The 43,319-nt window shown below is 62.8% G+C and carries 37 protein-coding genes (1 of these 37 cut by a window edge); 24 read left to right on the top strand and 13 right to left on the bottom strand.

Features of this window, described 5'->3' with window-relative positions; translation table 11 throughout:
- Positions 1-611 carry the 3' portion of an alginate lyase family protein gene (locus ACF8GB_RS14595; RefSeq protein ID WP_256675164.1) on the top strand. Its footprint begins 409 nt before the window's first position, so the window shows 611 of its 1,020 coding nt (coding positions 410-1,020); its start codon lies off the left edge, out of view; its stop codon occupies positions 609-611.
- Between the two features lie 438 nt (positions 612-1,049).
- Here the strand turns inward: ACF8GB_RS14595 and ACF8GB_RS14600 are convergent, their stop codons facing one another.
- Both ACF8GB_RS14600 and ACF8GB_RS14605 read right to left on the bottom strand, forming a co-directional pair.
- The gene (locus ACF8GB_RS14600; RefSeq protein ID WP_058637264.1) at positions 1,050-1,457 is read right to left on the bottom strand and encodes a response regulator; all 408 of its coding nucleotides are present in this window, start codon (positions 1,455-1,457) and stop codon (positions 1,050-1,052) included.
- A gap of 161 nt (positions 1,458-1,618) precedes the next feature.
- On the bottom strand, positions 1,619-2,314 hold the full coding sequence (locus tag ACF8GB_RS14605; protein ID WP_058637263.1) for a type 1 glutamine amidotransferase domain-containing protein: 696 nt from the start codon (positions 2,312-2,314) through the stop codon (positions 1,619-1,621).
- Between the two features lie 229 nt (positions 2,315-2,543).
- Between ACF8GB_RS14605 and pstS the strand changes: the two genes are divergently transcribed.
- The 9 genes from pstS (at position 2,544) to nahK (ending at position 13,082) form a co-directional block, all read left to right on the top strand.
- On the top strand, positions 2,544-3,575 hold the full coding sequence (pstS, locus tag ACF8GB_RS14610; RefSeq protein ID WP_058637261.1) for a phosphate ABC transporter substrate-binding protein PstS: 1,032 nt from the start codon (positions 2,544-2,546) through the stop codon (positions 3,573-3,575).
- Between the two features lie 65 nt (positions 3,576-3,640).
- A complete protein-coding gene (gene pstC / locus ACF8GB_RS14615) occupies positions 3,641-4,606 on the top strand; it encodes a phosphate ABC transporter permease subunit PstC (RefSeq protein WP_197844651.1) in 966 nt (321 codons plus the stop codon).
- Complete coding sequence (pstA, locus tag ACF8GB_RS14620) at positions 4,606-5,499, top strand: phosphate ABC transporter permease PstA (RefSeq protein ID WP_058605232.1); 894 nt, start codon at positions 4,606-4,608, stop codon at positions 5,497-5,499. Before pstC ends, pstA begins: the two co-directional genes overlap by 1 nt.
- Before the next feature lie 72 nt (positions 5,500-5,571).
- Entirely contained in the window at positions 5,572-6,333 is a 762-nt protein-coding gene (gene pstB / locus ACF8GB_RS14625; protein WP_042139286.1) for a phosphate ABC transporter ATP-binding protein PstB, read from the top strand.
- A gap of 88 nt (positions 6,334-6,421) precedes the next feature.
- Entirely contained in the window at positions 6,422-7,114 is a 693-nt protein-coding gene (locus tag ACF8GB_RS14630; protein ID WP_058637260.1) for a hypothetical protein, read from the top strand.
- Positions 7,111-7,710, top strand: a complete 600-nt coding sequence (locus ACF8GB_RS14635; RefSeq protein WP_058637259.1) for a hypothetical protein — start codon at positions 7,111-7,113, stop codon at positions 7,708-7,710. The genes ACF8GB_RS14630 and ACF8GB_RS14635 overlap by 4 nt, the downstream gene beginning before the upstream one ends.
- Before the next feature lie 259 nt (positions 7,711-7,969).
- On the top strand, positions 7,970-9,160 hold the full coding sequence (locus tag ACF8GB_RS14640; RefSeq protein WP_392527234.1) for a porin: 1,191 nt from the start codon (positions 7,970-7,972) through the stop codon (positions 9,158-9,160).
- A 174-nt stretch (positions 9,161-9,334) separates the two neighbouring features.
- The gene (gene nosP / locus ACF8GB_RS14645; RefSeq protein ID WP_197844650.1) at positions 9,335-10,498 is read left to right on the top strand and encodes a nitric oxide-sensing protein NosP; all 1,164 of its coding nucleotides are present in this window, start codon (positions 9,335-9,337) and stop codon (positions 10,496-10,498) included.
- Entirely contained in the window at positions 10,428-13,082 is a 2,655-nt protein-coding gene (gene nahK / locus ACF8GB_RS14650) for a hybrid sensor histidine kinase/response regulator NahK/ErcS' (RefSeq protein ID WP_197844649.1), read from the top strand. Before nosP ends, nahK begins: the two co-directional genes overlap by 71 nt.
- Here nahK and ACF8GB_RS14655 read toward each other — a convergent pair.
- From ACF8GB_RS14655 to ACF8GB_RS14680, 6 genes are all read right to left on the bottom strand, one after another.
- Positions 13,071-13,733, bottom strand: coding sequence for a response regulator transcription factor (locus ACF8GB_RS14655; protein ID WP_078478721.1), 663 nt, complete (start codon positions 13,731-13,733; stop codon positions 13,071-13,073). The genes nahK and ACF8GB_RS14655 overlap by 12 nt on opposite strands.
- A gap of 56 nt (positions 13,734-13,789) precedes the next feature.
- Entirely contained in the window at positions 13,790-14,350 is a 561-nt protein-coding gene (locus tag ACF8GB_RS14660; RefSeq protein WP_058637254.1) for a PQQ-dependent catabolism-associated CXXCW motif protein, read from the bottom strand.
- 108 nt (positions 14,351-14,458) lie between these two features.
- Positions 14,459-15,250: an ABC transporter permease gene (locus ACF8GB_RS14665; protein ID WP_058637253.1), complete on the bottom strand. Its 792-nt coding sequence runs from the start codon at positions 15,248-15,250 to the stop codon at positions 14,459-14,461.
- Complete coding sequence (locus ACF8GB_RS14670) at positions 15,250-15,990, bottom strand: ABC transporter ATP-binding protein (RefSeq protein ID WP_197844648.1); 741 nt, start codon at positions 15,988-15,990, stop codon at positions 15,250-15,252. Before ACF8GB_RS14670 ends, ACF8GB_RS14665 begins: the two co-directional genes overlap by 1 nt.
- Entirely contained in the window at positions 15,987-16,976 is a 990-nt protein-coding gene (locus tag ACF8GB_RS14675; protein WP_058637251.1) for a YVTN family beta-propeller repeat protein, read from the bottom strand. The genes ACF8GB_RS14670 and ACF8GB_RS14675 overlap by 4 nt, the downstream gene beginning before the upstream one ends.
- Before the next feature lie 29 nt (positions 16,977-17,005).
- Positions 17,006-18,199, bottom strand: coding sequence for an ABC transporter substrate-binding protein (locus ACF8GB_RS14680; protein ID WP_145255225.1), 1,194 nt, complete (start codon positions 18,197-18,199; stop codon positions 17,006-17,008).
- 147 nt (positions 18,200-18,346) lie between these two features.
- Here ACF8GB_RS14680 and ACF8GB_RS14685 point away from each other — a divergent pair, with 147 nt between their 5' ends.
- Positions 18,347-19,630, top strand: coding sequence for a histidine kinase (locus ACF8GB_RS14685; RefSeq protein ID WP_058637249.1), 1,284 nt, complete (start codon positions 18,347-18,349; stop codon positions 19,628-19,630).
- Entirely contained in the window at positions 19,627-20,265 is a 639-nt protein-coding gene (locus ACF8GB_RS14690; protein ID WP_392527238.1) for a response regulator, read from the top strand. Before ACF8GB_RS14685 ends, ACF8GB_RS14690 begins: the two co-directional genes overlap by 4 nt.
- Before the next feature lie 14 nt (positions 20,266-20,279).
- Here ACF8GB_RS14690 and ACF8GB_RS14695 read toward each other — a convergent pair whose 3' ends face one another.
- Together ACF8GB_RS14695 and exaA are read right to left on the bottom strand one after the other, a co-directional pair.
- Positions 20,280-20,939: a pentapeptide repeat-containing protein gene (locus tag ACF8GB_RS14695; protein WP_392527240.1), complete on the bottom strand. Its 660-nt coding sequence runs from the start codon at positions 20,937-20,939 to the stop codon at positions 20,280-20,282.
- A gap of 62 nt (positions 20,940-21,001) precedes the next feature.
- Positions 21,002-22,897 carry a quinoprotein ethanol dehydrogenase gene (gene exaA, locus ACF8GB_RS14700; protein ID WP_058605248.1) on the bottom strand — a complete coding sequence of 632 codons (1,896 nt, stop codon included), beginning with the start codon at positions 22,895-22,897 and terminating at the stop codon, positions 21,002-21,004.
- 251 nt (positions 22,898-23,148) lie between these two features.
- Here exaA and pedF point away from each other — a divergent pair, with 251 nt between their 5' ends.
- From pedF to ACF8GB_RS14755, 11 genes are all read left to right on the top strand, one after another.
- On the top strand, positions 23,149-23,610 hold the full coding sequence (gene pedF / locus ACF8GB_RS14705; protein WP_058605249.1) for a cytochrome c-550 PedF: 462 nt from the start codon (positions 23,149-23,151) through the stop codon (positions 23,608-23,610).
- Positions 23,607-24,500: an ABC transporter substrate-binding protein gene (locus ACF8GB_RS14710; RefSeq protein ID WP_058637246.1), complete on the top strand. Its 894-nt coding sequence runs from the start codon at positions 23,607-23,609 to the stop codon at positions 24,498-24,500. Before pedF ends, ACF8GB_RS14710 begins: the two co-directional genes overlap by 4 nt.
- Positions 24,501-24,509: 9 nt before the next feature.
- A complete protein-coding gene (locus ACF8GB_RS14715; protein ID WP_058637245.1) occupies positions 24,510-25,274 on the top strand; it encodes a quinoprotein dehydrogenase-associated SoxYZ-like carrier in 765 nt (254 codons plus the stop codon).
- Positions 25,275-25,314: 40 nt separating this feature from the next.
- Entirely contained in the window at positions 25,315-26,247 is a 933-nt protein-coding gene (locus tag ACF8GB_RS14720; protein ID WP_196186173.1) for a quinoprotein relay system zinc metallohydrolase 1, read from the top strand.
- A gap of 141 nt (positions 26,248-26,388) precedes the next feature.
- Positions 26,389-28,179, top strand: coding sequence for a PQQ-dependent alcohol dehydrogenase PedH (pedH, locus tag ACF8GB_RS14725; protein ID WP_078478714.1), 1,791 nt, complete (start codon positions 26,389-26,391; stop codon positions 28,177-28,179).
- Positions 28,180-28,297: 118 nt separating this feature from the next.
- A complete protein-coding gene (locus ACF8GB_RS14730; RefSeq protein WP_058637424.1) occupies positions 28,298-29,818 on the top strand; it encodes an aldehyde dehydrogenase family protein in 1,521 nt (506 codons plus the stop codon).
- 119 nt (positions 29,819-29,937) lie between these two features.
- Positions 29,938-30,009, top strand: coding sequence for a pyrroloquinoline quinone precursor peptide PqqA (pqqA, locus tag ACF8GB_RS14735; protein WP_003253598.1), 72 nt, complete (start codon positions 29,938-29,940; stop codon positions 30,007-30,009).
- A gap of 63 nt (positions 30,010-30,072) precedes the next feature.
- Positions 30,073-30,345, top strand: a complete 273-nt coding sequence (pqqD, locus tag ACF8GB_RS14740) for a pyrroloquinoline quinone biosynthesis peptide chaperone PqqD (protein ID WP_100851339.1) — start codon at positions 30,073-30,075, stop codon at positions 30,343-30,345.
- An 88-nt stretch (positions 30,346-30,433) separates the two neighbouring features.
- A complete protein-coding gene (ercA, locus tag ACF8GB_RS14745) occupies positions 30,434-31,597 on the top strand; it encodes an alcohol dehydrogenase-like regulatory protein ErcA (RefSeq protein WP_325943759.1) in 1,164 nt (387 codons plus the stop codon).
- Positions 31,581-33,308: a NahK/ErcS family hybrid sensor histidine kinase/response regulator gene (locus tag ACF8GB_RS14750; protein WP_392527243.1), complete on the top strand. Its 1,728-nt coding sequence runs from the start codon at positions 31,581-31,583 to the stop codon at positions 33,306-33,308. Before ercA ends, ACF8GB_RS14750 begins: the two co-directional genes overlap by 17 nt.
- Positions 33,309-33,530: 222 nt before the next feature.
- On the top strand, positions 33,531-33,671 hold the full coding sequence (locus ACF8GB_RS14755) for a hypothetical protein (protein WP_167340226.1): 141 nt from the start codon (positions 33,531-33,533) through the stop codon (positions 33,669-33,671).
- A gap of 39 nt (positions 33,672-33,710) precedes the next feature.
- Here the strand turns inward: ACF8GB_RS14755 and ACF8GB_RS14760 are convergent, their stop codons facing one another.
- Both ACF8GB_RS14760 and nhaA read right to left on the bottom strand, forming a co-directional pair.
- Positions 33,711-34,568, bottom strand: coding sequence for an SDR family oxidoreductase (locus ACF8GB_RS14760; RefSeq protein WP_078478710.1), 858 nt, complete (start codon positions 34,566-34,568; stop codon positions 33,711-33,713).
- Between the two features lie 157 nt (positions 34,569-34,725).
- Positions 34,726-36,060, bottom strand: a complete 1,335-nt coding sequence (gene nhaA, locus ACF8GB_RS14765; protein ID WP_196186169.1) for a Na+/H+ antiporter NhaA — start codon at positions 36,058-36,060, stop codon at positions 34,726-34,728.
- A gap of 223 nt (positions 36,061-36,283) precedes the next feature.
- On the opposite strand from nhaA, the gene ACF8GB_RS14770 reads away from it, so the two are divergent.
- Positions 36,284-40,618: an NEL-type E3 ubiquitin ligase domain-containing protein gene (locus ACF8GB_RS14770; RefSeq protein WP_392527245.1), complete on the top strand. Its 4,335-nt coding sequence runs from the start codon at positions 36,284-36,286 to the stop codon at positions 40,616-40,618.
- Positions 40,619-40,669: 51 nt separating this feature from the next.
- Here ACF8GB_RS14770 and ACF8GB_RS14775 read toward each other — a convergent pair whose 3' ends face one another.
- Positions 40,670-42,988, bottom strand: coding sequence for a TonB-dependent siderophore receptor (locus tag ACF8GB_RS14775; RefSeq protein ID WP_392527247.1), 2,319 nt, complete (start codon positions 42,986-42,988; stop codon positions 40,670-40,672).
- Between the last annotated feature and the right edge of the window lie 331 nt (positions 42,989-43,319).

Genomic DNA, 43,319 nt, shown 5'->3' on the forward strand with positions numbered 1-43,319 from the left:
ATGACTTCAAAAACAACAGTAACTGGCAGGCCAGTGCTGTAGAAGCCTTGGTTAATATAGCAATCTTCACTAAGGATGAGCAGGGCTTCCATGAAGCACTCAGCAAGTGGAAATCATTGCTGGGCAGTTATATCTATCTGCCGTGGGACGGAGCGCGACCCTTGGACGCAGTGTGGTTTGGACGCTCTTATAACGAAGTCATGCAGAAATGGGGTAACCCCACCCGACTCATTAGCGGCATGCCGATGGAATTTTGTAGAGACTTGCCTCACTCAGGCTATGGTGTCGCAGCACTGATCAATGTTGCGGAGACGGCACGCATTCAAGGGGTTGATCTCTACCAAGAATACGCTACACGGTTGACACAAGGGATGGAAACATTATCCCGCTATAGCCTGGACCTTTACGAGCAGAACAGTGATTATCCACAGATATGCGGTAAACGCGTTGACGGATGGCCTCGGGGCACCCTCTTCATCGGGTACAATCAATACGCCATGCGCCTCGGAATGTCGCTACCCTATACGCTTGAATTTATCGAAAAGCATCCGACGTTTGCTGGCCATGTACATTATCAGTGGGAGCGGTTGACCCATTACGGCGTGCCCTAGTGGGGTGTTTCAAACGTGTCGCTGAAAAGCGTTCGCCTAGCGCCCGCGTTGATGTGCAGAGCAATGGACAGCAAAGTGATTCCATGCCGTTTGGAGTTTTGTGTTCTAGTTGCAGGGTTGTGTAGGACGGGGTGAGCCTGCTGTATGGTGTTCAGGGCTTGAAGCCGGCTCTTCTCATATACGCAACGCATCAACGCACTAGGCGCGTGGGGCGGGGGTAATTTCAGCCTAACGATGGGTGAGGCTTGTCGACAAACAGCGTATCAGTGAAGAGCTAGAAGACCTTTCCAGGTGGGCTTGATTCCAAACGCTTGCCAGTTAAACATGGCGCAGGCTGGAAGAATCGCGTGTCACGACTCATCCGCCGTGTACACCAGTGGCTGCAGTTGCCGGGTTTACTTTGCAGCATTTGACTGCTGCAAAAGCCTTGGAACTTAATCATGCCGCTGGCTGCGCCCGCAGCGACGTTGAACGCGCAAGCTGATCACTGATCACGCCAATGAAATGATCCAGGGTCCAGGGTTTGGGCAGGAACACGGCGCCAGAGGGTAGGGCGTGGCTTGAAGGGTCGTGATAACCACTCATGACCACGATGCGAGTGTCAGGCTGCGACTGGCCGACCTGATAGGCCAACTCCAGGCCGTTGACCGCGCCAGGGGTGCGGACATCGGTCAGGAGCATCGAAAATGCAGAGCGCGAGGTAATTTCCAGACCTTCTTGTGCTGTTTCCACGCTGGTTACCGCTACGCCCAGATCCTCAAGGGCGATGGCGATCAGCTCACGGATGATAGGTTCGTCCTCAACCAGCAGAACGGTTGGACAGCTGGGGAATTCGCACGTTTTCATGGCAATACTCTGGCTCTGCGCACGCTGAATAAAGGGAACATCCGATGTAGGCTTGCAGCCAGAGGTGCAAGCGATAGCTGTGCGCTACCGTTATGACCTCGGGCTGTAGCAAAAAATTCCGTCTCTGAGCAGTTGCCTTTTCACCAGCGCAGAAATAGGGGTCAGGCGCCGGGTTCCTGGGCTACCCGTTTCAGCAATGCCTTGGCAGTTGCCTCTGACGATGCCGGGTTCTGCCCTGTGATCAAATGCCCATCCTCGACCACATGGCTTGCCCAGTCCTCGGCCTTGGCGTAGTTCGCCCCATGGTCACGTAGCATATCTTCCACCAGAAACGGAACGACGTCGGTCAGGCCCACAGCTTGCTCTTCACTGTTAGTAAAGCCCGTGACCTTTTTGCCCTTTACGACAGGGTGACCGTCAGGCGCTTTGACGTTCTTCAGAACACCTGGGGCGTGGCATACCGCTGCGATGGGCTTGTTGGAGGCATAAAAGGCTTGCAACAGCACGATCGAGTCCTGGTTCTCGGCCAGATCCCACAGGGGGCCGTGGCCGCCTGGATAGAACACGGCGTCGAAATCATAGGGGTCGATTTCGCCAAGGGGTACGGTATCGGCCAGGGCAGCCTGGCCCTCGGTGTCTTTGGCGAAGCGTCGGGTGGCCTCGGTCTGGGCATCGTCTTCGTCACTTTTCGGGTCCAGCGGCGGCTGTCCGCCTTTTGGCGAGGCGAGCGTGACGTCGGCTCCGGCATCCACGAATGCGTAATAAGGTGCCGCGAACTCTTCCAGCCAGAAGCCGGTTTTCTTGCCGGTGTCACCCAATTGATCGTGGGACGTCAACACCATCAGGATCTTCTTCATGCAGGTCTGTCCTCCAGCTCGGGATGTGCGGGCTGCTGCCCTGATAAAGGGTGTGAGTGCGGCAAACGGTCAGCGTTCCATGGAGGTGAGCGTCAGGCTTGCCGATGCTACGGTTCAACAGGGCGTAGGTCAGGGCCTGGCGTGGGTAAGGGCTCGCTGCCATGCGGCGGTCACAAAGCTGTAACACAGCTGATGCAAAGTGTGCCGGCCATCACACGGAGCGCTTTCAATGATACGCCTGATGAAGTCTGCTGCACTCGCCGTCGCGGTCTCCCTTTGCGCCACATCGGCTTCGATCGCCGCAGAAAACATTCGCCTGACCGGTTCCGGGGCCAGCTTCCCCGCACCTATCTACCTGACCTGGTTCAAGGACTTCAGCAAGAAATCCGAGGGTGTGACCGTCGACTACCAGTCCAAGGGCAGCGGCGCCGGGGTGCAGGATTTCCTGAACAGGACCGTTGACTTTGCTGCCAGCGACTCGGCCATGAGTGAGGCCGACATGGCCAAGGTCAGTGAGGGCGTGCAACTGCTGCCCATGACCGCCGGCGAGATCGTGCTGGCCTACAACCTGCCAGGCAACCCCAAAGGGCTCAAGCTGCCGCGCGAGGTGTACTCCAACATCTTCCTTGGCAAGATCACGCGCTGGAACGACCCCCAGATCGCAGCCGCCAACCCCGAGCTCAAGCTGCCCGATACCCCCATCACCGTCGTGGTGCGTGCCGACTCCAGCGGCACGACAGCGGTGTTCACCAAGCACCTGTCGGCCATCAATGCCGACTTCAAGCAAGAACTGGGTGAGGGCAATACCGTCAACTGGCCGGCTACTGACAAGTTCATCAAGTCACCGAAAAACGATGGCGTGACCGCCACCGTACGCCAGACCCCAGGCGCCATCGGCTACATCGAGTACGGTTTTGCCAAGCTGGCCAAGGTGGACTTCGCCCAATTGCAGAACAAGGCTGGGCAGTACGTGGTGCCCAATGCCGAAAGCGGCGCCGAGGCCCTGGCCGCCGTGAACATGCCGGAAAACCTGGTAGCCTGGCTGCCTGATCCGGACGGCGCCAAGTCCTACCCCATCACCTCCTACACCTGGATGATCTTCCGCAAGGACAATGGCAACCCCGCCAAGGCCAAGGCCATGCGCGAGATGGTCGAGTACAGTCTCACCGAAGGGCAGAAAATCGCCGACTCGATGGGCTACATCCCGCTGCCCCCCTCGGTGGTCGAGCAAGTGCGCAAAGCCTCCGCCAACATCAAGTGATACCGGCGTCCCCGGCGTGCGCCTGACACGCCGGGGGTGTCAGCACCCTGTCCCGGAACCTGCCAATGAACACACCTTTCGACCTACCGGATAACCCCGACTCCGCCTGCCGGCCGCCGTCTGCCAAGGACGTGCTGGTGGACCGCACCTTCCGTGCGCTGGCCCGCATTGGGGTTGTGCTGGTACTGGCACTGGTCTTCGCACTGGTTTACGAAGTGGGGCGCAAGGCCTTGCCGGGCATCGAGGAGCATGGCTTCGATGTGTTGTTGGGCAGCGTCTGGGACGTCAACCAAGGCAAGTACGGCATTCTTCCGGCCATCTGGGGGACGCTGTACAGCGCATTCATCGCCTTGCTGATCGCCGGTTTCTTCGGCGTCAGCATGGCCATTTTTCTTACCCAGGATTTCCTGCCGGCCAGGCTCGCGGCCGTCTTTCGCACCATTGTCGAGCTGCTGGCCGCTATCCCGAGCGTGGTGTACGGGCTGTGGGGCATCTATGTGGTGATTCCAGCCATACGGCCACTGACCACATGGCTCAACAGCGAGCTGGGCTGGATCCCGTTCTTTGGCACGTCCCTGAGCGGGCCGGGGTTGCTGCCGGCAGCCTTGGTGCTGGCGATCATGATTCTGCCGACCATCGCCGCTGTCTCCCAGGACGCGCTGACCAGTGTGCCGATGAAAACCAAGCAAGCCGCCTACGGCATGGGCACGACGCACTGGGAGGCGATTCTCAAGGTCATGGTGCCCTCGGCCGCGACCGGCATTTTTGGCTCGCTGGTGCTGGGCCTGGGCCGCGCCCTAGGGGAGACCATGGCCCTGGCGATGCTGGTGGGCAACGCCAACACCATCTCCCTGTCACTGTTCGCGCCGGCCAATACCCTGGCAGCGCTGCTGGCATTGAACTTCCCCGAAGCCGGGCCGAATGAGGTGCAAGTGCTGATGTACGCCGCCCTGGTGCTGATGTTCATCACCCTGCTGGTGAACGTATTGGGCTCGATGATCATGCTCTACGCGCAACGAGGTAACCGCTGATGACCGATCTCTCCACCCCAGTGGCCGCGCTGCCAAGCCTGCAGCGCAAGCTCGAAGGACGGGCGCTGCGCAGCGTACTGCTGACCACATTGGCCTGGCTCGCCGCGCTGGTGGCCAGCGTGCCCCTGATTTCGGTGTTGTACATGCTCATCACCCGTGGTGGCGCACGGCTGAATCTGGAAGTGTTCACCGAGCTGCCGCCAACCGGCTTCGAAATGGGGGGCGGCTTCGGCAATGCCATGGCCGGTACCCTGGTCATGGTCGGCATTGCAGCGGCCATCGCTGTGCCGGTGGGCATCCTGGCGGCCGTGTTCCTGGCCGAGCTTGGGCCTGACAGCAAGCTGGCCAACGCCGCACGTTTCGCCGCCAGGATGCTGACCGGCTTGCCGTCCATCCTGGCCGGCGTGTTCGCCTATGCCCTGGTGGTGATGACCACCGGAACCTACTCGGCGCCGGCAGGCGGCGTGGCGTTGGCCGTCCTGATGCTGCCAATCGTGGTCCTGACCGCCGAGGAAGCCATGAAGATGGTGCCCAAGATCATGAAGGACGCCGCCTACGGCATGGGTTGTACCCGGGCCCAGGTGATCTGGAAGATCGTGTTGCCCACCGGCCTGCCAGCCATCCTGACCGGCGTCATGCTGGCCGTGGCCCGGGCGGCCGGCGAAACCGCGCCGCTGCTGTTCACCGCGTTGTTCAGCAACTACTGGATCTACCACGATGGCAGCCTGGCGGTGATGAACCCGACCGCTTCGCTGGCGGTGCTGATCTACAACTTCTCCGGCATGCCGTTCGACAACCAGTTGGAGCTCGCCTGGGCGGCATCGCTGGTTCTGGTAATGATCGTGCTGGTTATCAACATTCTGAGCCGAGTATTCGGCAAGCCCAAGTACTGATAGGGAGCATTCGACGTGAACGTATCCACCGCCCAAAGAGCCGCTCCCCTGGCCAGCGAAACCCCCATCGTCATGGATTGCAAGCTGGACAAGATCTTCTACGGCAACTTCATGGCCGTGCGCGACAGCCACGTGCCGATCCGCAAGAACGAGATCACTGGCTTCATCGGCCCGTCCGGTTGTGGCAAAAGCACCGTGCTGCGCAGCCTCAACCGCATGAACGACCTGGTCAAGGGCTTTCGCTTCGAAGGCCATGTGCACTTTCTGGGGCAGGACGTCTACGGCAAAGGGGTCGATCCAGTCGTGGTGCGTCGCTACATCGGCATGGTGTTCCAGCAGCCCAACCCGTTCTCGATGAGCATTTTCGACAACGTGGCCTTCGGTCTGCGCCTGAACCGCTACAAAGGCGACATCGGCGACCGGGTCAAGCATGCCCTGCAAGGCGCTGCGTTATGGGATGAAGTGAAGGACAAGCTCAAGGTCAGTGGCCTGTCCCTGTCCGGTGGCCAGCAGCAGCGCTTGTGCATTGCCCGGGCCATCGCCACCGAGCCCGAAGTGTTGTTGCTCGATGAACCCTGTTCGGCCCTGGACCCGATCGCGACCCGGCGGGTGGAGGAGCTGATGGTGGAGTTGAAAAAGGATTACACCATTGCGCTGGTGACCCACAACATGCAGCAGGCCATTCGCGTGGCCGACACCACGGCGTTCTTTTCGGTCGACATTTCCCAAGGCACCCGCACGGGCTATCTGGTAGAGATGGGTCCCACTACCCAGATCTTCCAAGACCCTCGTGAACAGCTGACCGCCGACTACATCAGTGGCAAGTTCAGCTGACCCTCGCTTGAGAACGCCCGCGCGCCAGTGCCAGGACGGCCCAGGCCCGCGGCTGCCTTTACTCGAATACCGTACTCAGGGACATCCGATGCCAGCGACACCCCGCCTGGATCTCAATGCCGTCGAGCACGCCCTGCGCCAAGTGCAGGCGCATTTTGCCGAGCTCAGCCGCCACTTCACCGAGCCTCGCGACCCGTTCACGGACGAGGTGCTGTGCAACGTGCTGGAGGGCTACGCGCTGGTCGATCACTATGTGGCGCGCGGCATCGACCTGTTTCACCTGCAGCAGGTGAACCTGATGCTGGAAATCAATGCCACCGTGCTCTGTGGCAGCGACGCCGCCCGTCGCGAGGAGTTCGCCGCGCACCTGGCCGCTACCGAAGCCCATTTTTTCAACAACGTCGAAGGCGGCATCAAGGACTTGTACAACTGGTACTGCGGTTATGGCAGCGATTCGGTATGGAAGCGGGCTGCCGGTGTATACGTGCGCATCCTCAGCAAGCCGCAGCTGTTCATCGAAGGTAATAACCGTACCGGCTCGCTGATCGTCAGCTATCTGCTGATGCGCGCAGGCTTGCCGCCATTCGTGTTGTCGCTCGAGAACGCCGAAGGCTACTTCAATCCTTCGTCAGTCATCCGCAACTCGGCCAAGCATGGCGTCAAGGCGCTGTACGAGCTGCCCAAGATCAAGAAAAAGTACGCCGCGTTCCTGGAAGCCCATGCACCGGCGCCCGACACGTTTTTCCTGCCAACCCCCCTGCGCGAGAGGAGCCTTCGATGAGTCGCGGATCAGCCTGGCAGCGCTGCCGAGCGGTGCTCGACAGCGCTACACGTCAAGCCCAAGTGCGCATCTCGTTCGATATCGACGATACCTTGGCCTGCCTGCCCGAACACGCCGAAGCCGAGCCGAATCGGCTGCCGAGCTTCATCCACCGCTGGCTGGGCGAGCCCCTGCGCAGCGGTACCCGCGAACTGATCAGCGACCTGCGCCGCCAGGGTTGCAGCGTGTGGATCTACACATCCTCCGGACGCACGCCGGCCTATATCCGCCGCTGGTTGCTGCTGTACGGTATCCGTGTCGATGGCGTGGTCAACAGCGACCGCCACCAGCATATGCTGGGCCAGCGGGGGCTGGTCAATTCCCCGTCCAAGCTGCCTTCGGCGTTCGACATCGACCTGCATGTGGACGACTCCGACGGTGTACGGCTCGAGGGGCTCGAACATGGTTTTCGCGTGGTAGTGGTGTGCCCCCAGGACGACCAATGGACGCAGAAGGTCAAGCAAGCGGCTACCGATGTTCAGGCCATGCTGGCTTGGCAGCAACCTCATCGCTTTAGCACAGCACGTGCGCAGCGCGGATCGATGCTCGCTTCCTGACCCGCCAGAGGCCAGGCAGGCCACAGCTGGTAGGCGTTCCCATTCATACGCTTGGCTACCTGCCTGCCGGTCTTCGGTGTCCATCATTGATGCGTAAGCCCTAGGTCGCACGACCCGGCACAGCCCGTAGTGGTCCCAAACCACCGGGCCTTGCACGCCCTTCGCAAGCAGGCTCAAGACTGCGCCAAAGCAGCGTTTCTGAGCGCTACCCACCTTTCGATAATCGCCTCCGACACTCTGTCCCCGTTTGGAGCGCGCCATGCACAACAACAAAAACAAGTATCTGCCGCCTCAGTACCTGGCAGTTGCCATCGCCAGCCTCGCGGCTGTCAGCCTGAGCCCCTTGGCGCAGGCCGAGATCATGCTGTACGACCAGAATCAGACCACCTTTTCCACCGACGGCTATATCAACGCGTTCTACGTCAACAGCAAGGTCGACCGTGAAGGTGAACGATTCGACCGCCGCCAGTCCCGGGTGAAAATGGGTTTCCTGCCCAATTACCTGGGTTTCAACATGGGCAAGCAGGTCAACGACCTGAAGCTCGGTGCCCGTGCCTCGTTCTGGGTCACCATCAACGACAGCGAAAGCAACGGTACCGACACGGCCATCGATGTCCGGCAGTTCTACGGCACCGTAGCCAACCCCGAATGGGGCGAGGTGCTCATCGGCAAGGACTTCGGGCTGTTCGCCCGTTCGAACATCCTGCTCGACGAGTTGCTCGCCGGTTACGGCCAGGTCAGTGACACGCTGGGTCTTGTCGATGGCGGTGGGGTGTCGTTCGGCAACATCGGCAGCGGCTACCCATACCCGTTCCCGACCTCGCAGATCACCTACCGTACCCCGGTCATGGAGGGCCTGCGGATCGCCGTGGGGATCATGGACCCGGTCGACACCAACGACAGCAGCCCCACGGGCAAGGCTTACCAGAAGAACCCCCGCACCGAGTCCGAGATCACCTACCAGTTCGACCTGGCAGGCGCGCAGATCTACAGCTGGCTAAACGGCAGCTACCAGACCTCCGACAACACCGACGACTCGGTGCGGTCAGTCACTTCCAAAGGCCTTGGCTACGGCGTACAAGCCAAGCTGGGCGGGCTGTCCCTGACTGGGTCCGGTTTCCAGGCCAAGGGCATCAACCCGTTCTTCACCAACAATGCGGGCGAGCCGGTGTTGCGCAACGTGGACAGCGAAGGCTACCTGCTGCAAGCCTCTTACAAGGTCGGCAAGAACCGGGTTGCGCTTTCCTACGGCAAGACCAAGGACGACGGCAACGGCGCGGTAGGCAGCGGTGCCGATTATCAAACCCGCGGGGTGGCGCTGTTTCATGACATCAACGACAACCTCAAGCTGGTGGCCGAGTACAACCAGTTTTCCATTGAGGGCCATGACACCCGCGCGCAGAACGAAGACACCGATACCTTCGCCGTGGGTGCGGTGCTGACCTGGTAGCGATCTGGCGCAGGCCCGGTGTTCAACGGGCTTGCGCGGTATTCGAAACCCTCAGGGTCAGGCTCCTGTGCCGACTACGCCCAACGAAGCGTGCACCCGCGACCCAAGTAGCATTCGAACCCCAGCCCACGCTTCGTACACTCAGCGCTCAGCCAGCCCTTGCCGGAGATCCCGATGCAGCAAGCACATAACGAGGGCGTGGTCAGCGCCATGTCCCAGGCCAGCGATGCACGCGTGGCGGCACAGGAGCTTGCGCGGCAACTGCTGCATCCGCATTTGGGCTTCGTGCTGTTCTTCTGCACCGCCGAGTACGACCTGCAGGCCCTGGGCCAGGCCCTTGAACAAAGCTTTGGCGGCATACCGTTGGTAGGGTGTACCAGTGCAGGGGAGATCACACCGCTGGGCTATGGGCGCAGTTGCGTGACGGCCGTGGGCTTTGATCACCGGCACTTTTCCATCGCCACCGAACTGATCGACGAGATGGACCGTTTCAGCCTGATCGACGCCCAGCAGATGGTCGAACGACTGGTCGGCAGCTGTCGTGGGAATGCCCTGGCCCAAATCAAGGGGCACAGCTTTGCATTGACCTTGCTCGATGGCTTGTCCAGCCGTGAAGAAACGGTGCTGGCGGCCCTGAGCGCAGCGTTGGGCGATATCCCGCATTTTGGTGGCTCGGCCGGGGACGACAACTACCTGACCCAGACCCACGTCTTCTACGGCGGGGCGTTTCACCACGGTGCTGCCGTGGTGGTGCTGGTCAATACCTGGCTGGACTTCGAAGTGTTCACCACCCACCACCTTGAGCCACGGCAGGAAAAACTGGTGGTCACCGGCGCCGACAGCGCCCAGCGGCGGGTCTATGAGCTCAATGCCGAGCCTGCCGCCGAAGAATATGCACGCCATATCGGGGTGCCGGTCAGCGCCCTGGACCACAGGCTGTTTGCCGCCCACCCGCTCGCGGTGCGCATGCACGATCGGTACTACGTGCGGGCCATCCAGCAGGTACATGCGGATCTGAGCCTGAGCTTTTACTGTGCGGTAGAGAACGGCATCGTGCTCACGCCCATGACGCCCGGCCCGTTGCTGCCGAACCTGCAGGATCTGTTCGAGGGCCTGCAGCAGCGCCTGGGTCCGCTGTTGCTCACCATCGGTTGCGACTGCTTTCTGCGCCGCCTGGAGCTTGAGACCCAGCAAAGTCTTGAAGCGGTGGGCGATTTTCTGCGTGAGCAGCGGGTGATGGGCTTCAACACCTATGGAGAACAGTTCAATGGCATGCATATCAACCAGACCTTCACCGGGGTTGCCATTGCCCGCAACCGAACCCGCCCCGGCCGATGAGGTGCAGGCCGAACTGGCGCAGCTTCGCTACGAAAACCGCAAGCTGCAGCGGATCAACGCCGCGCTGATCGAGCGCATCGAGTCGGGCGTGACGCGCGGCAGCGACCCCTATGCGGCGTTCCAGCATTCGGTGGTGTTGGCCGAGCAGGTGCGCGAACGTACAGACGCGTTGAATCAGGCCATGGCCGAGCTCAAGGCGGGCAACCAGCTGCTCAGCGAGGCGCGTCTGCGCGCCGAAACCGCGCACCAGCACCTGATCGATGCCATCGAAAGCATTTCCGATGCATTCATCCTGTTCGACCGAAACCTGCGCATGGTGCTGTGCAACAGCCGCTTCAAGGCCTTCTGGGAAAACCGCCGCGTGCGCATCATTCCCGGCATGCGCCTGGCCGAAGTGCGCAGGCTGATGACCAGCAGCGGATTGTTCAGCGAGGAGCCGCGCAGCCCGACCGACGAACACCTGTTGTACCGACAGCACAACGGCCGCTGGCTGCAGGTCAATGAGCGGCCCACCTGCGAGGGTGGCCGGGTGATCCTGTTCACCGACATCACCGAGGTCAAACTCAGCGAAACCCTGCGCCGGGAACAGGCTGTGGCGCAGAAATCGCACCTGTTGCAGCGGGCGGTGGACAATTTGTCCCAGGGCGTGGCCATGGTCAACGCGGACGGTGTGCTGGAGTTGTGGAACCGCCGGTTCCTGGAGCTGAGCGGGCTGGCTCCGGTTGCCGCCCACCGTCCCTTCGCCGACGTGATCGCCGACAGCGAGCTGCGTTTGCTCACCCCCGAAAGCCGCGACGACAGCGGGCGTGTCGTGCACGAGTGCGAGCAACGCCTGTTCGACGGGCGCATGCTGGAGATCCGCACGCACCCACTGCCCACTGGCGGATTCGTCAACACCTTTACCGACATCACCGAACGCTACCTGCATGCCAAGGCCCTGAGTGAAAGCGAGCGCTGGATTCGCTTGATCACGGACCATGTGCCGGCGCTGATCGCTTACCTCAACGCCGACCTGGTGTATGAGTTCACCAACAAGGTCTATGAGCAGTGGTACTGCTGGCCCAGTGGGCTGATGCTGGGCCAGAGCCTGCGCCAGGCCCATAGCGAACAGCACTACCAGCGCCTGGAAGCCTACGTGGCGCAGGCGCTGGCAGGGGAGAGCGTTACGTTCGAATTCCCGGAAACCAACATCAGCGGACAGGAGCGCCACATGCTGCGCTCCTATGTGCCAAACCGGCTGGCCTCTGGCGAGGTGGTGGGTATCTTCGTGTTGATCCGTGACATCACCGAACGGCGCAACACCGCCCAGGCGTTGCACCAGGCTTATCAGCACCTGGAGCTGCGGGTCAGGGAACGTACGGCCGAGTTGACCAGCCTCAACGAACAATTGCTGAGGGAAATTGAGGAGCGGCGACGTGCCGAGGCGCGCTTGCGCGAGGCCAAGCATGAGGCTGACCAGGCCAACCTGTCCAAGACCAAGTTCCTCGCCGCGGTCAGCCATGACCTGCTGCAGCCCCTGAACGCGGCGCGCTTGTTCACCAGCGCCTTGCTCGAGCGCCGTGATCCGCAGGCCAGTGCACAGCTGGTGCGTAACGTCAGCAACTCCCTGGAAGACGTAGAGAACCTGCTGGGAACGCTGGTGGACATCTCAAAGCTCGATGCCGGTGTCATCACGGCCGACGTGGCACCCTTCGCCCTGGCGGAGCTGATGGACAACCTGGCAGCAGAATATGCCCAGGTTGCCCGCAGCGAAGGGCTGGCCCTGCACTTCATAGGCTGCTCGGTCGTGGTGCGCAGCGATATCCACCTGCTGGCGCGCATTCTGCGCAACCTGCTCAGCAACGCCATTCGCTACACCCCAAGCGGACGCGTGGTGCTGGGCTGTCGCCGCCAGCCGGGTCGCGTGCGCATCGAGGTGTGGGACACCGGTATCGGCATCGCCGAGGAGCACCTGGAGGAAATGTTCCAGGAATTCAAGCGTGGCGCCGTGCAGCGGCCGGATCAGGACCGCGGCCTGGGCCTGGGGCTTGCCATCGTCGAGAAGATTGCGGGCATCCTCGGCCACCGTATTGCCGTGCGCTCCCGGCCCGGCAAGGGGTCGGTATTCAGTGTGGAAGTGCCATTGAGCACCACCGCCCCGATTGCCAGGGCCCAGCATGCCGTGTGCGAGTCGATGCTCGAGTGCCTGCGCGGGGCCCGGGTGTGGGTGCTGGACAATGACGCTGCCATCTGTGCCGGCATGCGCACGTTGCTAGAAGGCTGGGGCTGTTGCGTGATCACGGCACTGTCGGAGCAGGACCTGGCCCGCCAGGTGGACAACTACCACGCCGATGCCGACCTGCTGATTGCCGACTATCACCTCGACGACGATTGCAATGGGGTCGATGCCGTTGCACGCATCAATGCCCGCCGCGCCAGGGCGCTGCCGGCGCTTATGATCACCGCCAACTACAGCAACGAACTCAAGCAGCAGATCCGCGAGCGAGGCCATACGCTGATGCACAAGCCCATCCGACCCATGAAGCTCAAGACTGCCATGAGCCACTTGCTGGCCACCCGAGCCCCTAAGGGATCAGCGTCGTAGGTAGTCAGCGAAGTCGATGTCGCCGGCACTGAGGATGGCCTGCACCCGGTTGTGCACGTTCAGCTTGCGCAGGATGGCCGAGACGTGTGCCTTGACCGTGGTTTCGGCGATGTCCAAGGCATAGGCGATCTGTTTGTTCGATTCGCCCTTGGTCATGCGCTCGAGCACCAGCAACTGCTTGCGGGTCAGGGCCTGGAGCATTTCCGGCGGGAAACTTGGGGCATCGCTCAAGCGGCGGCTACTGCTTTTCTGTGCGCGGATGATATCCGGCGGCAGGTACACATTGCCGTTGAGGATCTGCTCGATCGCTTCGATCATCTGCGCGCGCGGCGAGGACTTGGTGATGAAGCCCACCGCACCATAGGTGATGGCTTGCAGCACGATCTGCTTTTCCTGCTCGGCAGAGACGATTACCACCGGGGTGGTGGGTGCCTCGTTGCGCAAGGTGATCAGCCCGTTCAGGCCATGCATGCCCGGCATGTTCAGGTCGAGCAGGATCAGGTCCAGGTCGTCATGGTCCTTGGTCAGGGTCAGCGCGCTGTCAAGGTCAGCGGTTTCCATGATTTCACTGCCCTGGAACCCGTCGCTGATGACGTTGTGGATCGCTTCGCGAAACAGCGGGTGATCGTCGGCGATCAAGATTTTGTACATGGCCTATTCACCTTGTTCTTGTTTGAATGATTGAGCGCGCAGGGGCAAGGGCCCGGTCAGGGAAACGGTGCTGGCTGGGCCGCCTGCACGGGCAGGTTGGCCTGTTGCCAGGCGTCGAGCCCGTCGCGGTACCAGTAGAGGTTGGTGTAGCCCAGGTGTGCTGCGCGTTTTACCGCGTTCCAGCTCAACCAGCAATCGGCCCGGCAGTAGAAAACGACGGGGTACTGAGGCTCGCCCCCTGTGGCCAGACGCAGGTGATGCTCGAAGTAACGTTGCCAGTCTGGGCTGAGCACGCCGTCCCCGGTGTTGGGCAGCCACAGGCTACCGGGCAGGTTGGCATGGGGTTCATCTTCGATGAAGCGTTCATGCAGCCACTGACGGCGGTAAACGTCAATCAGGACAGGCGCCGGATGGCCCCGCATCATCGCCTGCAGTGCGGCAGTGTCTATCACCCTGCCACCTTCGACCTGCGGTGGGGTCGGGCTGCGGTACAGCGTGGCGCGGTAGCCATCTGGCGTGAACGTCGGTGGGGTGTCGGCCTGGGCATGGCCCAGCAGAAGGCTCAGCGAGGCGGCGGCCAGCAAACGCAGGGGCAGCCTTTGGAGGGCACGTGGCATGGTCTGTTCCTTCTTGTTATAGGCGCATTACATGCCAGTGCCGTGGCTTTGTGAATGCGACCATAGACACCCTGGGCAGTACCAAAGTAGTAGAGGCGAGGGCCTGGCTCACCGTGGCTTGCGCAGGGCAGCGTGCTGCGGGTTGAAGGTGACGATGGCCAGCAGCGTGAACAGCACGCTCAGCGCCAGGCATACCGCCAGCGCCAGCAGGTTCAGCCGCTCGTAGAGCGCAAAGCGCACCAGCTCGACGGCATGGGTGAACGGGTTGACCGCGCACAGCCAGTACAGCCACTGGCTGGCCTCCTGCATTTTCCACAGCGGATAAAGCGCCGACGACAGAAAGAACAGAGGGAAGATCACGAAATTCATCACCCCGGCAAAATTCTCCAGCTGGCGGATGGCATTGGACAGCAGCAGTCCCAATGCACTGAGCATGAACCCCACCAGCAGCACTGCGGGCAGGGCCAGCCCCAGGCCGCCGACCGGGGGCTCAATGCCGTACAGCCAGGCGATGACGAGGAAGATGTACACCTGCAACACGGAGATCAGCGACGTCGCCATAAGCTTGCTGCACAACAGAAAAGCCCTGGGCAGCGGGCTGGTCAACAGCACCCGCATGCTGCCCATCTCCCGGTCGTAGACCATCGATAGCGAACCCTGCATGCCATTGAACAGCAGGATCATGCAGGCCAGCCCCGGCACGATGTAGACCTCGTAGGGAATGTAGCTGTCGTAAGGCTCGATGATGGCGATGCCCAGTGCCGCACGAAACCCGGCAGCGAATACCACCAGCCACAGCAAAGGGCGCACCAGTGCGCTGAACAGGCGTGTGCGCTGGCGTATGAAGCGCAGTGCTTCACGCATGAGGATGCCGCTGAAGCAGTACCAGTAGGCGTTCATCAGGCGGGTGCTCCGGCCATGTCCCGCGTGTGATGGGCGAATGTCCGGCCCAGGTCGCCGCCGTGGGGCTGCATCATGGCTTCGGCAGGCCCACTTGCCACCACCCGACCCTGGTGCAGGATGACCAAGTCATCGGCCTGCTGCACTTCATCGAGCAGGTGGGTGGTCCACAGCACACTCAAGCGCTGATCGCCACGACACAAATCGCGTACGTGCTGGTTGAGCGCCTGCCGGCTGGCCGGGTCCAGGCCCACGCTGGCTTCGTCGAGCAGCAACAGGCGGGGCCCGTGCAGCAATGCCCGGGCAATTTCGACGCGGCGCCTGTGCCCGGCATTGAGTTCACGCACAGGGTCACGACGCCGTTCCCCCAGCCCTTGGCGGGCCAGCTCGGCGTCCACGCGGCGCTGGGCTTCCCGTCGGGGCAGGCCATGCAGCGCCGCGTGATAGCGCAGGTTCTGCTCCACGCCAAGGTCCAGGTCCAGCGTGCTCTGCTGAAACACGACGCCCAACTGGCCCAAGGCCGCCCGCGGCTGGTGGCGCAGCGAACTGCCCAATACCTGGATATCGCCGTGCTGCAAGTCATACAGGCAGGTCATCAAGGCAATCAGGGTCGACTTGCCGGCGCCATTGGGCCCCAGCAAGGCGGTAAAGTGGCCCGGCGCCAGGTTGAAGGTCACGTCCCTGAGCGCTGCGCGCTGACCGTAGGCGAAACTGACCCCCGTTACGTGCAGTGCGTTCATGGCGTGACCACCACACCCCATGGGTAGCGGCCGACCTTGATCGACTTGAGCACCTTGAGGCTGGCCACGTCGATCACCGACACGTCGCCGCTCACGCCATTGGTGGCCAGCAGCTGCTGCTGATCAGGGGTGAAGGCCAGCTGCCAGACGCGGCGCCCCACCAGCAGGTAGTCCAGCACCTCGAATGTCCTGGCATCGACCACCGCCACATGATTGGCCGGGCCCAGCGCCACGAACGCGTACTTGCCATCGGCGCTGAGCTTGACGCCCACCGGCTGGACTTTGTCAGGGTGCACACCCTTGATGGCGAAGTTCAGGGTCTTGAGCACCTGGCGCGAAGCCACGTCCAGGATGGTGACGGTCCCGCCAATTTCTGCCGACGCCCACAGGTGTTTGCCGTCCTGGCTGAATTCCACGAAACGCGGGCGCTGGTCCACCGGCGTGCTGTCGGCCAGGGTCTGGGTCTGGGTGTCGATCCAGTGCAGCATATTGGTGGTTTCGCTGGTATTGACCGCCCATTTGCCATCCGGGCTCACGGCCATGCCCTCAGGCTCGATGCCCACCTCCACCTGGGCCAGTACCGTGTCGGTCACGGTATCAATGACCGTGACCAGGGCATCGTCTTCGTTGGACACGTACAGCCAACGGTCATTGGGATGCAGGGCGAACTGCTCGGGGTCTTTGCCTGAGGGCAGTTCCTTGACGAGGGTACGGCTGGCCACGTCCATCACCTGCACCCGATCCGAATCGCTGGCGCAGATGTACAGCAGCTTGTTGTCGTGTGACAGCAGCAGGCCGCGCGGGCGTTGGCCGACGGGCAGGGTGTCGGTTACCGTCAAGGTCTGCAGGTCGATCAGGCTCAGGGTGTTGTCCTTCTCGTTGGACACCCAGGCGGTGGCGGCCAGGGTAGGCTCGCAGGCCACGGCTAACACGGCCGGCAGCAAACTGGCGCACAGCAGGCTGCGTGATGAGGGGAGGCGGCGCATGGCAGATTCCTTGTTATTGTTTGGGCGTGTCAGGGGTACGTACAGGTCACGTCGGCCTTGTCGAACCCCAGGCTGTCCATCTCATTGGAAGGGTGCAGGAAGCCTTCCTGCGGTGAGGTGCTGACCAGGGCCCTGGGCTGCACCAGGGGGATGGGTTGGCGCAGCTCGCCATTCCAGGGCCTGTAGCTGAGCTTGCGCCCCTTGAAGCCATCGAGTGGCAATTGTTCGCTGACAAGCAGCTGCTGCAAGGCCTCGGGCCTGGCTTCACCCAGCTTGCTGACCGCCGTAGCGATGCTGCGCACGGCCATCCAGGCTGCGAAGTCACGGTCGTTCATCCAGCGGCCGGCCTGCGCTTGGAAACGTTTTTGCAATTGCGCGGCGCCGAACGTTTCCACGGTCATGTGCCAGCCAGTGGGCGTCAAGCCCTGAGTGCCGGCGACCGGGCGGGGTAACCAGGTCTGGTAGGGCACGTATTCGCCGAAGTCGCCACGTTCATCAGCCACCAGCACCACGTCGTATTCGCGCGCCTGGGTGAACAGCGGCATGTCGGCCTGGGCGCTGCGGCGCTGGTCGTTGTCGAACGTCCAGCGTTTCTCGGCCACCAGGTGCAGGCCAAAGCGCTTCGCCGCGCGGCGCAGTGCGGCGGCGTAGGCTTCATCGTCCGGGGTCTGCCCGACGATCAGCAAGCCGCGCTGCCATTTGCGCAGCACCAGAAACTGCACCAGCGCATCGGCCAGCATCGCCCGCCCAGGCAGGGCGTGCAGCACATTGCCCAGGCACTGCGTGCTGCGTACGGCGTCATCCGGGCTGCCGGCATTAAACAGCAGGCTGTCGGGCAGGGCCACAGACAAGGCCCGCAGGCTGGCGACCGGCGCATTGACGACGAACAACCGCACGCCTTCCCCATGCTGGGCCTGGGCAGCATGCAGCAGTTGCTCGGCGGAGTCGGCACGGGCGCTGACCAGCTCGAACTGCTGCTTGAGAAACCGCCCGGTGCTGTTGCTGTCGGCAATGGCCAGTTGCGCCCCTTGCAGGCCGGCATCGTCCGGTTCAGGCAGGATGTTGGACAACAGCGGCCCGCTGTCAGGACGATAGCCCAGGTAGCCGATGCGGATGTACAACGCGCTCGCAGCCCGGGTGTCAGCCTGCTGGTCTTGCGCCCAAACCGTCGGCGCGAGCAAGGTCAGCAGGCAGGTCAGGACAAGGTGGGCAGGCTGGCGCATATCGCACTCCACGGCAGATGGCGCCAGCATAGAAAGCCTGCCGGGGCCGGGGAATATGCAGAAAGTAGCGCCCAGCCGCTACCAAGGTAGTAGCCGATGCGCCCGCGCCGGGCCCTAGGATGACAGCAGTTACCCTGGAGTCCGGTCATGCTCGCTGCCAATCTGTCTGCCCTATGGCGTATCAACCTGTGGGTCACCGGCTGTTTCGCGGTGTTGACCCTAGCCTGTGCGGGGGTCGTGCTGCATCAGGCATCAGCCGATGTGAAACGGGAGTTGCAGTCGGCCGAAGCGGTGATGGCGTACATGGCCCAAGCCGCCAGCCACAATCCGGCGAGCCTGGAACCTACGCTGACCGAGCACCTGCGCCACGTGCGCGTGCAGTGGCTGGTCCCTGGCGAGGTTGAAAAAGCGTCGGTGCCGTCCGCGGCCGGGCTCGATGGCTGGTTGGGCGCGGTGCTGGCAGGCAAGTACTACGACAGCACGCGCCTGCTGGCCCTCGATGACGGCCGGCGCGTCGCGCTGAGCGTGGACGCCCGCGATGAGGTGGACGAAGTCTGGGATTCGCTGCAACAGTTGCTGGCGGTCTGTGTTGTCGCGTTGACCCTGAGCCTGCTGTCCATCAGTTGGGCCGTGCGGCGCGGGCTGCGGCTGCTGGCCGCGCTGCTGTGTGCATTGCGTCAGGTGTCGGGAGGTCAGCTGGACGTGCGCCTGCAAGAGACCGGTGGCCCGGAAGCGCGCCAGTTGGCCGGGCACTTCAACCAGATGGCTGCGGCGATCGAGCAGGCCCAGGCCGACAACCGGCAACTGACTGGCGCTTTGCTGGCGGTTCAGGAGCAGGAGCGGACCAGACTGGCTCAGGCGTTGCACGACGACCTGGGCCAGTACGTGGCCGGCATCCGCGCCCAGGTGTGCCTGTTGCAATTGTGTGCCCACCAGCCTGAGCAGGTGCGGCAAACCACCCAGACGCTGGAAAGCAATTGCGCAGGCTTGCAGTTCGGTTTCCGCGCCTTGGTACGGGACTTGTATCCGGTTGCGCTGCAGCACCTGCCCATGGCGGAGGCGCTCAACCAGTTGGTGAGCCAATGGCGTGCCAGCCAGGCCATCGAGTGCCAGTTGCTGGTCGGCGCCCAGTTGCCGGCGCTGTCACCCACTCGACGCACGCATCTGTACCGGTTGTTGCAGGAAGCGCTGACCAACGTCGCCCGTCATGCCCGCGCCCGTCAGGTGCGGATACGCCTGCAACGCGGCGCCAACGGGCTGCGCCTGCTGGTTCGCGACGATGGCTGTGGTGCCAGCCAGCCTGGGCGCCCAGGGGTAGGCCTGCATTCGATGGCCGAGCGCGCCCGCAGCCTGGGCGGTGAATTGCGCATACTCAGCCATCCCGGTGCCGGGTGGGCACTGGCCCTGACGATCCCTTTGGAGGTGTCATGAATATCGTGCTGGTCGACGATCACGCCGTGGTCCGCCAGGGCTACGCCAGCCTGTTGCGCGCCGTGTTGCCAGCGATGCAGGTGCGCGAGGCTGCCAGCGGTGAAGAAGCCCTGGCCCGGGTGCAGGAGCAGGTACCGAACCTGGTGATCATGGACTTCGGCCTGCCCGGCATCAGTGGGTTGGAAACCACCCGACGCCTGCGCCAGCGCCTGCCGCAGTTGCGGGTGCTGTTCTTCAGCATGCATGACGAGCTGCCACTGGTACGCCAGGCGCTGGACGCCGGCGCCGCCGGCTACCTGACCAAGAACTCGGCCCCGCAAGTGTTGGTCGAGGCCGTACAGCGCGTGCTTGCCGGGCACGCCTACATCGAGCAGGGGCTGGCCACGCAGCTGGCCTGCAGCACGACGCACGATGCCTGTGACCCCAGGCTGCAACGCCTGACCCAGCGTGAACTGGAAATTTTCGTGATGCTGGTTCGTGGCACACCGGCCCGGTCGATCGCCGAGCAGCTGTGCATCAGCGCAAAGACCGTCTCCAATCACCTGACCATGCTCAAGAGCAAACTTGAGGTCGGCTCCCATGCTGAACTCGTGCACGTGGGTATCGACCTGGGTCTGGTACGTATAGCGGGTTAGGCGGGTGCCAGAAATCAATGTTCCCAGGTCGCTGGGCAGCCGGTGCAGCCTTGCATGTTGGCGTCCTGGAAGTTGCCGTAGTGAAGGCGCGCGCCCTCCAGATGGGCTTGTTCGAGGTTGCTCTGGCCGAGCTTGGCTTCCTGAAGGTTGGCATCGTTCAGATGAGCGCCGCGCAAGTCGGTCTTGCTCAGCCAGGCCATTTCCAGATCGGCCGCCTGCAAGTTGGCCTGCTGCATCCTGGCACCGGAGAGCCGGGCGAATTGCAAGTAGGCGGCGCTAAGGTCGGCGCTGGCGAACTGGGCGCCTTGGGCGAACAGCCCCCAGCCCTGGATGGCCATCAGCCGTGCGCTGCTTAGGTTGGCCAGGCGCAGGTTGCTTTGCTGCAGGCTGGCGCGGGTCAGGTTGGCGCCCTGCAATCGGGCCTTTTCGAGGTTGGCCAGGTCCAGCCGGGCGTGGCGCAGGTCGGCATCGCGCAGGTCGGCGCCGGCCAGGTTCATCTTGCGCAGGTCCTGGTTGGCCAGTTTGGCGCCCCGCAGGTCGGCGCCGGGGCATTGGCTGGCTTCGGCAATCACGCAGCCGTTGATGTTCAACGGCGTGTCGCTGTCGTCGATGTCAGTGGCCAGCGCCATCGCGGGTGTGACGGCCAGCAACAAGGCCAGGGGTAGAAAAGTCATGATCGAGCTCTCTGGGCAGACGGAAAAGGGCAGGGCGCAGCCAGACCGCACCCCGCTGTCGGTCAACGTTGAGCGGTCGGGTTGTCCCAGCTCGGTATCTTGAACACCCAGAACGAACCGCCTTGGGCAACTGGCTTGGTCAGTTCGGCCATGTCGCCACCCCACAGCGGTACCGCGCCGCCATAGCCGACGGTGACGCCGATGTACTGCTCTCCGTCCTGCTCCCAGGTAATGGGCGGGGAAACGATGCCGCTGCCGGTCTGGAATTTCCACAGCTCCTTGCCGGTCTTGGCGTCGAACGCCTTGAAGAAACCGTCACCGGTGCCGGTGAACACCAGGTTGCCCTTGGTCGCCAGCACCCCGGCCCACAGCGGCAGGTGCTCCTTGTGTTCCCACACCAGCTTGCCGGTGGTCGGGTCCATGGCACGCAGGGTGCCTACGTGGTCGTCGTACATGCGCTTGATGCGAAAGCCCATGCCCAGGTAAGCGGAGCCTTTCTTGTAGTTCACCTCCTCGGTCCAGTACTCCTCTTTCCACTGGTTGCCCGGGATGTAGAAAAGCCCGGTGTCCTGGCTATAGGCCATGGGGTTCCAGTTCTTGCCGCCCAGGAAGGGTGGCGACACTTCCACCGGCTTGCCCTTGGTTTCGCCCGGCAGCGGCTTGGCGGGCCGTTGCCCTGGATTTTCCACGGGGCGGCCGGTCTTGAGGTCGATGTGGCTGGCCCAGGTGATGTTGTCGACGAAGGGGAAGGCGTTCTGCAGCTTGCCGTCGTTACGATCGACCACGTAGAAGAAGCCGTTGCGGTCGGCATGCCCCGTGGCCTTGATCACCTTGCCGTGTTTGTCCTTGTAGTCGAACAGCACCAGCTCGTTGTTGCCAGAGAAGTCCCAGGCGTCGTTGGGGGTGTGCTGGTAAAACCATTTGACCTCGCCGGTGCTGGGGTCCACGCCCACCTGGCCGGAGGTATAGAGGCTGTCGTAATCGTGCGGGTTGCCGTCCTTGGCGGTGCGTGCCCAGGTGTTCCAGGGGCCGGGGTTGCCGGCACCGACGATGATGGTGTTGGTCTCGGCATCGAAGCTTGCGCTCTGCCAGGGTGCGCCGCCGCCATGGCTCCAGGCCTCCACCTTGCCGGTTTCGGTGGTCGGGTCATCCGGCCAGGACGGTGCCTTGACGTTGCCGGTGGGGGTGCTGTCCTTGCCATTGAGGCGGCCCATGTGGCCCTCCACGAAGGGGCGCATCCACACTTCCTCGCCGGTTTCCGGGTCACGGGCGAACAGCTGGCCCACCACACCGAATTCATCGCCCGAGCTGCCGTGGATCAGCAGCACCTTGCCGCTGGTCTTGTCTTTGACCAGCACGGGCGCCCCGGTCATGGTGTAGCCGGCGCTGTGGTCGCCGAACTTCTTGTTCCACACCACCTTGCCTGTGTTCTTGTTCAGCGCGATGACCCGAGCGTCCAGGGTGCCGAAATAGACCTTGTCGCCGTAGATGGCAGCGCCACGGTTGACCACGTCGCAGCACGGACGAATGTTGTCCGGCAGGCGGTGGTTGTAGGTCCACAGGCGTTTGCCGGTCTTGGCATCGAGGGCGAATACCCGCGAGTAGGAACCGGTAACGTACACCACGCCGTCGCTGACGATGGCCTGGGACTCCTGGCCACGCTGCTTTTCGTCACCAAAGGAGTAGGACCAGGCCGGGGTCAGCTTGAACACGTTCTTGTCGTTGACCTGGGCCAGCGGGCTCCAGCGCTGGGCGTTGGTGCCCATGCCGTATTGCAGCACATCGCCGGGCGTGAGGTGGTCGTTGGCGATGTCTTCCCAGGTCACGTTCTTGCTGGCAGGTGCCGGGCTTGTGGTGGCCGCCGTGGCCACTGTCCCGGTGGCCAGGCTTGCGGCCAGCAGCAGGGCCCTCACGCTCAGGGCCAGGGGAGACGGGGCGGGTAGCGATCTTGTTGTCATGGTTGCGATTCCCTGTGGAGTTTGGCCCGCACAGCGTGGTCCGCCTGGGCGCTGCGCAACAGGGAGAAAATCCCGCCGTGGCCGGGAAAACTTCCCAGCGCCAACCTCTTTTCGCACTTCGTCGCAAGCCCTACTACCAAGGAACGAACACCCGACCACCAAAGCAGCATACGGCCCCGGCGCTGCGCTTTCTAAGATGGCGGCACGGCCTCTGTGGTTGAGGCCTTGGGTGCAACCGTGAGGGCATAACAATGACAATCAAACGCAACGTCGTGCTTGCTGCAGGCCTGTTGGCCGGTGCCGTGTTGACCGGGTCGGCCTGGGCCCACGGCAACGTGGTGCCTCAGGCGGTAGAAACCCAGGGGCTGACCCCGATCAAGGATGCCGGCGTGAGCCTGGATGCCGATGGCTGGGCGGCGGTCAACCCTTACCGGGAGTCTCCCGAGCACGACAAGGCGGTTGAAATCGGCGCGTCGGCGTACAACCAGAACTGCGCAGCGTGCCATGGTCTGGAAGCCAAGTCCGGCGGCATTGCACCTGACCTGCGCATGCTCGACGTCGGCGAAGCGGGCGATGAGTGGTTTGTCGAACGTGTGCGTCACGGTGCCGTGCGCGATGGCCGCGTGTACATGCCCAAGATGGCGGACTACCTGAGCCAGGAAGCGCTATGGGCGGTGCGCACCTACCTGGACAGCGTACACGTGGACGAATGAACGTCGTGCGCCACTGGGCAGCCAGGCTTTGCGCCATCGCCGGCCTGCTGCTGTGGGGGGCGGCGGTGCAGGGGCAGGTGCGCAATTACGATTCGATCATCGCCGCAGGCGAGCTCAAGGTCGCGGTCTACAAGGACTTTGCCCCCTACAGTTTCCAGGACCATGGCCAGGCGCGTGGGGTGGACGTGGAGCTGGCGCAGGCGCTTGCCGACGCGATGGGCGTGCGGCTGCAGCTGATCTGGGCGCCGCCTGGCGAGAAGCTCGACGACGACCTGCGCGATTACATCTGGCGAGCAAGTCCGCTGCGTCACCAGCAGTTGGCCGATGTGATGATGCGCGTGCCTTACGACCAGGCGTATACCCAGAAGCGCAACGAACTGGGCGAGCTGGAAAATGGCCAGGTGGTGATGTTCGGCCCTTACCAGCAGGAGCGCTGGCAGGTGGCGTTCGATCGCAGGCGCCTGCCGTCGGTTGGCAGTATCGCGGCACTCAAGGGCCACCCGGTCGGAGTCGAGGTAGACAGCGTACCTTCGTTCTACCTGACATCGGTGTTCGACGGGCTACTGCGTGCCAGCGCACGCCACTACCCCAGCGTGCAGCGGGCGTTTGCGGCCCTGGGCCAAGGCGAGGTGGATGCGGTGATGGCCATGCGCGGTGAAGTGGACTGGCAACTGCACCAGGCCCGCAACCCGCATCTGCAGGTGGCCGAAAACGCCTACCCCAGCCTGGGCAAGCAGGTGTGGGAAATCGGAATGGCGGTGCATGAAAGCAACCGGCAGCTGGCCTACGCCCTGGAAGAAACCCTCGAAGCGATGATCCGCGAGGGTCGCATGCAGGCGCTCTACGCGCACTACGGGCTGCGCTATGAGGTCCCGGAGATGTACCAATAGGAGCGAGCGATGAACTGGCGAGCGGGGTTGGGGCTGCTGTGCATCCTGAGCTGGTCGACTCATGGGCTGGGCGACGCGCCCGCCAGCAATGCCGACCCTGTCCCTTCGGTGATGTGGGCGTTCTACCACAAGCAGATCCTGAACCAGGCGCCGTTCGTCTTCGATGATCGGGTCAAACTGCTGGCGCCGCCTTTTGCCGAGGATGCCCGCCAGGTCCCGCTGGAGATCGATGCCAGGGCTTTGCCTGATGTGGTGCGGATTCTGGCCTGGGCCGAGCTCAATCCATTGCCGCGCATCGTCGACTTCGAACCAGGGGAACAGGTCATGCCTTGGCTGTCGGTGCGCATCCGGGTCGAGCAGGCCACGCCGTTACGGGCAGCTGCGCTGACCCGCGACGGCATCTGGCATGTGGGATCGGCCCTGGTCGACGCAGCCGGTGGGGGTTGCACCGCACCCAGCGTGGTGCGCACCCAGCCAGGGTGGGAGGAGCATCTGGGTGAAGTGCTCGGCGGGCGCTATCGGCGCCAGGAAGGCAGCCGCTTGCGCCTGCAGATCGCTCACCCCATGGACAATGGCCTGGTCAGCGGGATTCCGGAATTCTTCATAAACCAAGCTGAGCTGCTGGATGAACATGGGCAGCGGTTGGCGGCTTTGGTGCTTTATCCGGCGGTGAGTGAAAACCCAAGCCTTGGGTTCGATGTGCGCGCACCAGGGCCTACCCGCCTGGTGCTGCAGGATAACAGCGGCAATCGGTTCGAAGCCGCCGTGCCCTGAACGTGACTGGCTTGTTTTCATGCTCAACAGGAGGCACCTGATGCGATGGATGATGCTCTTGCTGCTGGGCGTGTGCCTGCCGGCGCTGGCCGACTTCGACTACCGGCTGGCGCCGCGCCAGATCGCCCAGGGCACCTGGGTGCTTGAAGGTAGCACCGAGAATTTCGCCAAGGCCAACGGCGGCAATGTCGTGAACACGGCGTTCATCGTGACCGATGCCGGCGTGGTAGTGATCGACAGCGGGCCGTCCAAGCGCTATGGGGAGGCCTTGCGCCAGGCCATCGCCGGGGTTACGGACAAGCCTGTCATCGAAGTCCTGTTGACCCACCACCACCCTGATCATGTGTTGGGTAACCAGGCATTCGCCGATGTGCCGATCGCTGCGCTGGCCGGTACGACCGAGCTGTTGCGCCAGCAGGGCGATGCGATGGCCGAGAACATGTACCGTTTGGTCGGCGACTGGATGCGTGGCACCGAAGTGCTCTTGCCGACCGAGGTGGTCCAACCCGGCGTGCGTGAAGTGGGCGGGCATCGATTGCGCCTGTTGGGGTTGGCAGGGCATACCGGCGCTGACCTGGCCATTTACGATGAGACGACCGGCGTGCTGTTCGCTGGCGACCTGGTGTTCTACGAGCGCGCCCTGACCACGCCCAACAGCCCGGGGCTGGACGTGTGGCAGCGTGACCTGGACACGTTGCAGGCCTTGCCCTGGAAGCAACTGGTACCGGGCCATGGCCCTGTCGCAAGCGATACCAGGCCCTTTGTCCAGATGCACGATTACCTGGGCTGGCTGGACGGCCTGATGCGCGAGGGCGCCGAGCGGGGCGCCGACATGGTCGAGCTGATCCGCAGCCCTGTGCCTGAGCGGTTTGCCGCGATCAGCCTGACGCGCTATGAGCTGATTCGAAGTGTCAGCCACCTGTACCCGCGCTATGAAAAGCAGGTAATGCAACGGGTGGATCTCAGGCCCTGATAACGGCCAGGCCTAGTGCTCTTGTACCAAGGAACTAGGGTTTTGCGTATTGCGGTCAATTGCTGGCAGCCAGGGCGGGAACAAGAATTCCCGCCACACCGGGAAAATTTCCCGGCATAACAAAAAGCCAAAGGTACTGCCATGACCCGTACTCCATGCCGTCCCGTGTTTGCCTTGAGCCTTGTGTTCAGCGCCTTGCTGCTCGCCGGCGCAGCCCATGCCGGCGTCACCGATGCCGAAATCCTGCAAGACCCCAAGAACCCCCAGCAGATCGTGACCAACGGGCTGGGCGTGCAGGGCCAGCGCTACAGCCCGTTGGACATGCTTAACACCGGCAACGTCAAGGAGTTGCGGCCGGTTTGGGCATTCTCCTTCGGCGGGGAGAAGCAACGCGGCCAGCAGGCGCAGCCGTTGATCAAGGATGGGGTCATGTACCTCACAGGCTCCTACTCACGGGTATTTGCCGTGGACGCACGCACCGGCAAGAAACTGTGGCAATACGACGCCCGCCTGCCCGACGATATCCGCCCTTGCTGCGATGTCATCAACCGGGGTGTTGCGCTGTACGGCAACCTGGTCTTCTTCGGCACCCTGGATGCCAAGCTGGTGGCCCTGAACAAGGACACTGGCAAGGTGGTGTGGAGCAAGAAGGTGGCTGACCACAAGGAAGGCTACTCCATCAGCGCTGCACCCATGATCGTCAACGGCAAGCTCATTACCGGCGTTGCCGGGGGCGAGTTCGGGGTGGTGGGCAAGATCCAGGCCTACAACCCGCAGAACGGCGAGTTGCTCTGGATGCGGCCCACCGTCGAGGGCCACATGGGCTATGTCTACAAGGACGGCAAGGCCATCGAGAACGGCATCTCGGGCGGTGAAGCCGGCAAGACCTGGCCGGGCGACCTGTGGAAGACCGGCGGTGCTGCTCCCTGGCTGGGCGGCTACTACGACCCGGAAACCAACCTGATTCTGTTCGGCACCGGTAACCCCGCCCCCTGGAACTCGCACCTGCGTCCCGGCGACAACCTGTATTCGTCCTCGCGCCTGGCACTGAACCCGGACGATGGCACGATCAAGTGGCACTTCCAGAGCACGCCCCACGACGGCTGGGACTTCGACGGCGTCAACGAGCTGATATCGTTCAACTACAAGGATGGGGGCAAGGAGGTGAAGGCCGCCGCCACGGCTGACCGCAACGGCTTTTTCTACGTGCTCGACCGCACCAACGGCAAGTTCATCCGCGGCTTCCCCTTCGTCGACAAGATCACTTGGGCCACGGGCCTGGACAAGGACGGCCGCCCGCTCTACAACGACGCCAGTCGCCCGGGTGCGCCGGGCAGCGAAGCCAAGGGCAGCTCGGTCTTCGTCGCGCCAGCATTCCTGGGCGCCAAGAATTGGATGCCCATGGCCTACAACCGTGACACCGGGCTGTTCTACGTGCCTTCGAACGAATGGGGCATGGACATCTGGAACGAGGGCATCGCCTACAAGAAAGGCGCAGCGTTCCTGGGCGCAGGCTTCACCATCAAGCCGCTCAACGAGGACTACATCGGCGTGCTGCGTGCCATCGATCCGGTCAGCGGCAAGGAAGTCTGGCGCCACAAGAACTACGCCCCGTTGTGGGGTGGGGTGTTGACCACCAAGGGCAACCTGGTCTTCACCGGCACCCCTGAGGGGTTCCTCCAGGCTTTCGATGCCAAGACCGGCGAAAAGGTGTGGGAGTTCCAGACCGGCTCCGGTGTGCTCGGCTCACCCGTGACCTGGGAAATGGACGGCGAGCAGTACGTCTCGGTGGTCTCCGGCTGGGGGGGCGCAGTGCCGCTGTGGGGCGGGGAGGTGGCCAAGCGGGTCAAGGACTTCAACCAGGGCGGCATGCTCTGGACCTTCAAGCTGCCCAAGCACCTGCAAGGCACCAGCGCGACTGCGCAGCGCTGAACCCTACTACCAAATGACGAGCGCCCCGCTGCCAACGATGCATTCGCCTGGCAGGCGGGGCTTTTTACCATCGTCGTATCGCCTGTCGCAGGCAGGCATCGACCCGCAGAGGCTCAGCATGATCTACGCACAACCCGGAACCCCAGGCGCCGTCGTGTCTTTCAAACCACGCTATGGCAACTTCATCAACGGCCAGTTCGTACCGCCAGTGGCGGGGCAGTATTTCACCAACAGCTCGCCGGTCAACGGCCAGCCGATCGCCGAATTTCCTCGGTCCACGGCCCAAGACGTGGACAAGGCCCTGGACGCCGCCCACGCCGCCGCCGATGCCTGGGGCAGGACGTCGGTGCAGGACCGCGCGCTGATGCTGCTGCGCATCGCCGATCGCATCGAGCAGAACCTGGAGGTACTGGCGGTCACCGAAACCTGGGACAACGGCAAGGCCGTGCGTGAAACGCTCAATGCCGACGTGCCGCTGGCGGCGGATCATTTCCGCTATTTCGCCGGCTGCATCCGAGCTCAGGAGGGCGGCGCCGCCGAGATCAACGAGGGTACCGTCGCCTACCACTTCCATGAACCGCTGGGTGTGGTGGGGCAGATCATCCCCTGGAACTTCCCCTTGCTGATGGCCGCCTGGAAGCTGGCCCCGGCACTGGCCGCCGGCAACTGCGTGGTGCTCAAGCCCGCCGAGCAGACGCCGCTGTCGATTACCGTCTTCGCCGAGCTCATCGCCGACCTGCTGCCAGCTGGCGTGCTCAACATCGTCCAGGGGTTTGGCCGTGAAGCCGGGGAGGCCCTGGCCACCAGCAAGCGCATCGCCAAAATCGCTTTCACAGGCTCTACGCCGGTGGGCTCGCACATCATGAAGTGCGCCGCGGACAACATCATTCCCTCGACGGTAGAGCTGGGCGGCAAATCGCCGAACGTATTCTTCGAGGACATCATGCAGGCCGAACCGGCCTTCATCGAGAAGGCGGCCGAAGGGTTGGTGCTGGCCTTTTTCAACCAGGGCGAGGTGTGCACCTGTCCGTCGCGGGCGCTGATTCAGGAATCGATCTACGAGCCGTTCATGGCCGAGGTGATGAAGAAGATCGCCAAGATCAGCCGTGGCAACCCGCTCGATACCGAGACCATGGTCGGTGCGCAAGCCTCCGAACAGCAGTACGACAAGATCCTGTCCTACCTGCAGATTGCCCAGGACGAAGGCGCTCAGTTGCTGACCGGCGGCGCTGCCGAGCGCCTGCAGGGCGACCTGGCCAGCGGCTATTACATCCAGCCCACGCTGCTCAAGGGCGACAACAAGATGCGCGTGTTCCAGGAGGAGATCTTCGGGCCCGTGGTGGGCGTGACCACCTTCAGGGACGAAGCCGAGGCGCTGGCCATCGCCAACGACAGTGAATTCGGGCTGGGTGCCGGCGTGTGGACCCGCGATATCAACCGTGCCTACCGCATGGGCCGCGGGATCAAGGCCGGGCGTGTCTGGACCAACTGCTACCACTTGTACCCGGCGCACGCCGCATTCGGGGGCTACAAGAAGTCGGGCGTGGGCCGTGAAACCCACAAGATGATGCTCGACCACTACCAGCAGACCAAGAACCTGCTGGTCAGCTATGACATCAATCCACTGGGCTTCTTCTAAGGCCCAGGCACTGTCGTCCATGGGCGCCGTGAGTTCGTTCCAAAGTAGCATTTGGCCCTGCGGCTGCCCGTGCATTAATGGCTGTACCGGAATCGTCCGGCACAAGAAGAGGACACGCCATGTGGACCAAACCCGCCTTCACCGACTTGCGCATTGGCTTTGAAGTGACGATGTACTTCGCCAACCGTTGATCCGCCCTCCGGCCACCCACGCGGTGGCCGGTGTCTTTCTACCCGCCAGGAACAATCTGGGCCGTGGAGCCGATCACCCGTCATCAGGCCTTGCAAGTGCACCGTCGGGCCCGCTTGCGCTGGGAACCGAGCACAGGCATGCATGTGCTGCAGTGCCCGGGCGTGGTCATCGAACTGAACGGCAGTGCTGGCTGGGTGCTGGAACTGCTGGACGGTCAGCTCAGCGTGGCGGGTGTCATCGAGTGCTTGCGTCAGCGCTTTGCCGATGTGCAAGGTCTTGAGGAGGACGTGCTGGGCTTTCTCGAGCTCGCCAGGGCCAGGGCCTGGGTCGAGTGAACACGATGCCACCTAGGTCTGGTTGCTTTCGTCGATGGATGCATTACGCTGGCACTCACCTTCCAGAACAATAAGAACAGGCTTGCCCATGAGCCAGAGTTTCAGCCCGCTTCGCAAATTTGTTTCGCCTGAAATCATCTTCGGTGCCGGCTGCCGGCATAACGTGGCCAATTATGCCAAGACCTTCGGGGCCCGCAAGGTGCTGGTGGTCAGCGACCCTGGGGTGATCGCTGCCGGGTGGGTGGCCGACGTCGAGGCCAGCCTGCAAGCCCAGGGCATCGACTATTGCCTCTACAGCGCGGTGTCGCCCAACCCCCGGGTCGAGGAGGTGATGCTCGGCGCCGAGATCTACCGGCAAAACCATTGCGATGTCATCGTCGCCGTCGGCGGGGGCAGCCCGATGGACTGCGGCAAGGCCATCGGCATCGTGGTGGCGCACGGGCGCAGCATCCTTGAGTTCGAGGGCGTGGACATGATCCGCGTGCCCAGCCCCCCGCTGATCCTGATCCCGACCACGGCCGGCACCTCGGCGGATGTGTCGCAGTTCGTGATCATCTCCAACCAGCAAGAACGCATGAAGTTCTCCATCGTCAGCAAGGCGGTGGTACCCGACGTGTCGTTGATCGATCCACAGACCACCCTGAGCATGGACCCGTTCTTGTCGGCCTGTACCGGGATCGATGCCCTGGTGCACGCCATCGAGGCGTTCGTCTCCACTGGCCACGGCCCCCTGACCGACCCGCATGCCCTTGAGGCCATGCGCCTGATCAACGGCAACCTGGTGCAGATGATCGACAATCCGACCGACATCAGCCTGCGCGAAAAAGTCATGCTGGGCAGCATGCAGGCGGGGCTTGCCTTTTCCAATGCCATCCTCGGCGCCGTGCACGCGATGTCCCACAGCCTCGGCGGCTTCCTGGATCTGCCCCACGGCTTGTGCAACGCCGTGCTGGTCGAGCATGTGGTGGCTTTCAACTACAGTTCGGCGCCCGAGCGCTTCAAGGTGATTGCCGAAGTGATGGGCATCGATTGCCGGGGCCTGAACCACCGGCAGATTTGCGCGCGCCTGGTCGAGCACCTGATCGCCCTGAAATACGCCATGGGTTTTCATGAAACCCTTGGGCTGCACGGTGTGCGCACCAGCGATATTCCATTCCTGTCGCAGCACGCGATGGACGATCCGTGCATCCTGACCAACCCACGCGCCTCCAGCCAGCGCGACGTCGAGGTTGTTTATGGCGAAGCCCTCTGAAGCGCAGCAGCGAGCCCTGGCCGGGCTGCTGGGACTGGGCGACCAGTCCGCGCGCAAGAGTCATTACCCGGAACTGGCTGCGCGGCTGGAAGAACTGGAAGCTGAGCGCAACCGCTACAAGTGGTTGTTCGAAAATGCCGTTCACGGGATCTTCCAGGCCAGCCTGCAGGACGGCATGCGCGCCGCCAACCCGGCCCTGGCGCGGATGCTGGGCTATGACGACCCCCAAGCCGTACTGTTTTCGCTGACCGACCTTGCCGCCAACCTTTTCGTCGGGGGCGCTCAGGAACTGCACGCCATCACCACGACCTTGGCCCGCGAGCATAGCCTGCACGGTTACGAAACCCGCCTGCGCCGCCGCGATGGCCGCCACATCGACGTGCTCATGAACCTGCTGCGCAAACCTGGGCATGAAGGCTTGGTGGAAGGGTTCGTGGCCGATATCACCGAGCGCAAGCTGGCGCAGCAGCACTTGCAGCAACTCAACGATGAGCTTGAGCAGCGGGTGGCCGACCGCACCGATCAACTGCTCGAAGCCAACCGCAACCTGCACCAGCAGATCACCGAGCGCAAGCAGATTGCCCGGGCCCTGCGCGATGCCCGGGACGCCGCACAGCTGGCCAACCGCAGCAAAGACAAATACCTGGCGGCGGCCAGCCATGACCTGCTGCAACCGCTCAATGCCGCCCGCTTGCTGATTTCGACCCTGCGCGAGCGGCCGCTGGCGCAGGCCGAACAACTGCTGGTGGAACGCACTCATCAGGCCTTGGAAGGGGCCGAAGACCTGCTGACCGACCTGCTGGACATCTCGCGACTTGATCAGGCCGCCGTGAAGCCGGACATCGGCGTGTACCACCTGAGCACCGTGTTCGCGCCACTGGTGTCCGAGTTCGAATCGGTGGCCGAAGCCGCAGGCCTCAAGCTCAGATCACGTATTCCCGACGTTGCCATGGGCACCGATGTGCGGCTGATGACCCGCATCCTGCGTAACTTTCTCAGCAATGCTTGCCGCTACACGTCAAAGGGCGGCGTGCTGTTGGCGGCGCGGCGGCGTGGCCCTAACCTCGAACTGCAGGTGTGGGATACCGGGCGCGGTATCCCGGACGATCGCCTGGAGTCGATCTTCCTCGAGTTCAACCAGTTGGATGTGGGCCGGGCAGCCGAGCGCAAGGGGGTTGGGCTGGGCCTGGCGATCGTCGAGCGCATCGCCAAGATACTCGAGCATCCGGTACGGGTGCGCTCACGACCAGGGCGAGGGTCGGTGTTCACGATTCAGGTACCGATGGCAAGCTGTCTGCCAGCGGCCACGGCAGTGGCGCTACCGCAGCCGAGCATGGGCGATCCCCTGCCGGGGCGGCGGCTACTGGTGCTGGACAACGAGTCGAGTATCTTGCACAGCATGGGCGCCCTGTTGGGGCAGTGGGGCTGCAAGGTCGTCACGGCCATCGATCAGCATGCAGCCTTGGACGCGCTGCAAGGGCAGCCGCCGGAATTGATCCTGGCAGATTACCACTTGGACCACGGCATTCTGGGGTGCGACGTGGTGGAGCGGTTGCGTGAGCAGTTCGGGTGCACGATCCCCGCCGTCATCATCACCGCAGACCGCAGCGACGAAGGCAGGCAGGCGTTGCAGGCGCTGGGCATGCCGGTGCTGAACAAACCGGTCAAACCCGGGAAACTGCGCGCGGTGCTGAGTCAACTGCTGACCTAACCGACAATCGGGCAGCGCATTTCACTGAATTTAAGCATTGGCACGGATATCTCATGGAAGTTGGCCATGTCCGGGTTGGGTAGGTCATGGGACCACGCTCTGGTGAACAAGAACAAGAAGGGGGCTTATATGAGCTGTCTGATATGCGCAGGACAAGCAGAGTCCATCGAATGTGCCGGCGGGTGGGAGCAGCGCCAGTGCGCCCAGTGTGGGTGTTACCGAATGTCCCAGGCATTGATTCTGACGATGATGGAAGAAGGCCAGATATTCGACACTGCTCGCATGCGTCAGTGGCTCATGGTGAGCAGAGACAGTATGCCAGTGCCTTCCATCGACCGCGCCCAGGCGATCCTGATGCCGTGAGGTGGCGCAAGGGCTCTGTCGTGCAGAGCCCCGCGTCAGTCAGAGAATGGGCTTGCCGCCTGTGACCGCATAGCGCGAGCCACTGATATAGCTGGCTTCGTCCGAACCCAGCAGTACGTAGATCGGCGCCACTTCCACCGGTTGGCCAGGGCGGCCCATGGGGTAGCTGGAGCCGAAATTCTTGACGGCTTCGTCGGGCATGGTCGCGGGGATCAACGGCGTCCAGATCGGGCCTGGCGCGACGCTGTTGACGCGCACGCCTTTTTTGGCCAGCAGTTGCGCAAGCCCTGCAGAGAAGTTGGCAATGGCGCCTTTGGTCGCCGCGTAGGCCAGCAGCGATGAAGACGGATCATCGGAGTTGACCGAGCTGGTGTTGATGATCGAGCTGCCTTTGGGCATGGACGGCAGGGCGGCCTTGCAGATGCGGAAGATGGCCGTGATGTTGGTGTCGAAGGTCTTTACCCATTCCTCGTCCTCGATTTCCTCGAACGTTTCGTGGGCCATCTGGAAGGCGGCATTGTTCACCAGAATGTCGATGCGGCCGAACTCGGCAACGGTCTGCTCCACGATCGCGTGGCATTGCTGCTTCTGCGCCAGATCGCCTGGCAGCAGTAAGCACTTGCGCCCGGCTGCCTCCACCCAGCGCTTGGTCTCTTCGGCGTCTTCGTGTTCATCCAGGTAGGAGATGGCGACATCGGCGCCTTCACGGGCATAGGCGATGGCCACCGCGCGGCCGATGCCGCTGTCGCCGCCGGTGATCAGCGCCTTCTTGCCTTCGAGCCGGCCATGGCCGACGTAGGTCTGCTCGCCGCAGTCCGGTACCGGGTCCATTTTCGGCTGGGAGCCGGGTACGGTCTGGGGCTGAGAGGGGAAGGGTGGGGTAGGGTAGTCGCGCATGGTAGAAGCTCCTGCAGTTGAGAATGCTCGTACCTGTTCGAAAGGTCCCGTTGCCCTGGGTTGACTTGGATCGACGATTGGGACGACGAGCGGCCGTGGGCAACCCCTCAGCGTGTTTCCCCATGCGCTTGAGCATGGGGAAACAGCTTGGACGCTATCAGTGTTTACCGCGCACGCGCCATGCGCCCCATGCCAGGCCCAGCGAGGCCGCAACCACCGAACCTGCCAGCACGCCCAACTTGGCCGCACCCAGCGCCGCAGGGCTGGCGAACGCCAGGTTGGCAATGAAGATGGACATGGTGAAGCCGATACCTGCCAGCAGCCCGATCAAGGTGATGCCGCTCCAGTTGACCCCTGGCGGCAACGAGCAGAGCCCCAAGCGCACCATCAGCCAGCTGATGCCGACGATGCCTACCGGTTTGCCGATGACCAACGCCGCCATCACCGACTCCATCACCCAGCGCGGTGTTTCGCTGTCCAGGTTGACGCCCGACAGGCTCACCCCGGCATTGGCCAAGGCGAACAGCGGCATGATGCCGAATGCCACCCAAGGGTGCAGCGCACTCTGCACACGCACCACCGGCGGCAGCACTTCACGTTGCGCCACCCGCAGGTGCTTGAGTGGCGTAAGCAATTGGCTGGCGTCCTGGGTCGCGGCTTTGGCCCGGCCGACCACTTCTTCGCTCAGGCGCGATACGGCCTCTACAGGACGTTCCCACATAGGGCGGCTGGTGACGGGGGTCATCAGCCCCAGGACGACGCCTGCCAGGGTAGGGTGGGCACCGGTCATCAGCACACCCACCCATGTGATCGCGCCTGGGATGACATAGGCAAAGGCCGAGCCCACGCCGATGCGCTGCATGATCAGGACCAGCAGCAGGCCCGCTGCCGCGACGGCAAAGCCCAGGTAGTCCAGGCCACCGGAGTAGAACACGGCGATGATCAGCACCGCGATGATGTCGTCGATGATCGCCAGTGCCAGCAGAAAGACGCGAATGTTCGACGGGATCGACTTGCCCAGCAGCGCCAAGACGCCGACCGCGAACGCGATATCGGTGGCTGTCGGCACCGCCCAGCCTTGCTGCTCGCTAGGCGCATGGCCGAAGCCCAGGTAGACCATGGCAGGCACGGCTACCCCACCCATGGCTGCCAGCATGGGCAAGGACGCCTGGCGCAGGCTGGAAAGGGCACCTTCATGGATCTCGCGGCGGATCTCCATCCCGACCACCAGGAAGAAGATCGTCATCAGGCCATCATTGATCCAGAAATGCAGGGACTGGGAATAGACCAGCGAGCCGATACCCAGCGTGATTGGTGTGTGCCAGAGGGCGTCGTAGCTGGCGGCGGCCGGGGAATTGGCCCAGATCAGGGCGGCGATGGCGGCGATCAGCAGTACCACACCACTGACGGCTTCGATGTGCAGGAAACGTTCGAGGCTGGCCAGCGCACGCTCGGCCAGTTGCTGTGCTTTGGGGACCTTGGTGTTTTGCATAGGCGCAATGACTCCCGCATGGCGGCCCGACCTGCGTAGCTTTTTTAACCTGCGTCACTGCCCCAAGCAGCTAGCACCCGGGCGCGATTGTAGCGCAAATGACCGTTTCAGGGGACGTGCAGTTGCGTGGAACACCGCTGCTGTTTCGATGGCTCTAGATAATTACCTCGGGGCTGGCTGCCGGAGCTGGCTCACTTTCGGTTTTACTACGTGCAGGTGCTACATGACCAACCAGCCCTTCCCCGATGACTCCGTTGATACATTCATCGCCAATCGATTACCGCCTTGGATGACGAGCGCTACGGTTGAGCAGATCAAGATCCTGCACCAGGCACTAAGCGCCCAGCAGCGCGCCCGCGAGCAGGTTCAAGCCGTATTCGCCGGCATAAAGCCGCTCGATACGTTCGCCAGCACGCTGCTGGAGGCCGCATTGGAGAAACTTCTGCATCGTCCGGTAGACGTTCGTACCGCCAAGCTGCGCCGCGCGGTGCATGTGCGTTACCCATCCGGTCTCGGCACCGTGCCTGATCACGTGGTCCTGACGACCTTGGTGCAACCGTTGCTAGTCTGTGCGTTGCATAATTTCGATAGACGTGAGACTGCTGAAGTAGCCTGGTTGCCGAAATCGGACCTGGTGGACGCCGATGGGAATATGATTGCCTTGCGTCCCCGTGCATTCGCGGGGGTCTGTCGATCCCTGGATCTGGGCGCTACTTATCAGCAACACCTCAAGCACGTGCTGTTCGCCGACGATAGCCGCCGACGTCACGTTAACGCCGTGCTCGAAGAAGGTTGGCGCACTAGCCTGCTGGCTGCAACTGAGCTGGCGCGTGTGCAAGGTGTCGTTGCCGGGCAACTCCTGGACTACCTGAGCGGCGCCGTTGAAGGGAAAGGCGAAAAGTCGCTGGGTACGTTCAGCGAGCTTCGGCTGCTGGGTCGGGTCATCACTGGCATCACGGTATTCGAACCGCAGACTGATCACGGCTCCTCCACGGCGCAGGGCCTGCTTCTGTGGGTACCGGACGATCCGCATGGTGCCATCGCTACCTTTGCTTCGTGGTCGGACTTGTTCCGCAGCTTGGGTATGCGTTTGCGTGAACCTGCCTACCGGCAGTTCTTCCAACGCTTTGTCAAAGAGCGCGACCGACTGCACTTTGTAAAGGGTTTCAAGCACTTGCTGGCCAGCACGGCTGCCCAAGAGCCAATCGCACTGGACGGGCGACACCAAGCCATTCAGGGCGACTTGATCCGGTATCTGCGTGAAGTGCAAGTAGATACCGTACTTGATAATGCTCAGGTGCTGGCCGTGCCCAATGGCTCCGTAGATAGCAGTGCGCGCGACCGACGCACACATTTCCTCCACGGACTGGGCATTGACTTGCTGGGGCTGGCGAGTTTTTTCGTACCGGAACTCGGGCTGCCATTACTTGCGCTGGCAGCACGTCAGATCACCGATGAGGTAATCGAGGGTTATCATGATTGGACGCTGGGCGATCGGGAGGCAGCGCTCAGTCACCTGGTGTCTGTGGCGCAGAATGTGGTCATGATCGGGGTGAGCGCAGCGGCTGGGGCGGCCGGGAATGCAGTGGCGCGGGAGCGTGTGATAGATGAACTCGTCCCCGTACTGTCGCGCGCCGGCGAACACCGCTTGGCCCGCGTCGATCTGCCGGGTTATGCGGTACCGGACATGCACCTGGCACAGGGGCAGCGTGGCCTGTTGCATGACCGCCTCCATGTAGGTATCGACAGCAGTGCTTACCGACTCGAGGCAAGTGGTCAGCGACTCGCCATCGAGCATCCCGAGCGTGACCACGCACCCACTATCGGCCTGGAGGACAATGGTACAGGCGGTATGCGACATGCGCTTGAGCGCCCTCAGGAGTGGCATGAAGCGCATGTGCTAATGAGACGTCTAGGTTCGAATCTTGCTCTGGTCGGGCAATCGGCTGCGCGAGCAGTACTGCGTAGCGTAGGCATGAACGAAGCCTCCCTGCGACGCCTGCACCTGGAAAATGCACCCGCACCAGCGCGGTTGTGTGATGCCGTGCAGCGCTATGAGTTGCATGACGCGTTTGCGCGGCTACGTGGGCAAGCATTCGAAGCTCACTGGCGGGCTGTACAGACGGTCCCTGAGCGGGCAGCAGGCCCGCTGCACCGGGACTTTCCTACGCTTTCCACCCGGGCAGGCCGAGAGTTGCTCGCCACTGCCGGCGATGGTGAACGCAAACAACTGCTGGAACAGCACAAAGTCCCGCTTGCGCTGGCCGAGCGAGCCCGATGGGCTTTGCATGACGCTCGCCTGGACCGCGCGTGCGCCGGTTTCGAGCAGACGAACGCCGTGAACAGAGACACCGAGCAGTTGGCTTTGGGTTTACTGGACGCCAGCTGGCCTTGGGATTCGTCAATCAGGGTGGAAGTGCGCGAGACGAAGCCAGACGGCGACGTACGGGCCAGCGTGGGCGCTGCAGCGGCGTCTGAGACGCGTTTTCTTATCCTTACGAAACAGGGCTATCTGGCAGCCGATCACACAGGACGCGCTCTGCCCGGTGCCGTCGTTGATGACGGTTTTTTTCACGCACTTCTGCGCACCCTTGATCCATCACAACGCGCAGATATGGGGGCAGTCTCGGCCACGCCAGCCAAGCTTGCCAATGCGCTTGCAGACCATGCTTTTGCTGACCGAGTGCAGGCTGCGCAGCTCTTGGGCATGGCGCCGCCCGGTAAATCCAGGCCCCCGATGCGTCTTGGCGATGGTCGCATTGGCTATGCGCTCAGTGGTCGTCCGGAAGGGTCGCGGCGAGCCATGCTTCAGGGCTACCAGCAGATCTTTCCGACACTCAGCGAGATGGACATCGAAGTGTATCTTGAGCGGGTACGTTTGCAGGGTCAGCAACCATGGGATCACCTGCGTACCTTGCAGCAATGCCTTGTGGATCTGGGTGACAATCTGACTGCCTGGCGCCGGGAAGCGACTACGGCACCGCTGCCCGAGCGCCGTCGACAGATTGCCCGTCGCATCCGCCAGTGCTGGCGGCGCAAGCGACCTGACCTCGACGGCGAGTACCGCCTGGTCATCGACAGCGAACGCATTGACAGCCTGCCAGTGCTGCCTGCGCACGCTATATTCGATCACGTTACGCACTTGACGCTGCGCCGCGCCCATTTGTCGAACATCACCGAGGGGTTTCTCGAGCGATTCCCTAATGTGCGCACCCTGGATCTGAGCCACAACTTGCTGAGCAGTGTTCCAGAGGGCGTCCAGGCACTGACCCAGCTCACCGAGCTGCGCCTGACGCGCAACCAGATCGTTATCGACGACGCAGGCCTGGCAAGGCTCAGTGCATTGACCCGGTTGCGCACCCTTGACCTGTCGCACAACCCGATCGGCCAACTGCCACCTTTGGGACGGCTGCTGGATCTACAGCGGCTACACCTGCGTGACACGGGCCTGGCTGAGCTGCCGGTCGAGGTTTACATGCATCCTGCCTTGGAAGAAATCGATCTTCGCGATAACCGCATTGCGGACATGAGCCCAACCCTTGCTCACTCCCACCGGCGGCTGGCCGGGCTCAGCCTGCATGACAACCCTGTTCCCGAACCAACCCAGACCGAGCTGCGCGGCACCTTGGGCGATGCGGGTGCAACGGCCTTGCCCCTGCGCCGTCATGGCCCTGGCGGGCAGGAATCCCTCGAACGGTGGTTGGCTGACTCCAGCCCTGAGGAGCGTGTGCTCCGCTCCGAGCACTGGAAGGCGCTGGCCGACGAACCTGGCAGCGATGACCTGATGCGGTTCTTCAACGACCTCGGGCGCTCGAACGATTATCACTTTCAAGGCATCGATCTGCGCAGGCGCATCTGGGCGTTGATCGAGGTTTGCGTTGAAAACTCGCAAGTCCGTGAAGCTGTCTTCCAGCAGGCAGCAGGGCCGCGCACCTGTGCTGATCAGATGCTGCTGATGCTTAGCCTGTTCGAGGTACGTGCACTGGTCACGACTCGCACCGCAGGGCTTGCCGCCGCAGACACGGCGCCTGCGCTGGTGCGCATTGGTCGCGAGCTCTATCGCCTGGACGAGGTGGACCGCGTTGCAGCCCAGCACATTGCCAGGGAAAGGGCCACCAACCCCTACGGCCTGATCGATGAAGTGGAGATACACCTGGCGTACCGGGCCGGATTGGTCCGGCCGTTGGGGCTGCCGGCTCAGTCGCGCTACATGTATCACCGGGTATTTTCCGACGTCAACGATGTGCATCTGCGTGACGCCGCGCGCAGCATTCTGCTGGCAGAAAGCAATGCGCGGATTGCAGACTCGCTGCTGCAGCGCACGTTCTGGATCGATTTTCTGCGAACTTCGTATTCAGGCGAATACGAGACGCTGAACCAGCCCTATCACGTCCGGCTCGAGGGGCTTTTGCAGGGCCAGGAAGGTATGACCGAGCAGCAGATCCTCGAGGCCGTGGGTAACCTGGCCGATGAGCGCAGCGCGTCCGAGCGTCAGCTGACACTGTCGCTGACCTTGCGGCTGCTGTCGGAGCATCCCTGGGAGGGAGAGTTGGCATAACTACGCGGCCCGTCATTGACGGGCCCGCTCATCCGCCGACGGGTATGGGCCTCAGAAGTTGTAGCGCAGCGTCGTCATGACGTTGCGTGGGGCGCCGTAGATCCCGCCTGCCGTGGTCGTCAAGTAGTGTCTGTCGAACAGGTTGCTGACGTTCACGCTGGCTGATAGCTGCGGCGTCACCTGATAGCGCGTCATCAGGTTGACCAGCGCATAACTGCTCTGGGTGGTGGCGTAGCTCAGGGCATAGCCCGTTTCGCTTTGCCAGTTGATCCCGCCGCCGACAGTCCATTTGTCCAGCTCGCCCGGCAGGCGGTACGTGGTGAACAGCTTCACGCTATTGCGCGGAATCTCGGTTACGATGCGCTGGTCGTTGGTATCGAAGCTGACGTTGTAGGAATAGCCTGCCATGACCTGCCAGCCATCGGCCAGCTCACCATTGAGCTCAAGCTCTACACCTTCGCTGGTGGTGCCGCTCTCGGCGCGATACGCCTGAAACCCGTTGGGCTGCAGCAAGCGCCCATCGGCGATTGCCAGGTTGTCCTGCTCCACCCGGAACAGGGCCAGGCTTGCGGTCAGGCGTTTGTCGAGCAGATCGGCTTTCAACCCCACTTCGTAGCCTGTGCCTTCTTGCGGGTCGAGGGGCGAGCCCTTGACATCGCGAATCTGGTTACCTTGCGGGTTGAAGATTTGCGTGTAGCTGGCGTAGGCAGCCCAGGTATCGTTCAGGTCATAGACCAGCCCAGCATAGGGGATCACTACACCGTTTTCGGTTCGCTCGGTACGTTGACGCGAGCCGGTATAGAGCGCGCTCTTGTTCACCCTGTTCCAGTCGACCACGCGTGCCCCGAGGATCAGCCTGGCGGGATCGCTCAGGTGCAGCCGCGAGGTCAGGTAGCCTGCGTACTGGGTTTCGGTCATGTCGGTAGTGCCGATTTGGGTGAACACCGGCTTGGGGGACGATCCGTTCCAGTTGAAAATGTTGTCGATGGTGTCGTCGTAGCCCGTTCGAGCACTCTGCCAGCCGCCGAAGTTGGATGTGCCTCTTTCCTCGGTCCGTGACAGGGTCACGCCGCCGATCACTTCGTGCTCGCGCCCCAGGGCATCGAAGGTGCCGGTGAGGTAGGCGTCCAGGCTGTGCTGGGTGGGCGCGGCCTTCCAGCGGGTCGGGTTGATCGTAGCCCCGGCACCGGTTGCTGGGTCGATTTCGCCATCGACGTAGGCGATCACGGTGTCGTAGTCGTTGCGCGCATGGCTGTACTCCACCTTGCCGCTCCAGCCGTTGGCGAACTGATGTTCTAGCGAGGTGAAGAGGGTACTTTGCTGCCGGTCGTAATAGCTCCAGTCTGGCGCGGTATTGAACGAGCGGGAGAAATGCGTGCGCGCCCCGTCCGTGGTGAACAGCGGGAAGCCAGTGCGAATGGGGGCGGTACTGTGGGTGACCTGATGGCTGAGGCCCACCGTCAGCAGGGTCTCGTCGCCCAGGTCCAGTTCGGTGATGCCATACAGGGTCGAGAGCTGTTGGTCAAAGCGGTCGATCCAGGCGTGCTGGTCCTTGTGATCGGCCACCAGGCGGCCACGCAGCCTGCCGCTTTCATCGAGCGCGCCGCTCACGTCAACGCCCAGGCCGTAGCGGTCCCAGCTTCCGGCCTCTGCGCTCAACTGCACTTGAGGATCAACGGTGGGGCGTTTGCGGATCAGGTTGATGGTGGCCGATGGGTTGCCCATGCCGCTGATCAAGCCTGTGGCGCCGCGCACGATTTCCACCCGGTCGTACATGGCTGTGTTCTGGGTGTAGTTGTCCATGTTCGCCGACGTGGGGACGCCGTCGATCTCGAAGTTGCGGATGGCAAAGCCCCGGGACAAGTACGCCGTGCTGTCGGCCCCCAGGCTTTCGCGAATGACGGTGATGCCGGTGGTAGCGTCCAGTGCGTCGGTGAGGGTATCGAGCTTCTGGTCGTCCAGGCGCTGGCGCGTCAGGACCGTGATCGATTGTGGGGTTTCCTTGAGTGACAGGTTCAGGCGCGTAGAGCTGCTGGACGATTCGGTGGTGTACGCGCCCGAACCTTCGGTGAGGGCACCGGGGGCCTTGCCGGAAATGCTCAGGGCGGTCAGTTCCATTGCCCCGCTGGTGCCCGGGGCAGGGGCAAGCACAAGGTAGCCACCGTTAGCGTCGCGACCAAGGCGCAGGCCAGTGCCTTGCAGCAGATGATCGAGCCCTTCCCATGCGCCATAGTTTCCTTGCAGGCCGCTTGAGCGAAGTTCGGCGAGGGCTGTACGGGCGAATGACACCGAAATGGCGGCGCGCTGGGCGTATTCCTCCAGTACGCTGCCGAGCGGGCCGGGGGCGATATCGAAGGAGATCGTCTGCACTTGATCAGCTGCCAGGGCGGGCTGGTGAGCAAGGGGCGAGAGAGCAATGCCTAGCAAGGTTAGGCGTAACATCTGGGCAAGGGGAATTGACGGGTTGCGAAGTGTCATGGCGTGTCCGTTCGTCCTAGGCGTGATCGCGGCTTATCCGCCGCTTTTTTACATGAACGAACGAGCACGACGATTCACCAGGGCTGGCAGAGGATGAGCCATGGCCAGGGCGATACTAAAATCGTCCCATACAACTAGCCGTTGCCGTTGCCGTTGCCGTTGCCGTTGCCGTTGCCGTTGCCGTTGCTGTTGCTGTTGCTGTTGCTGTTGCTTCGGCTTCTAA

Origin of the sequence: Pseudomonas sp. xss_4 (assembly GCF_043104125.1) — a bacterium.
GTDB classification, from domain to species: domain Bacteria; phylum Pseudomonadota; class Gammaproteobacteria; order Pseudomonadales; family Pseudomonadaceae; genus Aquipseudomonas; species Aquipseudomonas parafulva_B.

What these genes read in the sequence shown, in the direction of transcription:
- ACF8GB_RS14600 (WP_058637264.1), bottom strand. Translation starts at nt 1,457, where the DNA reads ATGAAAACGTGCGAATTCCCCAGCTGTCCAACCGTTCTGCTGGTTGAG.
- ACF8GB_RS14605 (WP_058637263.1), bottom strand. Translation starts at nt 2,314, where the DNA reads ATGAAGAAGATCCTGATGGTGTTGACGTCCCACGATCAATTGGGTGAC.
- pstS (WP_058637261.1), top strand. Translation starts at nt 2,544, where the DNA reads ATGATACGCCTGATGAAGTCTGCTGCACTCGCCGTCGCGGTCTCCCTT.
- pstC (WP_197844651.1), top strand. Translation starts at nt 3,641, where the DNA reads ATGAACACACCTTTCGACCTACCGGATAACCCCGACTCCGCCTGCCGG.
- pstA (WP_058605232.1), top strand. Translation starts at nt 4,606, where the DNA reads ATGACCGATCTCTCCACCCCAGTGGCCGCGCTGCCAAGCCTGCAGCGC.
- pstB (WP_042139286.1), top strand. Translation starts at nt 5,572, where the DNA reads ATGGATTGCAAGCTGGACAAGATCTTCTACGGCAACTTCATGGCCGTG.
- ACF8GB_RS14630 (WP_058637260.1), top strand. Translation starts at nt 6,422, where the DNA reads ATGCCAGCGACACCCCGCCTGGATCTCAATGCCGTCGAGCACGCCCTG.
- ACF8GB_RS14635 (WP_058637259.1), top strand. Translation starts at nt 7,111, where the DNA reads ATGAGTCGCGGATCAGCCTGGCAGCGCTGCCGAGCGGTGCTCGACAGC.
- ACF8GB_RS14640 (WP_392527234.1), top strand. Translation starts at nt 7,970, where the DNA reads ATGCACAACAACAAAAACAAGTATCTGCCGCCTCAGTACCTGGCAGTT.
- nosP (WP_197844650.1), top strand. Translation starts at nt 9,335, where the DNA reads ATGCAGCAAGCACATAACGAGGGCGTGGTCAGCGCCATGTCCCAGGCC.
- nahK (WP_197844649.1), top strand. Translation starts at nt 10,428, where the DNA reads ATGGCATGCATATCAACCAGACCTTCACCGGGGTTGCCATTGCCCGCA.
- ACF8GB_RS14655 (WP_078478721.1), bottom strand. Translation starts at nt 13,733, where the DNA reads ATGTACAAAATCTTGATCGCCGACGATCACCCGCTGTTTCGCGAAGCG.
- ACF8GB_RS14660 (WP_058637254.1), bottom strand. Translation starts at nt 14,350, where the DNA reads ATGCCACGTGCCCTCCAAAGGCTGCCCCTGCGTTTGCTGGCCGCCGCC.
- ACF8GB_RS14665 (WP_058637253.1), bottom strand. Translation starts at nt 15,250, where the DNA reads ATGAACGCCTACTGGTACTGCTTCAGCGGCATCCTCATGCGTGAAGCA.
- ACF8GB_RS14670 (WP_197844648.1), bottom strand. Translation starts at nt 15,990, where the DNA reads ATGAACGCACTGCACGTAACGGGGGTCAGTTTCGCCTACGGTCAGCGC.
- ACF8GB_RS14675 (WP_058637251.1), bottom strand. Translation starts at nt 16,976, where the DNA reads ATGCGCCGCCTCCCCTCATCACGCAGCCTGCTGTGCGCCAGTTTGCTG.
- ACF8GB_RS14680 (WP_145255225.1), bottom strand. Translation starts at nt 18,199, where the DNA reads ATGCGCCAGCCTGCCCACCTTGTCCTGACCTGCCTGCTGACCTTGCTC.
- ACF8GB_RS14685 (WP_058637249.1), top strand. Translation starts at nt 18,347, where the DNA reads ATGCTCGCTGCCAATCTGTCTGCCCTATGGCGTATCAACCTGTGGGTC.
- ACF8GB_RS14690 (WP_392527238.1), top strand. Translation starts at nt 19,627, where the DNA reads ATGAATATCGTGCTGGTCGACGATCACGCCGTGGTCCGCCAGGGCTAC.
- ACF8GB_RS14695 (WP_392527240.1), bottom strand. Translation starts at nt 20,939, where the DNA reads ATGACTTTTCTACCCCTGGCCTTGTTGCTGGCCGTCACACCCGCGATG.
- exaA (WP_058605248.1), bottom strand. Translation starts at nt 22,897, where the DNA reads ATGACAACAAGATCGCTACCCGCCCCGTCTCCCCTGGCCCTGAGCGTG.
- pedF (WP_058605249.1), top strand. Translation starts at nt 23,149, where the DNA reads ATGACAATCAAACGCAACGTCGTGCTTGCTGCAGGCCTGTTGGCCGGT.
- ACF8GB_RS14710 (WP_058637246.1), top strand. Translation starts at nt 23,607, where the DNA reads ATGAACGTCGTGCGCCACTGGGCAGCCAGGCTTTGCGCCATCGCCGGC.
- ACF8GB_RS14715 (WP_058637245.1), top strand. Translation starts at nt 24,510, where the DNA reads ATGAACTGGCGAGCGGGGTTGGGGCTGCTGTGCATCCTGAGCTGGTCG.
- ACF8GB_RS14720 (WP_196186173.1), top strand. Translation starts at nt 25,315, where the DNA reads ATGCGATGGATGATGCTCTTGCTGCTGGGCGTGTGCCTGCCGGCGCTG.
- pedH (WP_078478714.1), top strand. Translation starts at nt 26,389, where the DNA reads ATGACCCGTACTCCATGCCGTCCCGTGTTTGCCTTGAGCCTTGTGTTC.
- ACF8GB_RS14730 (WP_058637424.1), top strand. Translation starts at nt 28,298, where the DNA reads ATGATCTACGCACAACCCGGAACCCCAGGCGCCGTCGTGTCTTTCAAA.
- ercA (WP_325943759.1), top strand. Translation starts at nt 30,434, where the DNA reads ATGAGCCAGAGTTTCAGCCCGCTTCGCAAATTTGTTTCGCCTGAAATC.
- ACF8GB_RS14750 (WP_392527243.1), top strand. Translation starts at nt 31,581, where the DNA reads ATGGCGAAGCCCTCTGAAGCGCAGCAGCGAGCCCTGGCCGGGCTGCTG.
- ACF8GB_RS14755 (WP_167340226.1), top strand. Translation starts at nt 33,531, where the DNA reads ATGTCCCAGGCATTGATTCTGACGATGATGGAAGAAGGCCAGATATTC.
- ACF8GB_RS14760 (WP_078478710.1), bottom strand. Translation starts at nt 34,568, where the DNA reads ATGCGCGACTACCCTACCCCACCCTTCCCCTCTCAGCCCCAGACCGTA.
- nhaA (WP_196186169.1), bottom strand. Translation starts at nt 36,060, where the DNA reads ATGCAAAACACCAAGGTCCCCAAAGCACAGCAACTGGCCGAGCGTGCG.
- ACF8GB_RS14770 (WP_392527245.1), top strand. Translation starts at nt 36,284, where the DNA reads ATGACCAACCAGCCCTTCCCCGATGACTCCGTTGATACATTCATCGCC.